Here is a 55,573-nt window from a genome sequence, read left to right as displayed (position 1 = left end):
AGGGGGATTTTCCCATGGCGGCCAAGTTCTTCCACCGGGTATTCTTTACCGATGCGGTGGTGACCCGAGTACCCACCGAGCAGGAGATTGAGGAACTCCTGGCCGACTTCCCCGGTTGCCAGATCGCCTTGCAGGTGGAAGCAGGACAGCGGCTCTCCTCCTTGCCCGAGCAGGACGCCTACAGTTTTGCGCTGGCGCATGTCTATCTGGGCGCGGCATCGGCCGAGCAGCTGCTCGCCGACTACGACCGTCTGGCGGCGCGACTGGTGTTCGAGTTCGACAATATCCAGGGCTGAGCATGGCCGGCCTGAAGCAGGTTTCAAGGGACTGGTTCAAGAGACCAAGGAGAGCAGGATCATGCGTATCGTCAACGACTTTCCCCGCCGCGTCATGGAGGAGGAGACCTGGATCCCGTTGCCCGACGGCAGCCGGCTGGCGGCGCGCATCTGGCGGCCGGTGGACGCCGAGCTCCACCCCGTGCCGGCGATCCTCGAGTACCTGCCCTATCGCAAGCGCGACCTCACCGCCGAGCGCGACGTCCAGAGCCATCCCTACTGGGCGGGCCATGGCTATGCCGGGGTGCGGGTCGACATCCGCGGCACCGGCGAGTCCGACGGCGTGCTGACCGACGAGTACCTGCCCAGCGAGCTCGAGGATGGCCTGGCCATCCTCGCCTGGCTCGAGGCCCAGCCCTGGTGCACCGGTGACGTCGGCATGATCGGCATCTCCTGGGGCGGCTTCAACGGTCTGCAGATCGCCGCCCTGCGTCCGCCGCAGCTCAAGGCGGTGATCACGCTCTGTTTCACCGACGACCGCTACGCCGACGACATCCATCACATGGGCGGCTGCCTGCTCGCCGACAACCTCTCCTGGGCCTCGACCATGTTCGACGGCAACGCCTGCCCCCCCGACCCCGAGCTGGTGGGGGAGCGCTGGCGGGAGATGTGGCTAGAGCGCCTGGACGGCAGCGGCCTGTGGCTCGCCCAGTGGCTCGAGCACCAGCGCCGCGACGACTACTGGAAGCACGGCTCGGTGTGCGAGGACTACTCGCGCATCCAGTGCCCGGTCTATGCCGTCAGCGGCTGGGCCGACGGTTACTGCAACGCCGTCTTCCGGGTGCTGGAGGGGCTCGAGGTGCCGCGCAAGGGGCTGGTCGGCCCCTGGGCCCACAAGTATCCGCACCTGGGCGTGCCGGGGCCGGCCATCGGCTTCCTGCAGGAGGCGCTGCGCTGGTGGGACCAGTGGCTCAAGGGCACCGATACCGGGATCATGGACGAACCCATGCTGCGCGTCTGGATGCAGGAGTCGGTGCCGCCCTCGGCCCGCTATGACGAGCGCCCCGGGCGTTGGATCGCCGAGCCCGACTGGCCCTCGCCCAACATCGGGGCCGAGGCCTTCCGGCTCACCGAGGGCCACGACCTGGTGCCGGAAGGGGAGGGGGGCCAGGACGACGAGGCGGTCCTGGACATCCGCTCGCCCCTCTCGGTGGGGCTCTATGCCGGCAAGTGGTGCTCCTACAATGCGCCGCCGGACCTCCCCCACGACCAGCGCGACGAGGATGGTGGCTCGCTGATCTTCCAGACGGCGCGCCTCGAGGCGCCACTGGAGATCTGCGGGTCGCCGCTGGTCGAGCTCGAGCTCTCCGCCGATCAGCCGGTGGCCATGGTGGCGCTGCGCCTCTCCGACATCGCCGAGGACGACAAGGCCACCCGGGTCTCCTACGGGTTGCTCAACCTGACCCACCGCGACAGCGACGAGCACCCCGAGCCGCTGGAGCCGGGGCGGCGCTACCGGGTCAGGATCCCGCTCAAGCACATCGCCCAGCAGTTCGCCGCAGGCCACGCCATCCGCCTGGCCCTCTCCACCAGCTACTGGCCGCTGGCCTGGCCGGCACCGCAGCCGGCGCGGATCACCCTCTGGCCCGGCGCCAGCCGGCTGCTGCTGCCGCGGCGTGAGCCACGCCCCGCGGAGGAGGCCGCACTGCCCGCCTTCGCCGAGCCGGAGGGGGCGCCGCCCCTGGCCAAGACGCTGCTGCAGCCGACCCAGGAAACCTGGCAGGTGATCCGCGACCTGGCCAACGACAGGACTACCCTGGAGGTGATCAACGACGAGGGGCGCTACCGGATCGACGACATCGATCTGGAGATCGCCGCTCGGGTCACCGAGCGTTATGCCTATGCCTACGGCAGCTACGACAGCGTCAGCGGCTGGACGGAGTGGCAGCGCAGCTTCAAGCGCGGTGACTGGGAGGTCAGCACCCTGACCCGCACCCTGCTGACCTCTGATGCCGACAACTTCCGCATCCGGGCCACCCTGGACGCCTGGGAGGGGGATACCCGGATCTTTGCACGGACCTGGGACGAGACCATTCCCCGCGATCTCGTCTAGGGAAACACTGATTTATTGCTGCGCTCGATATCTTGGTCGCCGGCGGTGCTGGTTCGCCAGCCCGGTCGAAATCCTCACCTAGTACCGCATAGGCTCCGGTTTCTGCGCTCCGGCGGCGATCAACCTCCCTTCGCTCGCGACATAAATCAGCAGTTCCCTTGGTCGTCTAGGAAGGTAGGGGCTGCTATGGTGACGTCCTGATGCCACAGGGACGTCCCGCATGAGCCCGACCCCCGCCGCCGTGCCGACGACTCCCCGCGCCTCGCGCAAGGAGATCCTCGGCTGGGCGATGTTCGACTTCGCCAACCAGGCCTATACCCTGCTGATCATCACCGTGGTGTTCGGCGAGCTGTTCACCACGGTGATCGTCGGCGACCGCGGCGACGGCTATCGCCTGGCCAACTTCCTGTGGAGCCTGGCGCTGGCGGTCAGCTACCTGCTGGTGGTGGTGACCGGCCCGCTGTGCGGGGCGGTGATGGACTACCGGGCCGAGAAGAAGGGCTTCCTGTTCGTCAGCTACCTGGCCACCGTGGCCACCACCGCCATGCTCTACTTCGTGGCGCCGGGCTACGTGGTGTTGGGCCTTCTGCTGATCATCGTCTCCAACTACGCCTACTCCATGGGCGAGTCCTTCATTGCCGCCTTCCTGCCGGACCTCGGCCCGCCGGAGGACCTGGGCAAGATCTCCGGCTTCGGCTGGGCACTGGGCTACGTCGGCGGGCTCTTCGCCGCGGGGTTCACGCTGGTGGCACTGGGCGAGGCCACAGCGGAGAACTTCGAGCGCATCCGCTGGGTGGGACCCTTCGCGGCGGGCTTCTTCCTGGTGACCGCCATCCCCACCTTCCTGTGGGTGAAGGAGCGAGGGACGCCCCAGCCACCCGGCAAGCCCTACCGCGAGATTGCCCTGGAGCGCGTCGCGACGACCCTGCACGAGCTCAGGCGCTTCCGCGACCTGGGGATCTTCCTGGTCTCGCTGCTCTTCTCCATGGCCGGCGTCTACATCATCATCGCCTTCGCCTTCATCTACGGCGCCCAGGTGATCGGCTGGGACGAGTCGGTGCGCAACATCATGTTCATCATCGTGCAGATCACCGCGGCGGCAGGCGCCCTGGGCTTCGGCTTCATTCAGGACCGCATCGGCACCCGGGTCACCTACCTCTTCACCCTGGGGCTCTGGGTGGCGGCGATACTGGCCATCTGGGCCACGCCGGAGGTCACCGCCTTCCTGCATGCCCGGTTCGGGCTCGACTGGGAGGCCCAGCACCTCTTCCTGGTGGTGGGCTGCCTGGCGGGGCTCTCCCTGGGCTCCAGCCAGTCCGCCAGCCGCGCCCTGGTGGGGCTCTTCTCGCCGAGCCGCAAGGCCGCCGAGTTCTTCGGCTTCTGGGGCCTGGCCAACAAGCTCGCCGGGGTGATCGGCATCATCGGCCTGGGGCTGCTGCAGTCGCTGGTGGGGCTCAAGGCGTCGATCCTGCTCTGTGCGGTGCTCTTCGTCATCGCCATCCTGGTCTGCCTGTTCGTCGACCAGGCCCGTGGCCAGCAGGCGGCCCGCGACTGGGAGGCGTGCAACGGGCGCTAGCGGGACCGATGCGGAATGTCGCTGTGGCATGATGGTCTCAAGGGGCAGACGCCGGGAGGGAAGGTCATGAGCGAGGAGCGTGCCACACGCCGGGCGGGGCTGGGCATGATGCTGCTGTTCTGGGTGCTCTTCCTGGGCGGCGGGGCCTGGTGGTTCCACGGCTACCTGGAAGCGCAGCGCAACCCCAATGCCCACCTCGCCAACGTCGCGGTGGGGGAGGGCGAGCCGCTGGTGCTGGAGCGCAACCGCGCCGGCCACTTCGTGGCCACCGGGCGCATCAACGACCAGCCGGTGGAGTTCCTGCTCGACACCGGCGCCACCTACGTCGCGGTACCCGCCGGGATGGCCGAGCGGCTGGGGCTCGAGAGCACCGGCAGCGCCTGGTTCAATACCGCCAACGGCCGGGTGCGCGGCGAGCTGACGCTGCTCGACGAGGTGAGCCTGGGCGGGTTCTCCGCCCGGGAAGTGCGCGGCTCCATCAGCCCGGGCCTTACCGGCGAGGCGGCCCTGCTGGGCATGAGCTTCCTCGACCGCTTCGACATCGAGATCCGTGATGCACGCATGGTGCTGCGCCCCGCGGAGCGAGACTGAGGTGGCCATGGCATTCCGTGGGATCCTGCGACGCCTGCCCCCGGTCCTGCACGGCTGGGTACTCATGGCCTGGCGGGTGAAGCGTGCCCTGGTCGCCTATCGGGTCACCATGCTGGCGGCGGGGGTGGCCTTCTACGCGATGCTGGCGCTGTTCCCGGCGATCGCCGCCATCATCTCCCTCTGGGCGCTGGTGCTCGACCCGCAGGACATGGCCCGCCAGATCGGCGAGGTGAGCCGCCTGATGCCCCCCGGTGCCGCGCGGCTGGTGCAGGACCAGGCCCGGGAGATCGGCGAGCATACCCAGGCCGGGCTCAGTGCCACGGCCCTGGGCGGCCTGACGATTGCCATGTTCGTCGCCTCCAAGGGGGTGCGCGGACTGCTGGTCGGCCTGGCGGTGGTGCATGGCGAGACCGAGCGTCGCGCCCTCTGGCAGCGCGGCCTGATGATCCTGACCCTGACCCTGGGACTGATCGTTACCACCCAGGTGGCGATCGCCTTCGTCGCGCTCTTTCCCCTGGCCATCGAGATGATGGGCCTGGAGGGGCCGCTCTTCACCCTGATCGGCCTGCTGCGCTGGCCGGTGCTGCTGCTGGCGATGATGGCGGTGATCGCCGTCTTCTACCGCTACGGGCCCTACCGGCAGACCCCGCGCTGGGAGTGGATCCGCGTGGGTACCCTGGGCGCCACCCTGCTGTGGCTGCTGGGCTCCGGCGGGCTGTCGCTCTATGCACGTCACGTCGCCAACCTCGGCCAGCTCTACGGCTCCCTCGGCGCGGTGGTGGTGCTGATGCTGTGGTTCTGGCTGTCGGCCTTCGTCGTCTTGCTCGGCGCCCTGATCAATGTGCAAATGGGGCGATCTCCCTCCGCCGATCCCGAGGCCCCGTCCCCATGATGACGCTGCTGCAACGTGTTCCACTCGACCTACCCATCCTCCAGGCCCCCATGGCAGGTGCCCAGGGCAGCGAGCTGGCCATCGCCGTCTCCCGTGCCGGCGGCCTCGGGGCCCTGCCCTGCGCCATGCTCTCGCCCGAGGCCATGGCGGAGGAACTCGAGGCCCTGCGCGCCGCGACCTCGGGGCCGGTCAACGTCAACTTCTTCTGCCACGCGCCACCCGCGCCCGACCCCGAGCGGCTGGCGCGCTGGCAGGCGGCGCTGGCGCCCTGGTATGCCGAGTTCGGCCTCGACATCGAGGCGGTGCCGGCCGGGGCCGGGCGGCGTCCCTTCGACCATGCGGCCTGCGACGCCCTCGAGCCCTTCCGTCCGGAGGTGGTGAGCTTCCACTTCGGCCTGCCGGCGCCTGAGCTGCTGGCGCGGGTCAAGGCCTGGGGCGCGACGGTGCTCTCCACGGCCACCACGGTGGAGGAGGCGCGCTGGCTCGAGGCCCGCGGCGCCGATGCGGTGATCGCCCAGGGGCTCGAGGCCGGCGGCCATCGGGGCCTCTTCCTGGCCGAGGACCTGACCACCCAGATGGGGACCCTGGCGCTGCTGCCCCAGGTCCGGCAGGCGGTGGAGGTGCCGGTGATTGCCGCCGGGGGCATCGCCGATGCCCGGGGCGTGGCGGCGGCACTGGCGCTGGGCGCCGAGGCCGTCCAGGTGGGCACCGCCTTCCTCTGCTGTCCGGAATCCCGCGCCTCGGCCATCCATCGCCGGGCGCTGATGAGCGAGGCGGCCCGCCATACGGCCCTGACCAACCTCTACAGTGGCCGCCCGGCCCGAGGCATCGTCACCCGGCTGATGCGCGAGCTGGGGCCGATCAGCGACGCGGCGCCGGCCTTCCCACTGGCCACCGCGGCCATCGCCCCGCTGCGGGCCGCCGCCGAGGCGCAAGGGCGTGGCGATTTCTCCCCGCTGTGGGCCGGGCAGAATGCCAGCCGCTGCCTCGAGGTCCCCGCCGACGAGGTGGTGCGCGAACTGGCCCAGGGCCTCCCCTGCTGAGATAGGGGCCCGCGAGGCACGGGTGTGTCAGGCCCGCTGGAGAAGCTCGACGACCTGAGCGGGCTGGAAGCTGTTGGCGCGACTCTCCTCCCAGTAGCGCTGGTAGAGCGGCTGGTCGGGGAGGTGGCGCAGCAGCTCGCCTGGGGCCAGAACCGGGTAGAGTTCGGCGTAGGAGCAGACCTGGTGGCGCGACACACGGCGCATGATGTGGCTGGGGCCAAGGTCGGCGGGGCGTTCCAGACCCGCGGCCGACAGCATCTCCGCCAGGGCCTCCAGGGTGTTGCGATGATAGTGATAGACCCTCTCGCTCTTGTCGGCCACGTCCAGGTGTCGGCTGCGGCGCGGATCCTGGGTCGCCACACCGCTGGGGCAGCGACCCGAATGGCAGTTCATGGCCTGGATACAACCCAGTGAGAACATGAAGCCGCGCCCGGCGTTGCACCAGTCAGCTCCCAGCGCCAGGGTGCGAGCGATATGAAACGCCGAGGTCAGCTTGCCGGCCCCCGCCAGGCGAATGCGATGGCGCAGGTTGGCGCCTACCAGAGTGCTGTGAACCAGTGACAGGGCTTCCACCAGCGGCATGCCCAGGCGGTTGATGAACTCCAGTGGTGATGCGCCGGTTCCACCTTCGCCGCCGTCCACCACGATGAAATCGGGCAGGATGTCGCTTTCCAGCATCGCCTTGACCATGCCGAACCACTCCCAGGGGTGGCCGATGGCCAGCTTGATGCCTACCGGCTTGTCGTCGGCGAGCATCCGCAGGCGTGCGATGAAGTGCATCATCTCCAGCGGTGTGGAGAATGCCGGATGGCTCGCCGGCGAGACCACGTCCTCGCCGATGGGAACGCCACGCGCGGCGGCAATCTCCGCGGTCACCTTGGCACCGGGCAGGATGCCGCCGTGGCCTGGCTTGGCGCCCTGGGAGAGCTTGACCTCGATCATCCTGACCTCGGGGCGGGCGGCATTCTCGGCGAACCTTGCCGCATCGAAGTTGCCCTCGTGGTCACGACAGCCGAAGTAGCCAGAGCCGATCTCCCACACCAGATCGCCGCCCTGCAGATGGTGGCGAGAGATGCCGCCCTCGCCGGTATCGTGGTAGAAGCCGCCGCGCCGGGCGCCAAGGTTCAGGGCCTCGATGGCGTTGCCGGAGAGCGCGCCGAAGCTCATGGCCGAGATGTTCAGCAGGCTGACCCGATAAGGGTGGCGGCGCTCGCTGCCGACCTTTACCGTCATGGCGTCACGATCCGGGTTAGACGGCGCCAGCGAAGGATTGATCCATTCGTAGCCCTCCGCGTACATGTCCAGTATCGAGCCGAAGGGCTTCTTGTCGAGGACATTCTTGGCACGCTGGTAGACGGCGCTGCGCTGCTCGCGGGAAAAGGGCCGCTCCTCGGTATCCGACTGCACGAAGTACTGGCGGATCTCGGGGCCGATGCCCTCCATGCAGTAGCGGAAATGGGCGAGGATCGGGTAGTTGCGGCGCAGGGTCCGGGAGCGCTGCCGCAGGTCCCAGGTGCCCAGGGCCACCAGGGCGGCAAACAGCGGTACGGGCCAGAAGGGCGCCCCCATGGCCCAGGCGGGCAGGGTAACGGCAAGCCCCAGCAGGCTGATGATGAAGGCGGTGTAGCGCAGCGGAATGGGCCAGGGAATACGGTTCGCCATGGGAAGCTCCGGATGGGGCGGCCGTCAGCGGACGCCGGGCTTGGGTCATACAGTCATGAGGTCGGTCGGCGGGAGAGGATCTTACACACCGCCCACTTCCCTCGTGCGGGGCAGCTGATACCATGGATGCATGAACAGTATTCCTGCCGCCGCGCCGGTCACCGCCCCCCTGGACGACCCGCGCTACTACCTGGCCAATTTCCGCTTCGTGCTGGCGTGGGTGGCCGAGCGCCACGGCGACCTGCTGGACGCGGCCGAGCACGGTTTCCTGGCGGATTTCGCCGCCCTGCCCGAGGCCTCGCAGGCGCTGCTGGTGCGCATGGTGATGCGCAAGGGCGAGCACTTTCGCACCTCGCGCCTGCGCTATCCCGAAATCGGCGACAGCGAGGCGGCGCTCGCGCCCCTGGTCGAGGCGGGCCTGGTGGAGGCCGCCCCCGCGCTCGGCCTGGCGGAGCTCTTCCGCCAGCTGCGCCTGCCCGAGCTGCGCCGTGCCCTGGCCGGCGAGATCGCCGCCGCGGGTCTGCCTGCCGCCACCGGCAAGGCCGCGCTGCTCGAGGCGCTGTCGCCGCGGCTCACCGAGCCTCGCCCGCTCGCCGACTGGTGGCCCGCGGCGCCGGACCGGGTCGTGCGCCTCGCCGTGATGGCGACCTGCGACCGGCTGCGGCTGATGTTCTTCGGCAACCTGCGCCAGGACTGGGCCGAGTTCGTACTCACCGAGCTCGGCCTGCAGCGCTTCGAGCGGGTGGCGATCACCCCCGATTCCCGGGCATTCCGGCGCCGCGCGGAGGTGGATGCCTACCTGGCCCTGCATCGCCTTCGCGAGCGGCTCGAGGCCGGGGAGTCGGTGTCGGTATTGCAGGCCGAACTGCCCGCGCCGCTGGCCGACAACCCCTGGCTGGCGGCACGGCATCGGCGGCTCTGCGTGGCGCTGGGGCGCCAGGTGGAGCGGGAGGGGCAGGGCGAGTCGGCCCTTGCCCTCTATGCCCTGGCCGGCTGGCCGGAGGCAGGGCATACCGGCAGTATCGAGGCGCGCATCCGCCACCTGCGCCTGCTGGAGCGTCGCGGGGAGCACGCCGCGGCCCTGGCCCTGGCCGAGCCCCTGATCAATACCCCGGCCAGCGAGGAGGAGGCCCAGGCGCTGGGACGGCTGGTGCCGCGGCTGCGTCGCCGGCTGGGGCTTGCCCCGCGGACATTCCCGCGAGAGCCGGCGCCTCGGCAGTGGACCCTGAGCCTGCCCCCCGGCCCGGTGGAGGCCGCGGTGCGCGACCACCTGCACGATGGCGCGGCACCGGTGCACTACGTGGAGAACAGCCTGCTCACCGGGCTCTTCGGCCTGCTCTGCTGGGAGGCGCTCTTCGCGCCGCTGCCCGGGGCCTTCTTCCACCCCTTTCACCACGGCCCGGCGGACCTCTACCGCGAGGACTTCGTGGCCCGCCGCCGAGACCGCTTCGATGCCTGCCTGGCCCGGCTCGAGACCGGCGAGTATCGCGAGGCGATCCGCGCCACCTGGCGGGCGAAGCAGGGGCTGGCCTCGCCCTTCGTGCACTGGGGAGTGCTCGACGAGGCACTGCTCGAGCGGGCGCTGGCCTGCCTGCCGGCCGACCACCTGCGTGCCTGCTTCGAGCGGCTGCTCGGCGACCTCAAGGCCAACCGGGCCGGCCTGCCGGACCTGATCCAGTTCCTTCCCGAGGCCCCACAGGGCGAGCCGCGCTATCGGTTTGTCGAGGTGAAGGGCCCCGGCGACCGGCTGCAGGACAACCAGCGTCGCTGGCTGGCCTTCTTCCATGCCCGGGGGATCCCCGCCGCGGTCTGCCATGTGCGCTGGGCGGTGGACGGCCAATGAGCAGGGAGACGGGCTATCGCGTGGCGGTGAGGGCGCTGTGCGACTTCACCGCCCGGGAGGGGGACCTGGACCACCGCTTCACTCCGGCCCCCAGCGCCCGGGAGGGCATCGCGGGCCATGCCCTGGTGGCGAGGCGGCGTGGCGACGGCTATGAGGCCGAGCTGCCGCTTTCCGGCGTCTTCGAGGGGCTGACGGTGGGCGGCCGTGCCGACGGCTTCGACCCGGCCGCCAACCGCCTGGAGGAGGTCAAGACCCATCGCGGCCGCCTGGAGCGCATGGCCGACAACCAGCGGGCCCTGCACTGGGCGCAGGTCAGCGTCTACGGCGCGCTGCTGTGTGCCGAGCGCGGTCTCACCTCGCTGACCCTGTCGCTGGTCTACCTGGACATCACCAGCGGCCGGGAGACCGTGCTGACCCGCGAGGCGAGCGCCACCGAACTGCAGGCCTTCTTCGCGACCCAGTGCCGCCGCTTCCTGGCCTGGGCGGCGCAGGAGGCCCGGCATCGGGAGCGGCGTGACGAGGCGCTCGGCGAGCTTGCCTTTCCCCACGAGCGCTTCCGGCCGGGCCAGCGCGACCTGGCGGAGAGCGTCTACAAGGCCGCCAGCACCGGCCGCTGCCTGCTGGTCCAGGCCCCCACCGGCATCGGCAAGACGCTCGGCACCCTCTTCCCGCTGCTCAAGGCCATGCCCCGCCAGCGGCTCGACCGCCTGGCCTTCCTGACCATGAAGACGCCGGGGCGCCGGCTGGCGCTGGATGCCCTGGCCGTGCTCGGTGGCGGGGCGGCCGAGGCCCGACCGCTGCGGGTGCTGGAGCTCACCGCCCGGGACAAGGCCTGCGAGTATCCCGACCGGGCCTGTCACGGCGAGGCCTGCCCGCTGGCGGCGGGCTTCTACGACCGGCTGCCGGCGGCGCGACAGGCCGCCGTGGCGCGTGGCTGGCTGGACCGCGAAGCGCTGCGCGAGGTGGCCCTCGACCACGGCGTCTGCCCCTACTACCTGGGGCAGGAGCTGGCACGCTGGTGCGACGTGGTCGTCGGCGACGTCAACCACTGGTTCGATGCCAACGCCCTGCTGCATGGCCTCGCACGGGCCAACGGCTGGCGCCTGGGCCTGCTGGTGGACGAGGCCCACAACCTGGTGGAACGGGCCCGGGGGATGTACAGCGCCGAGCTGGACCAGCGCCGCCTCGCCCGGCTGCGCCGTGAGGCCCCCGGGGCCCTGGCACGCCCCCTGGGGCGCCTGGCCCGGCAGTGGCAGGCGCGGGTCCGGGAGGCGGGGATGAGCGAAGCCGGCGAGCCGGGCCGGCCGGCCTACCGGGTGCTCGACGGCCTGCCCGAGGGGATGGTCGCGGCCCTGCAGGGGGTCGCCAGCGCCACCACCGAGCACCTGGGCGAACACCCCGACCAGGCCTCCCTCGCGCTCCAGGAGCTGCTCTTCGAGACGCTGGCCTTCACCCGGCTGGCGGAGTCCTTCGGCGAGCATTCGCTGTGCGACCTGGCCCGTCACGGCCGCGGCCGGGCCGTGCTGGGGCTGCGCAACCTGGTGCCGGCGGACTTCCTGGCGCCGCGCTTCGCGGCGGCGCAGTCTGTCGTGCTCTTCTCGGCGACCCTGAGCCCCGCCCATTACCATCGGGACCTGCTGGGCCTGCCGGCCGCCACGGTGTGGCACGAGGTCGCCTCGCCGTTCGCCGCCGAGCAGCTCGAGGTGCGCATCCGCACCGACATCTCCACCCGGCTGCGCGACCGGGAGGCGTCGCTTTCGCCCATCGTTGCCGAACTGGCCGGGCAGTACCGCCGCCGGCCGGGCCACTACCTGGCCTTCTTCAGCAGCTTCGCCTACCTGGAGGCGGCCCGGGCACGGCTGCAGGAGGCCCATCCCGAGATTCCCGTGCGCGCCCAGACCCGCGGCATGCGCGAGGAGGCTCGCGACGCCTTCCTGGCCGGTTTCAGGCCGGGCGGGCAGGGGATCGGCTTCGCGGTACTGGGCGGGGCCTTCGCCGAGGGCATCGACCTGCCGGGCGAACGGCTGATCGGCGCCTTCATCGCTACCCTGGGGCTGCCGCCCTTCGACCCCTTCAACGAGGCCCTCAAGGCGCGACTGGAAGCGCGTTTCGGGCGTGGCGACGACTACGCCTATCGCGTTCCCGGGCTGATCAAGGTAGTGCAGGCGGCGGGTCGGGTGATTCGTGGTCCCGAGGACGAAGGCACGGTGGTGCTGATGGACGACCGCTTCGCGCGCCGCGAGGTGCAGGCCCGGCTGCCGGGGTGGTGGGCCGTCGAGTGATCGCGTCTCAGCGCTGCCAGCGCGGAATCTCCTCGACACGGGTGGTGATGTCCTCGTCCGCCTCGTAGAGCGCCTCGAGCTCCCGGGCGGCCTCCTGGATGGTCTGGATCTGCTGCGTCTCGTTGCCGAACACCTCGAGCTGGCGCAGCAGCGCCTGCTCGTCGTGGGGGCGGAAGGTATCGATAGTGTGCTGGGCCTGCTCCCGGGGAATGCCCAGGCCGATCAGGGCGTCGCGGGTGAGCTCGAGGCTGGCGGGAAGCAGCTCGCGCACGATATGGGTGATTCCCGCCCGCATCAGCAGGTGGGCATGGTGGCGGTTGCGCGCCCGGGCATAGAGCTGGAGATGGGGAAACTGGCGGCGCACCTGGCCGACGATGCGCATCGAGGCCTCGGGGTCTCCTACCGCCACCACCAGCACCCGGGCCCGGTCGGCCCCGGCGGCCTTGAGTAGGTCGATGCGCGAGGCATCCCCGTAGTAGACCTGGTTGCCGTAGCGGCGCACCACCTCGACCTGGTCGGCGTTGATGTCGAGCACCGTGTAGGGGATCTTCAGCCCCTGCAGGGCGCGCCCCATGATCTGCCCGAAGCGGCCGAATCCGGCGATGATGATCTGCGGGGCGTCGTCAGGCAGGGTGTCGTAGTCGCGCTTCGCCCGGCGACGGGTGAAGAGGCGACGAAGGCCGTGCACATGCAGCTGGAAGAGCAGCGGCGTGGTCGCCATGGAGAGCGAGGTCACCAGGATCAGCAGGCTGACCAGCGACGGGTCGAGCAGGGCGGCACTCGCCGCCGCGGAGAGCAGCACGAAGCCGAACTCTCCGCCCTGGGAGAGCAGCACGCCCAGGTTGAGGCTATCCTTCCAGCCGGTGCCGTGGACCCTCGCGGCGACCAGCATGGCCAGCGCCTTGAGCACCACCAGCCCCAGGGTCAGGCCGAGCACGACCAGCGGCATCTCGCCGATCAGGCGAATATCGGCCGTCATGCCCACCGCCATGAAGAACAGCCCCAGCAGCAGCCCGCGGTAGGGCTCGATATCGGCCTCGATGTTGTGGCGGTAGCTCGAGTCGGCGAGCAGCACGCCGGCGATGAAGGCCCCCAGGGCCATCGAGAGCCCGGCCAGCTCCATCAGCAGGGCGGCGCCGATCACCACCAGCAGCACCGTGCCGGCAAAGACCTCGCGGCTGCGGGTGGCCGCGGCATAGTGGAACAGCGGCCTCAGCAGGTAGCGGCCGCCGACGATCAGCCCGAGGAAGGCACCGACCGCCACCAGCACCTCCTGAAGCAGCGGCAACAGACCCTCTGCCAGCAGGCTCTCGGCCGCGAGCATGGGAATGATGGCCAGTACCGGGATGGCCGCCAGGTCCTGGAACAGCAGCAGGGCGAAGGCATTGCGGCCGTGGCGTGTCTGCAGCTCCTTGCGCTCGCCGAGCAGCTGCAGCACCAGCGGCGTGGAGCAGAGCCCCAGGCTGAAGCCCACCACCAGCGCCGCGGCGGGGGAGAGCCCCAGCCACCAGGCGGCCAGCGACAGCAGGGCCGTGGTGATGGCGACCTGCAGGCTGCCGAAGCCGAACACCGCCTTGCGCATCACGCGCAGGCGCGAGGGCTTGAGTTCGAGGCCGATCACGAAGAGCAGGAAGACGATGCCAACCTGGGAGAACTGCAGCACCGCCTCGGCGTCGGCCACCAGGGCCAGGGTCGAGGGGCCGATGATCACCCCCGCGGCCAGGTAGCCCAGTACCTCGCCGAGCCCCAGGCGCTTGAAGACCGGCACGATCAGCACCGCCGCCGCGAGGAAGATCAGTGCATTGATCAGCAGGTCGGTGGCCAAGGGCCCTCCTTGCGAATGGCGGTGGGGAGCCCCATGCTAACCGATGGAGGCCATGTCGTGGTCATGCAAGCGTCAGGCCAGGCCAGTGGGCTCGGCATTGAGAGGCCCCTGGCCCGGAGGCCCTGTCAGAAGGAGAGCGTCATGCGACTCAATGCCGACTTCAGCCGCCGTGCGGTGGTCACGCCCGACGAGTACCGCTGGGTGGAATCCCCTACCCCGGGAGTGGAGCGGATGATGCTGGACCGGGTCGGCGACGAGGTGGCCCGGGCCACCTCGCTGGTGCGCTATGCGCCCGACAGCACCTTCCCGACCCACGAGCACGGTGGCGGCGAGGAGATCCTGGTGCTGGAGGGCGAGTTCGCCGACGAGCATGGCCGCTATCCCGCGGGCCACTACCTGCGCAACCCCATCGGCACGTCTCACGCCCCGCGGGTGGGCGAAGAGGGGGCGCTGATCTTCGTCAAGCTGCACCAGTTCTCGCCGGACGACACCGAACAGAAGGTGATCGACACCCGCGCCGGCGGCTGGCGCCCCGGGCTCGTCGACGGGCTCGAGGTGCTGCCGCTCCATGACGTCGAGGGCGAGCACGTGGCGCTGGTGCGCTGGGCGCCCAACACCCGCTTCCAGACCCATGCCCACTGGGGCGGCGAGGAGATCCTGGTCCTCGAGGGCACCTTCCACGACGAGCATGGGGCCTATCCCGCCGGCAGCTGGCTGCGCAGCCCCCACCGCAGCGAGCACACGCCCTTCACGCGGGAGGATGGCGCACTGATCTACGTCAAGGTCGGGCACCTGCTGCCCGAGTGAACGGCGGCCCTGTAACGCATGATGACAATTCGCTACCGGCCGCGATTGTGCGTTTCGCGGCCGCTGTGCTACCTCTAAGGGCGGCATTTCGCCGAATGGTAATCGACAAGGAGACGTCGCATGGGTATCGAAGTAGGCGGCCTGCTGGGCCTCATCTGGTTGATCATCGTCATCTGGGCCATCGTCAAGGTGGCCAAGAGTTCGGCTGGCGGGCTGTCCAAGCTGATCTGGATCCTGGTCCTGCTGTTCTTCCCGCTGATCGGGTTGATCATCTGGTTCCTGTTCGGGCCCAAGGGATAGCGGTTCCCCGGCCTCCCACCCTCCGCATCGGCGGGCGCCTCGCGGTCCATCCGGGCCGCGGGTGTCCCGTGGAGTGAGCCGGACTCTCCGGGCTCAGGTCGGGTCCCTGCCCGCCTCGCGGGTGATCTCCTCCAGGCTGCGCCCCGACACCACGGACTCGGGTTCGATGGACGTGGGATTGCGCCTCGCATCGGCGGCCTCGTCCTCCATCTTCACCAGCAGCCACCCCTCCCCCTGCTCCAGGTGCGTGCGGATCAGCGCATAGCCCCCGCGCAGCTTCTCGCCCTCCAGCCAGACGGTGGCATGGCCCTCCTCGAGCTGCTCGGCGATCGAGGCGTGGTCCGCGAGATTGCGGTAGTGGCCGCGATCCCAGATCAGCACCGTGCCGGCGCCGTATTCGCCCTCGGGAATCACGCCCTCGAAGTCGGCATAGGCCAGGGGATGATCCTCGGTGGGGATCGCCAGGCGCTTGACCCGCGGGTCGGTGGAGGGGCCCTTGGGCACGGCCCAGGACTTCAGCACGCCATCGACCTCGAGGCGGAAATCGTAGTGCATTGTGGAGGCGGCGTGCTGCTGGATGACGAAGCGCGGCCGGTCGCCCTGTCGACCGTTTTCCATGGGCTCGGGGGTACGGCGCGGGTCGCGCTTCTCGCGGTAGCGGGTCAGGGTGTCGCGGGATGCGGCCATGGGGCACCTCCGGCCTGTGGTTATCCGCAGTCTAGTCGCTGACGGGGTTGTCCCGGGGCTCGCCACGATCACACTTGACGCACTCCAGGGCGAGGCCGAGTCGCGAGCGCCGCCCGGCCTCGGTGGTGACCCAGGGCCGCTCGGTCCAGGGCGGCTGGTGGCGCACGTGCTGGTTATGGCCGCAGGCGAGTTCCGCGACCCAGTGGCCCTCCTCGTCGAGGTGGTAGCCGATGATGGGCTGCTGCATGGGAGGCTATCGCCGCGGCGGGGCCTTGTAGTGGCCGGGTACCGTCACGCGTTCGCCGTTGGGCAGGTCGCGGACATGGGCGGGCACGAAGACCCGCGTGATCACGCTTCTGGCCTTGCGCTCTGTCATGGGGGAACCCTCCGTGTGATCTCGGGACGTCGGCTCCCACAGTAGCCCTCGCGGCCACGGGGAATCAACGTCGGCCCGTTGCCCCCATCCAACAGGTCGCGCTCGCCTTCCATTTCCCGGGGCCAGCGGCCCCGGGCATGGTTCAGTGGCGCCCCGGCCCGGACGCGCGCCGCGCGCCGCCCCGGGGCAGCCGGGTGAAGCGCACCGGCGGGCTGTACTTCTCGTTGGCGGGCGCGCGCTCGGGGGCCGGACGGACCCGCCAGCCCCGCGAGGTCGCCCACTCCTTGAGTTCCCGGTAGTCGAGCAGCGGGTAGTCCCGCGAGTAGGGGTTGGGGGATGCCGACGGGAAGGCGAAGGCCACATGGGGATAGCGGGCCAGGGCGTCTTCGCTGTCATGGGCGCTGAGCGCCCGGTCCAGCGCGGACTGCCACGCCCGGGACTCGCGACGTGCTACGGCTTGGGTTGCTTGCATCGGATTGCCCTCCGTTGTTGTGCCTGTTGCCGGGCCATGAAAAAACGCCCCGCCCGGCAGGGCCGGACAGGGCGTCATCATCTGGGGTGGCGGCAGGCCGGCGGACGCGGGCGCGTCGCGTCTCACGGGTCGCGATGGGCATCTCCATCATGACGAGGCCTCCCTCCATCCTGCCGGGGCGGATGGCCCCGGCCTTGCGTCTACGGGATCAGTCCCAGCTCAGTGCGCCGCCCACCTGGTACTCGGTGACGCGGGTCTCGAAGAAGTTCTTCTCCTTGCGCAGGTCGATGATCTCACTCATCCACGGGAAGGGGTTCTGCGCGCCGGGGAACTGCTCCTTCAGGCCGATCTGCGCCAGGCGACGATTGCAGATGAAGTGCAGGTACTCCTCCATGATCGCCGCGTTCATGCCCAGCACACCGCGGGGCATGGTGTCCCGGGCATAGGCGATCTCGAGCTCGGTGCCCTCGAGGATCATCTGGGTGACCTCGTCCTGGAACTCGGCCGTCCACAGGTGCGGGTTCTCGATCTTGATCTGGTTGATCATGTCCACGCCAAAGTTCAGGTGCATGGACTCGTCACGCAGGATGTACTGGAACTGCTCGGCCACGCCGGTCATCTTGTTGCGGCGGCCCATGGAGAGGATCTGGCTGAAGCCGCAGTAGAAGAAGATGCCCTCGGTGACGCAGTAGAAGGCGATCAGGTTGCGCAGCAGCTCCTGGTCGGTCTCCGGGGTGCCGGTGTTGAAGTCCGGACGCGCCAGCGACTGGGTATGCTTGAGGCTCCAGGCGGACTTGGCGGCCACCGAGGGGACCTCGCGGTACATGTTGAAGACCTCGCCCTCGTCCATGCCCAGCGACTCCACGCAGTACTGGTAGGCGTGGGTGTGGATCGCCTCCTCGAAGGCCTGGCGCAGCAGGTACTGGCGGCACTCGGGGTTGGTGATCAGGCGGTAGAGCGCCAGCACCAGGTTGTTGGCCACCAGCGAGTCCGCGGTGGAGAAGTAGCCCAGGCTGCGCTCGACGATGCGCTGCTCGTCCGCGGTGAGGCCCTCGGCACTCTTCCACAGAGCGATGTCGGCGTTCATGTTCACTTCCTGGGGCATCCAGTGGTTGGCGCTGCCGTCCAGGTACTTCTGCCAGGCCCACTCGTACTTGAAGGGCACCAGCTGGTTGAGGTCGGCGCGGGCATTGATCATCTGCTTGTCGTCGACCTCGATGCGCGCCGCGCCCATCTCCAGCTCCTCGAGGCCGGCGGCCACGTCGAGCTCCTCCAGGGACTGGCGGGCCCGGGCCAGGCGGTCACCCTCGGCCACCCGGTAGCTGCCGCGGCTCTCGGCAACGGACGTATCGTCGGCCGGAGGCTCGGCAGCGGGCTGCGGAGCGGGCGCCGGCTTGGGTTGCTCGGCGACGGTTGTCTCATCCTCGTGGAACTCGTCCCAGTTCAGCATCGTCTCTCTCCCGGTGGCATTCCGGATGATGTGGCGGGCGCGGTCGGCGCCTTGGCCAGGATTCATGGTTGGCAAGAGGGAGGGCAGGGCCTTCCCTCTTGCTTGGCGCTTGGCGCTGTTACTGGCAGGCCTCGCAGCCCAACTCGTCGATCTCGCCCGCGGAGGGGGCGCGGGAGCCACCGCCGTTCTTGCCCTGCAGGAAGTCATCGATGCCCTTGGGCTCCTTGGCTTCCGGCGCAGTGGACGGGGTCGGTGCCGGGGCGCCGCCGGGCGAGGCATTGCTCACGGCATTGAGGGTGCCGCGGTCGACGGTGGACTTCTCCACCGAGGTCGCGCCCAGGGCGCGCAGGTAGTAGGTGGTCTTCAGGCCGCGGAACCAGGCCATGCGGTAGGTCACGTCGAGCTTCTTGCCGGAGACCCCCTTGATGTAGAGGTTCAGCGACTGGGCCTGGTCGATCCACTTCTGGCGCCGCGCGGCGGCCTCCACCAGCCACTTGGGCTCCACCTCGAAGGCGGTGGCGTACTTGGCCTTGAGGTCGTCCGGGATGCGGTCGATGGGCTGGGCCGATCCGTCGTAGTACTTGAGGTCGTTGATCATCACCTCGTCCCACAGCCCGCGCGCCTTGAGGTCGTTGACCATGGGCGCGTTGACCACCGTGAACTCGCCGGAGAGGTTCGACTTCACGTAGAGGTTCTGGTAGGTCGGCTCGATGGACTGGGTCACGCCGCAGATGTTGGAGATGGTGGCGGTCGGGGCGATGGCCATCACGTTGGAGTTGCGCATGCCCTGGCCGGCGATCTTGTCGCGCAGGCGGTCCCAGTCCTGGGTGACGCTCTCGTCGAGTTCGATGTACTTCTCGCCGCGCTCGGTCTTGAGCTTCTGGATGGAGTCGATGGGCAGGATGCCCTGGCTCCACAGCGAGCCCTCGAAGCTCTGGTAGCGGCCGCGCTCGGTGGCGAGATCAGAGGAGGCCTCGATGGCGTGGTAACTGACCAGCTCCATGGAGCGGTCGGCGAACTCGACGGCCGCGTCGCTGGCGTAGGCGATGTCCTGGGCGTAGAGGGCGTCCTGGAAGCCCATGATGCCGAGCCCCACCGGGCGATGCTTGGCGTTGGAGTTCTTCGCCTGGGGCACCGCGTAGTAGTTGATGTCGATGACGTTATCGAGCATGCGCACGGCGGTGCGCACGGTCTTCTTGAGCTTCTCGCCGTCGAGCCGACCGTCCACCACGTGCTGGGCCAGGTTGACCGAGCCCAGGTTGCACACCGCGATCTCGTCGGCGGAGGTGTTCAGGGTGATCTCGGTGCACAGGTTGGAGGAGTGCACCACGCCGGCATGCTGCTGGGGGCTCCTCAGGTTGCACGGGTCCTTGAAGGTGATCCAGGGATGGCCGGTCTCGAACAGCATCGAGAGCATCCTGCGCCACAGGTCCTTGGCGCGGACGCGCTTGTAGAGCTTGAGCTCCCCCGTGCGGGTCATCGCCTCGTACTCCTCGTAGCGCTGCTCGAAGGCCGCGCCGTAGAGGTCGTGGAGGTCCGGGCAGGTGGAGGGGGAGAAGAGCGTCCACTCGCCGTCATCGAAGACCCGCTTCATGAACAGGTCGGGCACCCAGTTGGCGGTGTTCATGTCGTGGGTGCGGCGGCGGTCGTCGCCGGTGTTCTTGCGCAGCTCCAGGAACTCCTCGATATCGAGGTGCCAGGTCTCGAGGTAGGCGCAGACCGCCCCCTTGCGCTTGCCGCCCTGGTTGACCGCCACGGCGGTGTCGTTGACCACCTTGAGGAAGGGGACGACGCCCTGGGACTTGCCGTTGGTGCCCTTGATCCAGGAGCCGAGCGCGCGCACCGGCGTCCAGTCGTTGCCCAGGCCCCCGGCCCACTTGGAGAGCAGGGCGTTGTCGCGGATGGCGCTGTAGATGCCGTCGAGCTCGTCGGGCACAGTGGTCAGGTAACAGCTGGAGAGCTGGCTGCGCACGGTGCCGGCGTTGAACAGGGTCGGCGTGGAGGCCATGTAGTCGAAGCTCGAGAGCAGCTCGTAGAACTCGATGGCCCGCGCCTCGCGGTCGTCCTCGCCCAGCGCCAGGCCCATGGCGACCCGCATGAACATTACCTGGGGCAGCTCGTAGCGCACCTCGTCGCGGTGGATGAAGTAGCGGTCGTAGAGGGTCTGCAGGCCCAGGTAGGTGAAGGCGTTGTCGCGATGGTGGTCCAGCGCCTCGCCCAGGCGGTCGAGGTCGAACTCGGCCAGTGCCGGGTCGAGCTGCTCGAACTCGATGCCCTTGGCGATATAGGCCTTGAAGGCCGGCGCGTAGAGCTCGGCCATCTCCCCGTAGGTGGCCTCGTCGGCGATGCCCAGGAAGGAGAGCGCCTCGCGGCGCAGGTTGTCCTGCAGCAGGCGGGCGGTGACGTAGGTGTAGTCGGGATCCTTCTCCACCAGGGTGCGGGCGGTCATCATCAGCGCCTGGGAGACGCCGTCCACGGTGACCCCGTCGTAGAGGTTCTTCAGCGAGTCGTCGACGATCTTCTGGGCCTCGACGTTGGCCAGCCCCTCGCAGGCATCCGCCACCAGGGTCTCGATGCGGCCCAGGTCCAGCGGACGGGTGGTGCCGTCGGCGAGGGTCACGTTGAGGCTGGGGTGTGGCTTGACGATGTCGTCGCCGGCCGCGGCCCGCGCCCGGGCGTGCGCCTCGCGGTAGAGCACGTAGGCGCGGGCGACCCGCTGCTCGCCGGCGCGCATCAGCGCCAGCTCGACCTGGTCCTGGATGTCCTCGATGTGCAGGGTGCCGCCGTCGGGCATGCGGCGCAGGAAGGCCTTCTCGATGCTCTCGGTGGACTGGCGGACGAAGTCGCGCACCCGCGAGGAGGTGGCGGCGTTGTCGCCCTCCACGGCGATGAAGGCCTTGCTCATGGCGACGGCGATCTTGTCGGCGTCGAAGGCCACGACGTCGCCGTTGCGCTTGATGACGCGCAGGGCCTTGGGTGCGGTGACGGAAACGGACGGCTCGTCCGGTGTGACAATGGTATCCATGGCGCCGGGGGTCCCTGACTGGTGAGTCGAATGGTCGAAGGCCGCCTCGCGGGCGACGGTTGACAGGTATGGTGCCGGTTGCTAAGGCACATGATGTAGTGTTCGTGCCGGGTCGAGACACAAGATAGTGTGCTTTTCGGGCCCCATCAAGTGGATAACCTGTGGATCGGCTGTGGCCATCCGGGGGGCAGAATGGCCCCCGTCGCCAGGCCCCGTCGTTGGGCCTCGGAGACACTCGCTGTCGCCATGTGGAGACGGGAAGGCGGAATGTCGGATTTCGGGTATCCTTTAGCCATTGGCGTTGGCTCCCGACAGCGGGAGCCCCGCGACCGCTCACCTGCCCGCCAGGATGGAACAGAGGATGGACGACAGCTTGCAAGCCCAGGAACAGGATCATGTGCTGATCATCGAGGATGACGAGCGGCTGGCCGGCCTGACCCGCGACTACCTGGAGGCCAACGGCTTCCGGGTCACGGTGGAGGCCGACGGCACCCGCGGCGTCGAGCGGATCCTCTCCCTGCAACCGGACCTGGTGATCCTCGACCTGATGCTGCCGGGCGAGGATGGCCTGTCGATCTGCCGCCGGGTGCGCAGCGAGTACCCCGGCCCGATCATGATGCTCACCGCCCGCACCGACGACATGGATCAGGTGCTGGGCCTGGAGATGGGCGCCGACGACTACGTGCCCAAGCCGGTACAGCCGCGGGTGCTGCTGGCGCGCATGCGCGCCCTGCTGCGGCGCGCCGAGCCGGCCGAGGCCGGTGAGGAGACCCGACTGACCTTCGCCGACCTGGTGATCGACAACGCCACCCGCGAGGCCTGGCTGGACGGCGAGCGCATCGACCTGACCAGTGCCGAGTTCGACCTGCTCTGGCTGCTGGCCAGCAATGCCGGCCGGGTGCTGACCCGCGAGGAGATCTTCGACCGCCTGCGCGGCATCAAGTACGACGGCCAGGATCGCTCCATCGACGTGCGTGTCTCGCGCATTCGCCCCAAGGTCGGCGACGATCCCAACCAGCCGCACCGCATCAAGACGGTGCGCAGCAAGGGCTACCTCTTCGTCAGGGATGGCTGAGCCATGCGTCGGACCCTGGCCGACAGCACCTTCCTGCGCGTCTATGTCCTGCTGGCGCTGGCGCTGCTGCTGACCTTCGGCCTGGCGCTGCTGGGGCTGGCCATTGTCGACCAGGTGCGCCGCGAGCACTATCGCGAGCAGCTGGTCGAGCCGCCTATGCGGGTGCTGACCGCCTGGGTCGACTCGCTGCCCGAGGCCGGACGCGAGGCGTGGCTGGCGAGCCGCTCGGAACAGCTCGACATGACCCTCCGGCTGGTGTCGGTCGACGACCTCTCCCTGAACTACTTCTCCCGCTCGCGCCTCGAGCGCGGCCGCGTGCTGGTCATGCCCCGGGGCGAGTACGGCTGGCGCCTGCAGCGTCTGCTCCCCGGTGGCGAGAATCTGCTGGAGGTCGACGTGGCGAGCCTCAGCGAGCAGCAGCTGCGCGGGCTCACCGAGCTGCTCGCCGAGTGGCTCGCCCAGGCCTCGGGCGACGCGCGCCGGGCCCAGCTGGAGCGGGTCGCCGGTGACGGCATTCCCCTGCAGCTGAGCGAGTCCCCGCCCGAGGGGCTGGATACCCGCCAGCTGGCGCGCCTGGCGGAGGGGGAGGTGGTGATCAGGCTGCTGCCCGGGCGCTGGTCCATGGCGATGTACCGCCTGCTGCCCGGCAGCGACCCCCAGACCCGCTGGCTGGCCATCGGCCCGGTGAAGGCCTTCGAGCCGCTGCCGGGTTCGCTGCTGGTGCTGCTGCTGGTGCTGCTGCTGGGCGTGCTGGCGGCGATCATCTACCTGATCGTGCGCGGGGTGGAGGCCCGCATGGCGCGCCTGGAGCTGGCGGCGACCCGCATCGCCGGTGGGCGACTGGATACCCGCGTCAAGGTCGAGAGCGGCGACTTCCTGGGGCGCCTGGGGATGGCCTTCAACGGCATGGCCGCCCAGGTGCAGTCGCTGCTGCGCGCCCAGCAGGACATGATCCGCGCGGTCTCCCACGAGCTGCGCACCCCGGTGGCGCGCATCCGCTTCGCGGTGCAGATGGTCGAGGACATGACCGACGATCCGGCGATCCGTCGGCAGCTGGAGGGCGTCGATGGCGACATCACCGAACTCGACGAGCTGATCGACGAGATCCTCACCTATGCCCGGTTGGGCAGCGAGACGGCCAATGGCGCCGAGCTCGAGACCTCGCTGGTCGATTGCCGCGCCATGGCCGAGCGGGTCATCGAGGCGCTGCGGCCGCTGCATCGCGACGTCCTCATCGAACTGGACGAGGGGCCGGAAGTGGAGGTCCAGGCGGAGCCCCGCTACCTGCAGCGGGCGCTGCAGAACCTGGTGGCCAATGCCTGCCGTCACGCCCGCTCCCGGGTGGTGATCCGCCTGCAGAGCGAACCCCGGCTGGTGCGCCTGGATGTGGAGGACGATGGCCCCGGCATTCCCGCGGCGGCGCGCAGCGAGGTCTTCAAGCCCTTCGCGCGCCTTGACGACAGCCGCACCCGGCACTCCGGCGGCTACGGCCTGGGGCTCTCCATCGTGCAGAAGGTCATGGCCTGGCACGGCGGCAGCGTGATGGTGGATGCCAGCGCCGCGCTCGGTGGGGCGCGCTTCACCCTGCTGCTGCCGCGGCGCAACGCTACGCCGGCCTGATCCCCTCCAGCACCGCGAAGGAGGTCTCCCGGGCGGTGCGCAGGAAGTCCTCCATCCAGGGCGCGCCGCGGGTCTCCTCGCGGATCGCCGCGAACAGCGTGCTCCACACCCCCTTCTCACCCAGCGCCACGGCCTTGACGTAGTCGCGTTCCAGGTACTCGGTGAGGGCCCAGTTGGGCAGGGCGCAGACGCCGCGTCCGCTGGCCACCAGCTGCATCATCATGATGGTCAGCTCGGCGGTGCGTACCTCCTTCGGCCGTACCCCGGCGGGGTCGAGGAACTGGGTGAAGACGTCGAGCCGGGCATGTTCCACCGGATAGGTGATCAGGGTCTCCTCGGCCAGCTCCTCGGGGGTGACGAAGGGCCGGCCAGCCAGGGGGTGCTGACGGGCCACCGCCAGCAGGCCCTCGTAGCGAAACAGCGGCTCGTAGTGGATGCCGGGCAGTGGCTGGGGATCGGCGGTGATCACCAGGTCGAGCTGTTCGCGGGCCAGCGCCGGCAGGGGATCGAAGTGGTGGCCGCCGGGGATGTCGATCTCCACCTCCGGCCAGTGGTTGCGGAAGTGGTCGATGGTGGGCATCAGCCACTGGAAGCAGCTGTGGCACTCGATGGCCATGTGCAGGCGCCCCTGCTCGTTGCCGGCCAGCCGGGCCAGGTCGCGCTCGGCCATGCGCACCAGCGGCAGGACCTGCTCGGCCAGGGTCAGCAGGCGCGTGCCGGCCCGGGTGAACTCCACCGGCCGGGTCTTGCGCAGGAACAGCGGGCTCCCCAGGCGCTCCTCCAGGTCCTTGATCTGGTGGGAGAGGGCCGACTGGGTCAGGTGCACGCGTTCGGCGGCTTCCACCAGGGAGCCGGCATCGCGCAGGGCGACCAGGGTGCGCAGGTGACGGAGTTCGAGCATTCGAGTGAACCTGATTCATCTTCAAGATTAGGAAGTTTAGTTTGATTCACATCGGCTGGCCAGCGAGACTTCCCGGCATCATTCATGAAGAAGGGACGTCATCATGACGCTGGCTCATGTCATCGGCTATCCGCGCATCGGCGCGGATCGCGAACTGAAACATGCCACCGAGGCCTACTGGCGGGGCGAGATCGACCGCGAGGCCCTGGAGGCCACCGGGCGTGCCCTGCGCCTGGCGAACTGGGCGGCCCAGCGCGAGGCCGGTCTCGACCTGGTGACGGTGGGGGACTTCGCCTTCTACGACCAGGTGCTCGACGTCTCGGTGTTGCTGGGGGCGGTGCCGGGGCGCTTCGGGGCCGAGGCGGAGGTGGCTCGTGGCGAGGTGTCGCTGGACACCGCCTTCCGCATGGCCCGGGGCCGGGCCCCCGGCGGCGAGCCGGCCGCGGCCTGCGAGATGACCAAGTACTTCGATACCAACTATCACTACCTGGTCCCCGAGCTGCACGCCGGCCAGACCTTTCGCCTGGCCAGCCGCCGCCTCTTCGACCAGGTGGACGAGGCCCGGGCCGCCGGCCACCCGGTCAAGGTGGCCCTGACCGGTCCGCTGACCTGGCTGTGGCTGGGCAAGGAGCGCGGCGAGGCCCGCGACGAGTTCGACCGGCTTTCCCTGCTCGACGGCATCCTCGATGTCTATGCCGAGGTGCTGGAGCGGCTGGCCGGGCAGGGCGTCGAGTGGGTCCAGCTCGACGAGCCGGCGCTGGTGCAGGACCTGCCCCTGGCCTGGCGACAGGCCTACGAGCGCGCCTACCATCGGCTGCAGGCCACCCCGGTCAGGCTGCTGCTGGCAAGCCCCTTCGGTGGCCTGGGTGACAACCTCTCCCTGGCGGTGGGCCTGCCGGTGGATGGCCTGCACATCGACGCGGTGCGTGCCCCGGCGCAGCTCGACGCGGTGCTGGATCGCCTGCTGCCCCACAAGGTGCTCTCGGTGGGGGCCATCGACGGGCGCAACGTCTGGCGGGCCGACCTGGCCCTGTGGCGCGAGCGCCTGGCCACGGCACGCATGCGCCTGGGCGAGCGGCTGTGGATCGCCACGAGCTGCTCGCTGCTGCACGTGCCGGTGGACCTGGCCGCGGAGACCTCGCTGGATGCCGAGATCAGGAGCTGGCTGGCCTTCGCCCGGCAGAAGCTCGACGAGACGGCCACCCTGGCGCGCCTGCTGGATGGCCGCGCCGGCGCCGCCGACCGTGATCGCGTGGCGGCCGCCAGCCGGGCCCTGCAGTCGCGTCGCGAGGCGCCTCGCCTGCATCGCCCCCAGGTGGCCGAGCGGCTGGCCGGGGTCACGGCGGCCGATACACGGCGTCGCTCTCCCTTCGCCACGCGTGCCGTGGCCCAGCAGCGCCATCTCGCGCTGCCGCTGTTCCCTACCACGACGATCGGCTCCTTCCCCCAGACGGCGGAGATCCGCGCCGACCGGCGCGCCTTCAAGGCCGGCGAGCTCTCTCGCGAGGGCTACGAGGCTCGGATGCGCGAGGAGATCGCCCGGGTGGTGGCCCGCCAGGAGGTGCTGGACATCGACATGCCGGTGCACGGCGAGCCCGAGCGCAACGACATGGTCGAGTACTTCGGCGAGCAGCTCGACGGCTACGCCTTCACGCGCTTCGGCTGGGTGCAGAGCTACGGGACGCGCTGCGTCAAGCCGCCGATCCTCTTCGGCGACGTGGTGCGCCCGGCGGCGATGACGGTGCGCTGGAGCGAATATGCCCAGTCGCTCACCGAGCGGCCGATGAAGGGCATGCTCACCGGGCCGGTCACCCTGCTGCAGTGGTCCTTCGTGCGCGACGACCAGCCCCGCGAGACCACCTGCCGGCAGCTCGCCCTGGCGCTGCGCGACGAGGTCCTCGACCTCGAGGCGGCGGGCATCCGCGCCATCCAGATCGACGAGCCGGCCCTGCGCGAGGGGCTGCCGATGCGTCGCGCCGAGTGGCAGGGCTACCTCGACTGGGCGGTGGCCTGTTTCCGGCTGGCCGCCTCGGGGGTGCGTGACGAGACCCAGATCCACACCCACATGTGCTATTCAGAGTTCAACGACATCATCGAGTCGATTGCCGCCCTGGATGCCGATGTGATCACCATCGAGACGTCGCGCTCGGACATGGAGCTGCTCGACGCCTTCCAGGGCTTCGCCTATCCCAACGCCATCGGGCCGGGGGTCTACGACATCCACTCGCCCAACATCCCCGAGGTGGACTGGATGGTGGCGCTGATGGAGAAGGCCGCAGAACGCATCCCGGTCGAGCGGCTCTGGGTGAACCCGGACTGCGGCCTCAAGACCCGCGGCTGGGCCGAGGTGGAGCCGGCCCTGGCCAGCATGGTCGAGGCGGCGAAGCGACTGCGGCGACGCTTCGGCTGAGCGCGCGTTGCTGTCATGGCCAGGTGGCGCTAGCGGGCGGCGAGAGCTGCTATGATTGCTGCCATCGGATCCCGCTCATGTAAGGAGTCGTCATGTTCCGCTCGTTCGCCCCCGCCCTGTTCGTCGCCACCCTGCTGCTGGGTGGCTGTGCCACCGCCCCCGCGCCGATCACCGCGGCCGGCCAGGCCCCGCTTCTTCCCTCGGTGCTCTTCCCCGGCGACGCCGAAAGCTTCACCTCCTGGCGCTGCACGCCCGACCAGGCGCTGGTCACCGCCGACCCGAAGGGGCCGGAGGGTGAGCTGAGGCTCTGGTCGGCGCACGGTGCCTGGCGTCTCCAGCCGGCGGTGGTGGCGAGCGGTGCCCGCTACGAGGGCGGCCAGGTCAGCTTCTGGAACAGGGGTGATGCGGCCATCGTGGAGACGCCCCGGGGACGGCTCGAGTGCCAGGCCTACATGCAGCGCCAGGCGCTGACCCGTCAGCAGCGCCCCGGGGTGATGTTCCAGGGGCGCGGCAACGAGCCGGGCTGGATGGTGCACCTGGCCAATGACCGCCCCGAGGCGGCCCTGACCCTGGACTACGGCACCCGGGAGCAGACGCTGCCCTATCGGGTGACCACCCTGGACAACGGCGCCGGGCGGGTGATCCTGCAGAGTGGCCGCGGCGATACCCCCTTCGAGCTGCGCATCGAGGCCGGCGCCTGCCTGGACGACATGAGCGGCGAGCCCTTCCCGGCGCGGGTCACCCTGAGCGTCGACGGCGAGCAGTATCGGGGCTGCGGCCAGGGCATCGCTCCCTGAAATTCCTGGGCGCTACTGCGCTTCACAGCTCGCGCGCGGGCGGTCCAGGTGCGCCGGCTCGGTCGCATCCTCATTGAGCATCCGGTCAACTCCGGTAACTGCGCTCCGGCCGCACGCAACCCGTGTTCGCTCGCGACGCGCCCAGAAGCTTCAGCCTATTTTTCGATTTTATAGTATGGAGGCGGCGGAACTTTGCGCTTTTCGTTGCAATTCGTGCACGTAAAATGGCGATCAGTCAATCGAGACCGAATCCAAGGAGATCGCCATGACCACCCGTGCCCTCGTCCTCACCGCCTCCATCCTCGGCGAGAAGGGCCAGTCCATCGCCCTGGTCGAGCATTTCCAGGCCCGCGCCGCCGAGCGCGAGGGGCTGGCGGTGACCCACCGCGACCTGGTCGCCGAGGCGCTGCCGCACCTCGAGGCCAGCGAGCTGGGCGCCTGGCAGGTGCCGGCCGAGGAGCGTTCGGTCGAGCAGCGGGCGCTGGCCGAGCGCTCCGACGCCCTGATCCACGAGCTTCTCGACCACGACGTCCTGGTGCTGGCGGTGCCCCTCTACAACCTGGGCATCCCCTCCCAGCTCAAGGCCTGGTTCGATCGGGTGCTGCGGGCCGGCGAGACCTTCCGCTACACCGAGAACGGCCCCAAGGGGCTGGTCGAGGGCAAGCGGGCGGTGATCCTGGCGGCCCGCGGCGGCCAGTATGCCGGCACCGAGCTGGACAGCCAGACCCCGCACCTCAAGGGCATGCTGGGGCTGATGGGCATCACCGAGGTGGATGTGGTGTTCGCCGAGGGGCTCAACATGGGCAAGCGTGACGCGGCCATCGAGGAGGCGCGTCAGGCCATCGACGCCCTGGTGGCGCGCCTCTGACCGTCCCGGTCGACACGGGCCGAAAAGGTGCGGGGGTGGCCGGATGGCCACCCCCGTTTGCGTCGCTGCCGGTCGTCAGCACGTGCCGGGCGTGCCGACCAGCCACTGGCGGGACACGAAGTCGCTGGTGCAGAGCCCGGGTTCCGGGCTGAGGATGCGGGAACCCAGTCGGGTGAGGGCGTCACGGTTGCCGCGGGAGGGGGAGGGCAGCTGCTCGGAGACGCCGATCGCCTGCCAGTCACCGTCGTCGCGGGTGGCCAGGGTGAAGGCGAAGGGGTGGAAGCCCGGAAAGCCCAGCCGCAGGTCGGTGGCCACCAGGGTCTCGCGGCCGTCGAGGTGGCGAGTCTCGTAGCGCAGGAAGGGGCCGGCGAACCAGTCGAGGCGCCGGCCGCGTGCGCTGTCGAGTGCCGTCGCCTCCAGGTCGGCGCCCCGGGCATAGGTCTCCAGCGAAGGTCGTCGGTCGCCGTCGAACACCCCCACCAGGGCCTCGTGGTGGTGCGCGCCGTCGGCCACCGTGACCCGCCACAGCAGGGTATTGAAGGGGGTGGGCTGGACGAGCCGCGGCGCCTGTTCCAGACCCTGCTCGGCCAGCACCGGGGCGATGCGTGCCTCCACCAGCTGCTTGGCCCCGACGGCGAACACCAGGTAGGCACAGGAGAGGGCCAGCCCCCAGCGGGGTGCCCGCTGCGCCCTGCCGGTGGCCAGCGCCACCCCCACGCCCACCAGCAGCGGCAGGCTGTAGAGCGGGTCGATGATGAAGACGATGGGCCAGGCCGCGGGACGCACCTCCAGCGGCCACCACAGTTGGGTGCCGTAGGTGGTCAGGGCGTCGAGCAGCGGATGGGTCAGCAGGATGAGCCCGAAGAAGAGCCCCCAGCGACGCAGGGAGATGTCCCGAGCCGGGGCGAATCGCGCCGCGAGCAGGGCCAGGGCGATGGCCAGTCCCGCCAGCACGAACAGCGAGTGGCTGAATCCTCGGTGCTGGGTAACGTTGGCCACGGCATCGCCGTAGTCGATGACCACGTCCAGGTCGGGCAGGGTGCCGATGGCCGCGCCGAGGAGGACCGCCTTGCGGCCCAGCCGCCGGCCGAGCACGGTGCCGCCGATTGCCGCACCCAGCGCGGCCTGGGTGATCGAGTCCATCAGAAGGTCCTTGGTCAGCGGTAAGCCTTTCCTGTGACGCCCGGCCATGCCGGGGGTTCCGCCGGGCGGCGCTCAGTCGGGCCGTGCCCAGGGCGGCCCCGCGGCCAGGATGCGCGCCTGCACCGGGCAGTCGTCGCGGTGGGCGCCGGGCAGGTAGCCGGTGCTCATCAGCAGCTCGCCCACGATCTCCGGGCCGGTGAAGCGGAAGGTGCGCCGGAAGAGGCGCACCCAGGCGGCATGCTCCAGCGGATGGTGGTGGTCGAGCCAGGCGCGCAGGCTGCCGTGCTCGGCCTGCAGCGCCTGCACCACCCCGGCGTTGTGAATCACGGCATCGACCTTGAGGCGGTTGCGGATGATGCCGGCATCCGCCAGCAGCTGGGCCCGCTCTTCCTCGCCATAGCCGGCGATGCGATCGATGTCGAAGCCCTCTAAGGCGACCCGGAAGGCCTCGCGCTTCTTCAGCACGGTAAGCCAGGAGAGTCCCGCCTGGTTGATCTCCAGCACCAGGCGCTCGAAGAGGGTGCGGTCGTCATCCACCGGGAAGCCGTACTCGTGGTCGTGATAGGGGCCGTGGAACGGATGCCCGGGGGCCAGGTCGCAGTAATGGCTCATGCTGTCGCTCCGGGGTGGCAGTGGGGCCGGGAAATGGCCGACAATCGAGTCGATACCTTACACTGGGGAGTGCCCGTCATGACATCACCACAACGCCTGACCCTCGCCGGCGCCCTGCTGGCCACCATCGCCATCCCCGCCTGGGCCGAGACGCCCGTGGTGGAGATGCATAAGGACCCGAACTGCGGCTGCTGCACCGCCTGGGCCAAGCACCTGGAGGCCGAGGGCTTCGAGGTCACACAGCACGAGACCCGGGACATGCGGGCGGTGAAGATCGAGCATGGCGTCTCGCCCGGCCTCGCCTCCTGCCACACCGCGGTGGTGGACGGCTACGTGATCGAGGGCCACGTCCCGGCGGCCGATATCCGCCGCCTGCTGGACGAGAAGCCCGACCTGGCGGGACTCGCGGTACCGGGCATGCCTCATGGCTCCCCCGGCATGGAGACCGGCCGCCACGACGACTACGCGGTGCTGGGCTGGCGTCATGACGATCGCACGCCGGCGATCTTCTCCGAATACACCCACGACTGACGCGACAGGAGTCCCCCATGCAGTACCTGCACACCATGGTCCGGGTCAGCGACCTCGACGCCTCGCTGCACTTCTACTGTGACCTGCTCGGCCTGACCGAGGTGCGCCGCAAGGAGAGCGAGAAGGGCCGCTTCACCCTGGTCTTCCTGGCCGCCCCGGAGGACGAGGCCCGCTCCGCCGAGCTCAAGGCGCCGGAGCTGGAGCTGACTTGGAACTGGGACCCCGAGGAGTACACCGGCGGGCGCAACTTCGGCCACCTGGCCTACCGGGTGGATGACATCTATGCCCTCTGCGAGCACCTGCAGGCGAACGGCGTGACCATCAACCGTCCGCCCCGGGACGGCCACATGGCCTTCGTCAGGAGCCCCGACGGCATCTCGGTGGAGCTGCTGCAGAAGGGTGAGCCCCAGGAGCCAAAGGAGCCCTGGATCTCCATGGAGAATACCGGGACCTGGTGAGCGCCGGGGACCGCCGGCTGGTTCAATCCGGCCGCCAGGCCATCCGTCCGCTGCCCAGGAAGACCAGCGCCAGGGCGCCGAACAGGAAGAAGCCCTGCAGCTCCAGCGCCCAGCCGCCGTTGTCCTTGAAGACGGTGATCTCCCCCATGTGCACCAGGAAGATGGCCACCACCATGTTGGCGGCCATCAGCAGTCCTGCCACGCGGCTTCGCCAGCCGACCAGCGCCATCAGCGGTGCCACCACCTCGCCGACCAGCACGCCGTAGGCGAGCACGGTCGGCAGGCCCTGGCCGGCCAGGGTGTTGCCGATCCAGGTCAGGCTGCCCGGATTGAGCAGCTTGGTCAGCCCGTGGGGCAGCAGCAGGCCGGCCACGGTGAGTCGCAGGATCAGCTTGCCGAGGGCATCGTTGTGGAGCGCGTGAAGCATGCGGGGCCTCATGGGGAACAATGAACGGTGGAGCGGGGAATTGTCTCGATGCCCCGGCTGGGGCAAGCTTGGCGCCTGGGCAATCGCCTCGTGCCTCAAGGAAGATACCATGATGATCAAACCGTTACGCAACACACTGATGCTCGCGGCCGGCGCCCTGCTGCTGGCCGCCTGCGGGGGTGGCCCGGGGCCCCAGGTCGCCGACGAGCCCTCGGCCCGGCTCGAGGGGCCGGTGGTCGACCAGCGCTGGAACCTGCTGCTGGTGGGCACCGATGAGCGCCTCGAGATGCCGGAGCGCCCCCACTTCGTGATCGACCGTGATGGCCGGGTGAGCGGCAGCGACGGCTGCAACCGGCTGATCGGCCGGGCCTCGCTGGGCGACAATAACCGCATCGCGTTCTCGGACCTGGCCACCACCCGTCGCGCCTGCCCCCGGGCCGAGGACGCCGCCCGGGTGACCGGCATGCTGGAGAACGCCTACCGCTACCTGATCGACCACGACCGGCTGGTGTTCTTCGGCCCCGACCAGCGGGTATTGGGCGGCTGGCGCCGCGTCGACTGAGAAAACCAGGGTTCGCTACTGCGCTCGATATCCTGGCCGCCGGCGGTGCTCACAATCCTCATTGAGCAGCTAGTCAACTCCGGTTGCTCCGCTCCGGCGGCGACCAGCCTCTCTTCGCTCGTGACGCGAAACCTGGCTTTCTCTCACTCGATCATCGATCGGTACCACAAGGGCCCGCCATTGGCGGGCCCTTGTGGCTGTGGGGAGTGGTCAGCGATCAGAGCGCGGCGATCTTGTCGCGCTGCTCGACCAGCAGGCGGCGCGCGGCCTGGAAGTCTTGAAGCTTGCCGCGCTCCTTCTCGACCACCGCCTCGGGGGCCTTGGCGACGAAGCTCTCGTTGGAAAGCTTCTTCTCGATGCCGCCGATCAGCTTGTCCTGCTTGTCGATCTCCTTGTCGAGACGCTTGAGCTCGGCCTCCTTGTCGATCAGGTCGGCCATGGGCACCAGCACCTCCATCTCGCCCACCAGCTGGGTGGCCGAGAGCGGGGCCTGCTCGGGGTCGTCGAGCCACTCGACGCTCGCCAGCTTGGCCAGCTTGGCGAGGAAGGGCCGGTTGGCCGCCAGGCGCCTGGCGTCTTCCGCGCTGCCCTTGGTGAGCAGCACCTCCAGCGGCTTGCCCGGGGCAATGTTCATCTCGGCGCGGATGTTGCGCACCGCGACGATCACGCCCTTGAGCCACTCGATATCGCGGGTCGCCGATTCGTCGACCTTGCTGTCATCACTCTCGGGCCAGGGCTGGACCATCAGGGAGTCCCCCTCGCCCTGGCAGGTGCCGGCCAGCGGCGCGATGCGCTGCCAGATCTCCTCGGAGATGAAGGGCATCATCGGGTGGGCCAGGCGCAGGATCGCCTCCAGCACGCGCACCAGGGTGCGGCGGGTGCCGCGCTTGGCCTCCGCGGAGGCGGCCTCGGTCGCTCCCGACATCCTGTCTCCTGCGACATTGGCACTTCCCTGTGCGGCATCCCACAGCACCGGCTTGGAGAGCTCCAGGTACCAGTCGCAGTACTCGTTCCAGACGAACTCGTAGAGCGCCTGGGAGGCGTGGTCGAAGCGGAACTCCTCCATTGCCCTGGTCACCTGGGCCTCGGTCTGCTGCAGGCGCGAGACGATCCAGCGGTCGGCCAGGGTCAGCTCCACCTCGCCGCCCCTGTCGTTATCAAGTTCAGCACCGCAGTCTTCTCCTTCGGCATTCATCAGCACGTAGCGCGAGGCGTTCCACAGCTTGTTGCAGAAGTTGCGGTAGCCCTCCAGGCGGCCCATGTCGAACTTGATGTCGCGCCCGGTGGTGGCCTGGGAGAGGAAGGTGAAGCGCAGGGCATCGGTGCCGTGGGGCTCGATCCCTTCGGGGAACTCGGCGCGGGTGGCCTTCTCGATCGCCCGGGCCTTCTGCGGCTGCATCATGTTGCCCGTCCGTTTCTGGACGAGGCTCTCCAGGTCGATGCCGTCGATCAGGTCGATGGGGTCGAGCACGTTGCCCTTGGACTTGGACATCTTCTGGCCCTGGCCGTCGCGCACCAGGCCGTGCACGTAGACCTGCTGGAAGGGCACCTCGCCCATGAACTTGCCGGTCAGCATGATCATCCGCGCGACCCAGAAGAAGATGATGTCGAAGCCGGTGACCAGCACGCTGGAGGGGTGGAAGGTCGCCAGCTCCGGGGTCTCTTCCGGCCAGCCCAGGGTGCCGAAGGTCCAGAGCCCGGAGCTGAACCAGGTGTCCAGCACGTCCTCGTCCTGGGTCAGCTCGACCTCGGCGGGAAGGCCATGCTTCTCCCGGGCCTCCTGCTCGCTTCTCGCCACGTAGACGTGGCCCTCGGCGTCGTACCAGGCGGGGATGCGGTGGCCCCACCACAGCTGGCGGGAGATGCACCAGTCCTGGAGGTCGCGCATCCAGGCGAAGTACATGTTCTCGTAGTTCTTCGGCACGAACTGGATGTCGCCCTTCTCCACGGCCTCGATGGCGGGCCTGGCCAGCTCTTCGACGGCGACGAACCATTGATCAGTGAGCAGCGGCTCGATGACGTCCCCGGAGCGGTCGCCGTAGGGCAGGGTGTTGCTGACGGTCTCCACCTGCTCGAGCAGGCCGGCGGCCTCCATGTCGGCGACGATGCGCACCCGCGCCTCGAAGCGGTCCAGGCCGGCATAGGCCTCGGGCAGGGTCGGGTCGACATCGGGCAGCGGCCGGCCCTGGATGTCGAAGGCCTCGGCCCGGGCGAGGATGGCGGCGTCCTGGGTGAAGACGTTGATCAGCGGCAGGCCCTGGCGGCGGCCCACCTCGTAGTCGTTGAAGTCGTGGGCCGGGGTGATCTTCACGCAGCCCGAGCCCTTCTCCATGTCGGCATGCTCGTCGGCCACGATGGGGATACGCCGCCCCACCAGCGGCAGTTCCACGAACTTGCCGACCAGTGAAGCGTAGCGCGGATCCTCGGGGTTGACCGCCACCCCGGTGTCGCCGAGCAGGGTCTCGGGGCGGGTGGTGGCGACGACCAGGTAATCCTTGCCGTCATCGGTGGTGGCGCCGTCGGCCAGCGGGTAGCGGAAGTGCCAGAAGCTGCCCTGCTGGTCGCGGTTCTCCACCTCGAGGTCCGAGATGGCGGTGTGCAGGGTGGGGTCCCAGTTGACCAGGCGCTTGCCGCGGTAGATCAGCTCCTCCTCGAAGAGGCGCACGAAGACCTCCTGCACCGCCCGGTAGAAGCCGTCGTCCATGGTGAAGCGCTCGCGCGACCAGTCGACGCTCGCCCCCATGCGGCGCAGTTGGCGGGTGATATGGCCGCCGGACTCCTGCTTCCACTCCCATACCCTGTCGATGAAGGCCTCGCGGCCCAGGTCGAAGCGGGTCTTACCCTCCTCGGCGGCGATCTTGCGCTCGACCAGCATCTGGGTGGCGATGCCGGCGTGGTCGGTGCCCACCTGCCAGAGGGTGTTGCGTCCCTGCATCCGCCGCCAGCGGATCAGGGTGTCCATGATGGTGTCCTGGAAGGCGTGGCCCATGTGCAGGCTGCCGGTCACGTTGGGCGGCGGGATCATGATCGCGTAGGGCTCGCCCTCGCCCGAGGGGGCGAAGCGGTTGTCGGCTTCCCAGCGCTCGTACCAGCGGGATTCGATCTGCTCGGGTTGGTAGGTCTTGTCCATGGGCATTCCGGGTCGAGGAGGTGGCACCGACCCATGGCAGCGCGCCTCGCGGGGGCTGCCAGGGTGCCGGGGATGCTGAAAAATGGGCTCGATTATAGCGTGATGCCGGGGGAGGCGTCAGCCCGCCTGGCCCTTCAGCTGGTGCGGGGTGACCGGGTAGCCGCGCCTGCGGTAGGTCTGCCAGCACTCGCGCTTGGCGGTGAGCACGTCCTGGTGCTGGTTGATGATCTCGGCGACCCGCTCGAAGCGCGAGAACCATTCGGGGATGCCGGGATGCAGGTTGAGCAGCGCCTGGGGCGGCTCGCCGTCCATCGGCAGGTCCTGCCAGCCGATGGTCACCGGCACGCCCTCCGCCATCTCGCTGCCCGACAGGGCGTGCGGCACGTAGGCATCGGCCCGGAAGGTCCAGAGCCGGTCGTCCAGCTCCCGGGCCATGGCCTCGTCCTCGGCATGCAGGTGCAGCCGGAAGCCCTTGCGATAGATCGTCTCGGCCAGCCGGCAGGCGAAGAGCAGGCGGGCCTCGAGCGTGGTATCGGGGAGGATATAGAAGTCGACTTGGGTCATGGGCCCTCGGGTGGATGGCTGCCATTCTTGCCTGGGGAGGCGGTCAGGTCGCCTCCCCGGGTATGGCCGGCTCAGGCCAGGCGCGTCAGCCAGCCGCGGCTGTCCTCGCTGCGGCCGTACTGCAGGTCGAGCAGGCGGGTGCGCAGCCGCTTGGCCACCTCGTTGTCGCCCTGGGCGGAGAGGCGGATGCGATCGCTCTCGGTGACCAGCTCGCCCACCGGGGTGATCACCGCGGCGGTGCCGCAGGCGAAGATCTCGGTGATCTCGCCGGAGGCGGCGCCCTCGCGCCACTCCTCGATGCTGATCGGGCGCTCCTCCGGGGTCAGGCCCTCGTCCCTGGCGAGGGTCAGCACCGAGTCGCGGGTCACGCCCTCGAGGATGGTGTCGGTGAGGCGCGGGGTGACGATGCGGCCATCGCGGAACACGAAGAAGAGGTTCATGCCCCCCAGTTCCTCGACCCACATGTTCTCGGCGGCGTCGAGGAAGGCGACCTGGCTGCACTCATGGGCCGCGGCCTCCTTCTGGGCGGCCAGCGAGGCGGCGTAGTTGCCGCCGCACTTGGCGTAGCCGGTGCCCCCCGGGGCGGCGCGCTTGTAGTGCGAGGAGAGCCAGATGGAGACCGGCTTCACGCCGCCCTGGAAGTAGGCGGCCGCCGGCGAGGCGATGACGTAGTAGTCGACCTCATGGGACGGGCGCACGCCGAGGAAGGTCTCGCTGGCGATCATGAAGGGACGCAGGTAGAGGCTCGACTCGTCGGCCTCGCTGGCCGGGGTCGGCACCCAGGCCTGGTCGCGGGCGAGCAGGGCCTTGAGCGAGTCGACGAAGTCCTCGTCGGAGAGCTCCGGCAGCGCCAGGCGGCGGGCGCTGCGGCGGAAGCGCTCGGCGTTCTTCTCCGGGCGGAAGGTCCAGACCGAGCCATCGGCGTGGCGGTAGGCCTTGATGCCCTCGAAGATCTCCTGGCCGTAGTGGAGCACCGCGGCGGCGGGGTCCAGCGTCAGCGGACCGTAGGGGCGCACCTCATGGCCGTGCCAGCCGGCATCTAGGGTCCAGCGCACGTGGGCCATGTGGTCGGTGAAGTAGCGACCGAAGCCCGGGTTGTCGAGGATGTCGTCGCGGATCTTTTCCGCGGTGGGGCGGGTGGAGGGGCTCACGGAAAAGCGTTCAAGGGACACGGCAAGGGGTCTCCGCTACTGGCGGGGCGCATCCGGGGCGCCCGCGGCACGAAACAGGATACCGGGCCGGCGTGGGCCCGGTGCATGGAAGTCGACATCCCACATGAAAAGGTCACCACCGCAAAAAGGCAACCCTGCCGGGCGCGAAATCAGTCGTCGGTGATCTCGACCTCGTGGTCGGCCTCGCGGTCCAGCAGGTACTGGGTCAGCAGGCCCACCGGGCGGCCGCTGGCTCCCTTCTCCTTGCCGGAGGTCCAGGCCGTGCCGGCGATGTCCAGATGCGCCCAGGGGAACGTGTCGGCGAAGCGTGAGAGGAAGCAGGCGGCGGTGATGGTGCCCGCCGGCTTGCCGCCGATGTTCGCCAGGTCGGCGAAGTTGGAGTCGAGTTGCTCCTGGTACTCGTCCCACAGCGGCAGGTGCCAGGCACGGTCCCAGGCGGTCTCGCCGGCATCCAGCAGGTCCAGCGCCAGGTCGTCGTCGTTGGCGAGCAGGCCGGTGGCATGGTGGCCCAGGGCGATGATGGCGGCCCCGGTCAGGGTGGCGATGTCCACCACGCTTGCCGGTTCGAAGCGCTCGGCGTAGGTCAGGGCGTCGCACAGCACCAGGCGGCCCTCGGCGTCGGTGTTGAGCACCTCCACGGAGAGGCCCTTCAGCGTGCGGATGATGTCGCCGGGCTTGGTGGCGCGGCCATCGGGCATGTTCTCGGCGGCGGCGACGATGGCCACCAGGTTGATCCTCGGCCTGATGGCCAGCACCGCGGTGACGGTGCCGAACACGCTGGCCGCCCCGCACATGTCGAACTTCATCTCGTCCATGGCCTCGCCGGGCTTGAGCGAGATGCCGCCGGTGTCGAAGGTGATGCCCTTGCCCACCAGCACGTGGGGTGCTTCGTCGGGGCTCTCGGCACCCTGGTATTTCATCACGATCAGCCGCGAGGGCTGCTCGCTGCCGCGGCCCACGGAGAGCAGGCTGTGGGCGCCCAGGCGCTCCAGGGCCTCCTCGTCGAGGATCTCCACGGAGAGCGCTCCATCGGAGCCCTGGCCCAGCGCCTCGGCCTGCTCGGCCAGGTAGCTCGGGGTACAGACGTTGCCCGGCAGGTTGCCCAGGGTGCGGGTGGTGGCCACGCCCTGGCCGATGGCGTCGCCGATACGCCCGCCCTGGCGGGCCGCCTCGGCATCGCCCTGCTCGCTGACCAGCAGGGTGACGCGGGCGAGCTGGGGGGCGGGGGCCTTCTCGGACTTGAATTCGTCGAAGCGGTAGATGGCGCGATGGGCGGCCTCGGCCACCATGCGGGCCTTCCAGTCGCAGGCGCGCTCGGGCACCGGCACGTCGTTGAAGGCCACGGCGACCTCCTCGACGGGCAGCGCCGCCAGGGCGGTGAAGGCGGCATCCAGTGCCTTGCGGAAGGCGCCTTCCCGGCACTTGTCGCGCTCGCCGAGGCCCACCAGCATCAGACGGTCGGCATTGAGTCCCGGGGCAAAGGGGACCATCAGCACATTGCCCAGCCTGGCGTCGAAGTCGCCGCGCTCGATCAGCTGGCCGATCAGCCGCTCGCTGACGTCGTCGAGCTTAGCGGCAGCGGGCAGCAGCGCGCCGTCCTTGAACACCGGTACCACGAGACAGGCCGTCTCGGCCTTGGCGGGATTGGCCGTCTGAACGGGGAATTCCATGGTGTCTCCACAAGACAAGCGATGGGGGATTCTGGATAATGCCGGCACGTTGCCGAGTCATCCCAGTGTACCCAAGGCAAGGCGTCATTGCATGGAAGATGGCCGGGCCCCGCGGGGTGCCGGGCCGGGAGACAGCGTTGATCATATTCCGTTACCTGACCCGCGAGATCCTGCTGACCATGGCCGCCGTGGCCGGCGTCCTGCTGCTGGTGATCATGGGCAGCCGCTTCATCCGCTACTTCTCCAATGCCGCCGAGGGTGAGATCCCGGCGAGCATCCTCGGCACCCTGATGCTCTTCCACCTGCCGGGGTTCCTCGAGCTGATCCTGCCGCTGGCCTTCTTCCTGGGCATCCTGCTGGCCTATGGCCAGCTCTACCTCAACAGCGAGATCACCGTGCTGGTGGCCTGCGGCACCAGCCCCAACCGCCTGCTGCAGGTCAGCCTGGTGCCCGCCGCCCTGGTGGCGGTCCTGGTGGGGATGTGCAGCCTCTGGCTGACCCCGACCGGGGCCCTGCACAACGAGGTGCTGCTCGAGGAGCAGCGCAGCCAGCTCGATTTCTCCGCCCTGGCGCCGGGGCGCTTCCAGGACTTCGGCGGCGGCCGCACGGCCTATACCGAGGCCATGAACGAGGACCAGAGCCGGATGCAGGAGGTCTTCATCAGCGAGCGTCAGTCGCGCGGCGACGGCACCCCCGAGAGCGTGGTGACCCGGGCCTCAACCGGCTACCAGACCACCGATCCCGAGACCGGCAGCCGCTTCCTGGTGCTCGCCGACGGCGAGCGCTACAGCGTCGACCCCGGGCGGGCCGAGGCCGAGCGGCTGGAGTTCGGCACCTATGCGGTGCGTCTCTCGGGGGCGGCCGAGAAGGCCGAGCTCGATGCGCCCGAATACGCCACCACCGCCGCGCTGTTCGCCGATGACGCCCGGCCGGCGCGGGCCCAGCTGCAGTGGCGGCTGGGCCTGCCACTGATGGTCTTCATCCTGACCCTGCTGGCCATGCCACTCTCCCGCGTCAATCCCCGCCAGGGGCGTTTCGCCAAGCTGCTGCCGGCGATCTTCCTCTACGTGGCCTACCTCAGCCTGCTGCTGGCGGCGCTGGACGCCATCGGTCGTGGCAGCTGGCCGGTGGCGGTGGGGATGTGGCCGATCCACGGCGGCTTCCTGGCCATCGGCCTGGCGATGATGGCCCGGGCCCAGCACAAGGGGATGAGCGGATGATCATCGACCGGCTCGACCGCTACATCGCCCGCAACGTGCTGGGCGCCATCATCGTGGTGCAGGTGGTGCTGCTGGGCCTGGACCTGGTGATCACCTACATCAACGACCTCGGCGACGTGGAGGGCGACTACGGCGCCTTCCAGGTGCTGCTCTACCTGCTGATGCGCCTGCCCTGGCGCTTCTACCAGTACGCACCGGTGGGGGTGCTGATCGGGGCGCTGATCGGCCTGGGCAGCATGGCCTCGAGCAACGAGCTCACGGTGATGCGCGCCGCCGGGCGCTCGCTGGTCCGCATCCTCTGGGGCGTGATGAAGCCCATCATCCTGGTGATCGTGGTGGTGCTCGCCATCGCCGAGTTCGTCAGCCCGCGCACCGAGCAGTTCGCCAGCGCCTGGCGCCTCGAGCAGATGCAGGGCGAGGGCGCGGTGCTCACCGGGCGCGGCGGCTGGCAGCGCGAGGGCGACAGCTTCTATCGCTTCGGTGCCATCCGTGCCGATGACACCGTGCTCGACCTGACCCGCTACCGCTTCGAGGACAAGGCCCTGCGCGAGGCGACGAGCGCCCGGCGGGCGGTGTGGCGCGATGACCATTGGCAGTTGCAGGACGTGGCGGTGACCCGCTTTCTCGAGGCGCGCACGGAGGTCGAGCGCCATGACACCCTGGGCTGGGAGACCGCCATGACGCCGGCCCAGCTCGACCGGCTGCTGCGTGACGTGGAGAGCCAGGCGCCCAGCGAGCTGTGGGCCTATGCCCGCTACCTGCGCGACCAGGGCCAGCAGGCGACCCAGCCGCTGCTCTATTTCTGGCAGAAGATGCTGATGCCGCTGACCATGGCGTCGCTGGTGCTGGTGGCTGCCTCCTTCGTGTTCGGCCCGTTGCGTACCGTGGCCGCCGGTACCCGGGTCTTCTACGGGGTGATCACCGGCCTGGTCTTCAAGTACCTGCAGGACCTGCTGGGGCCGGCTTCCACGGTATTCGGCTTCTCGCCGGCCTGGGCGGTGCTGGCGCCGACCCTGCTGTGTGCCGGGGTGGGGTTCTATCTGTTACGCCGTACTGGCTGAGCCGAGGGATTCATGCAACGACGTTTCGACCAACTCGATGATGTCTGGCCGGCCGGCCTCGGCCGGCGGCTGGGCGCCATGCTCTATGACGGCCTGCTGGTGCTGGCGATCTGGATCGTCATGGTCTCGGCGCACCTGGCCGTGGTGCGGCTGGTGCTCGAGGTGCCGGCGGAGGAGGTAGGCACGGGGCTCGTCCAGGTGCTGTCGCTGCGCCTGCTGCTGGCGGTCACTGTCTTTGCCTTCTTTGCCTTCTTCTGGACCCGTGGCGGCATGACGCTGGGCATGCAGGCCTGGCGGCTGCGGGTACAGACCCTCGACGGCTGCTCGATCACCGGCTTCCAGGCGCTGCAGCGCTTCCTGGTGGCCGGTATCTCGCTGGCCGCCTTCGGCCTGGGATACCTGTGGATCCTGGTCGACGGCGAGAAGCGCAGCTGGCCGGACATCGCCTCCGGCACCCGGGTGGTGGTCCTTCCCAAGCGCCAATAAGGAGCGCGCGACGCGCGAGTCCTGACCTCGGTCAGGTTTTTGCGGGATGCCGCTTGCGATTACCCATGCGAATCATTTACATTCACCTCATGACCAGCGTGAGGTGATGCGATGTACGTGTGTCTCTGCAAGAACGTGACCGACCACCGGATCCGCCAGGCCGTCGAGGACGGGGCGCGCAGCTGGCGCGAGGTCCAGCAGGTGACGGGGTGCGGGACCCAGTGTGGCAAGTGCGCCTGCACCGGCAAGGACATCACCCGCGAGGCGATCCGGGCCGAGCTCAATGCCGCGGCCGAGGGACTCGCCTACGCCGTCTGATGGCAACCGCTATCGTTCACTTTCGCCTTAACAAGCCCATGATTTGATTGAGTCATGTGTGACATTGCCTAGACTGTGACAGGTGCGGGCTGGCCAGGCTTCGGTGGCCGTGCCAAGCTGACAGCCAGCCCCCTGACAACCCTGATCGAGGTAATGAGATGAAAGGCGACAGCAAGGTCATCGAACACCTGAACACTGCGCTCGGCAACGAGCTGGTGGCCATCAACCAGTACTTCCTGCATGCCAAGATGTACAAGGACTGGGGCCTGAAGGCGCTGGCCAAGTGGGAGTACGATGAGTCCATCGAGGAGATGCAGCACGCCGACAAGCTGATCGAGCGCATCCTCTTCCTCGAGGGCATTCCCAACCTGCAGGACCTCGGCAAGCTGAACATCGGCGAGAACGTGCGCGAGATGCTCGAGTGCGACCTGAAGATCGAGCATGAGGGGCGCAACGACTACATCGAGGCGATCACCTACTGCGAGCAGGTCCGGGACTACGTCAGCCGTGACCTCTTCCGGGATATCCTCGCCGACGAGGAAGACCATATCGACCATATCGAGACCGAGCTCGGCCTGATCGACAAGGTCGGCATCGAGAACTACCTGCAGACGCAGATGCAGGAAGCCGGCGAGGAGTAACGCGCAAACCCTCCCGACCCGTGCCCAGATGAGCGCCCCGTGGCCTAGCCACGGGGCGCTTCTGCGTCAGGAGAACGCCTTCTCCAGGGCAAAGCGGGGCACCGGCTCACCCTGGACCTCGACGGTCTCCAGGAACATGTCCAGGGGGCGCGTCCAGAGGCCGTAGTCGCCGTAGAGGGCGCGATAGACGACCAGCGGCTCCTCGGTCTCGCTGTGCCGGGCGACACCCAGCACCTCGTAGAGTGGGCCCTTGTAGTGGCGGTAGATGCCGGGGCGAGGGCAGTGGTGTTCCATGGGAGGGCTCCTTTGGTCTTAAGGACAGGGTCTCAAGGGCAGTGTGACAAGGCCGCGGTTTGAGGGGCGCGGCCTGGGGCGCTGTCAGGGGGTGGTGCGGGCCTCTTTCGCCAGCCGGGCCAGCACCCGGGCGGCGGCGGTGAAGCCGAAGCTGCCGGTGACGAAGGTCGCCGCCCCGAAGCCCGAGGCGCAGTCGAGCCGGGTGGCCTCGCCCTCGGCGGGCTTCTGGAAGCATACCTCGCCATCAGCGCCGGGATAGACCAGCTGCTCGTCCGAGAAGACGCACTCCACCGAGAAGCGCCGCTTCGGATTACGCGAGAAGCCGAAGTCGCGACGCAGCCGGGCGCGCACCTTGGCGAGCAGCGGGTCGTGCTCGGTGCGGGTCAGGTCGGCCACCCGGATGCGGGTGGGGTCGGTCTGGCCGCCCGCGGCACCGGTCACCACGATCGGCAGCTTGCGACGCCTGCACCAGGCGATCAGCGCCGCCTTGGCGACCACGCTGTCGATGGCATCCACCAGCTGGTCGGCATCGTCGGGAATGCGCCTGGCCAGGTTGGCGGGGGTGACGAAGGCGGTGTCGGCCACCACCTCGATGCCCGGCTGGATGGCCCGGCAACGCTCGGCCAGCACCTCCACCTTGGGGCGGCCGATGGTGCCGTCCAGGGCGTGCAGCTGGCGATTGACGTTGGAGACGCAGACGTCGTCGAGGTCGATCAGCGTCAGCTTGCCGATACCCGAGCGCGCCAGGGCCTCCACCGTCCAGCTGCCCACGCCGCCCACGCCCACCACCACCACGTGGGCGCGGCGGAAGCGCTCGACGGCGCGCCGGCCATAGAGCCGGCGGATGCCGCCAAAGCGAGCGTCGTAGTCGTCCGGGGCAGCGGCGGGGGCCGTGAAGGCAACGGAATCGGTCATGGCATCACGCTCGGGCGGTGGAGGTGTCGGGGCGGCGCCGGCAGGTGGCCCGTCCAGCCGAAGCGCTCGAAGAGCGTCGTCATGCAGGCGTCCAGGGGGCAGCAGAGGTCGAGGCGCCGGCCGCTCGCCGGGTGGTCGAAGGCCAGGCCCACCGCCGCCAGCAGCAGGCGCGGGCATTCCAGGCGCTCGGCGAAGAAGCGGTTATGGTTGCCCTTGCCGTGCTTGGCATCGCCGATGATCGGGTAGCCACGGCGGGAGAGGTGGCGGCGGATCTGGTGGCGGCGCCCGGTCTGCGGCCGTGCCTCCATCAGCGAGTAGCGGCTCTGGGGGTAGCGATCCACCTGCACCGGCAGCTCGACGCTGTCGAGCCGGCGGATCTCGGTCACCGCCTCCATCGCCGGCATCTCGGCCTTGGGACGGCGTCCCTCCTCCTCGCGCAGCGGGTAGTCCAGTCGCTCCTGGTGCGGGCCGATGCCCCGCACCACCGCCAGGTAGCGCTTCTCCACCCGGCGGGCGGCGAAGGCCGCCTGGAGGACCGCTGCGGTCTCGGGGTCGAGCGCGAAGACGATCACCCCGGAGGTCGGGCGGTCCAGGCGGTGGACCGGATAGACCCGACGACCGAGCTGGTCGCGCAGCCGTTGCAGCAGGAACTCGCGTTCGCCACGGGCAAGCGCGCTGCGATGCACCAGCAGGCCGGCCGGCTTGTGCACGGCGACCAGGTGGTCATCCTGATGGAGAAGGCTCAGCGCGGGTGTCATCGGGGCACCGTCACGGGGTCAAGGGGCGCCATTGTCGCCGGCCGGCGGCGTGCTGTCATCCCGTCCGTGCCCCGTCGCGTGCCCGAAAGTCCGGCGGGAGGTCGACATGGCCGCTAGTCTGGTCGACATGAAAACGCGTCTACGCCTGGGGGCCCTGCTGATGGCGCTGAGCCTGCTGCCCGCCCTGCTGACGGGCTGTGCCAACCTGGAACGCCACCATCAGGCCCTGCTGGTGCTGGGCGACCTGTCGGCGGGTAGCGGGGAGAGCCGGCTCAAGCGTCGCACCGAGCCGCCGCGCCGGGAGGGGGTCCACTACGTGCGCCAGGGCCATGCCTACCAGGCGGATGTCTACCACCCCAAGGTGCCAAGTCGGGGATCGCTGCTCCTGGTGCACGGCTTCACCGAGCAGGGCCGTCGCGACCCGCGTCTGGTGGCGCTGGCGATGACCCTCGGCCGGGTAGGGTTCAGGGTGATGGTGCCGGAACTCGAGGGGTTGCGTGACTACTCCATCAGTACCCGTGAGGTGGAGGCGGTCGTCGATGCCATCCGCCATGCCACCCGGTCGGCGCCCGAGACGCCGTCGCGCACGGCGGTGGCGGCGGTGAGCTTCGCGGTGGGGCCGGCCTTGATCGCCGCCATGGACGAGGCGGTGGCCCATCGGGTGAGCTTCGTGGTGGCCGTGGGCGGCTACTACGACATGACGGACATGCTGCGCTATGTGACCACCGGGGAGGATCGCGGGGGGGGCGGCCGGGCGGCGCCGCCACCGCAGCGGGAGGCGCGATGGGCCGTGCTGCTGAGCCAGCTGCACTGGCTGGAGGACGAGCAGGACCGGGCGCTGCTCGAGACCATCGCCCGGCGCCGGCTGGCGGACCCCGAGGCGCCGGTGGCCGGGGAGGCCCGCCGGCTGGGCACATCGGGCCGGGCGCTCTATGAGCTGGTGACCAACCAGGACCCGGGCCGCGTGGAGGCCCTGATCGCCAGGCTGCCGCCCTCGCTGGTGGGAGAGCTCGAGGCCCTTGACCCCTCGCGGCGCTCGCTCGACAACCTGCAGGCCAGGCTGGTGCTGATCCACGGCCCGCAGGACCGGGTGATCCCGGTCAGCCACAGCCGGCGCCTGCGTGATGCCCTGCCGCCGGGGCAGGCGCGCCTCTTCGAGGCCGGGGCGCTGCAGCACGTGGCGGTCTCGCCGGGCTGGCGGGACGGCTGGGGCCTGTGGCGCGCGCTGGTGCATGTGCTGGCCCTGGGCGAGGGCGAATGAGGCCATGGGCACCACCATGGTCGGCTCGCCTTGCGCTGCACACTTCGTCATGCTGGGCAGGTCCCTGCCCGGAGCCCGGAACATGAAGCATTCGCCCGCCTACCATCTCGCCGCCACCGTGCTGCATGGCTTCGACGAGTACCGCTCGCGCTTCAAGCAGATCACCGACGATGCCAGCCGACGCTTCCGGGATGCCGCCTGGCGCGAGGCCCAGCAGGCCTCGGCGGAGCGCATCGACCTCTACGACGAGAAGGTCCAGGAGACCCTGGCACGGCTGCGGCGCACCTTCGACGATGACCTGCTGACCCACTGCGAGTGCTGGGGGGAGGCCCGGCGCCACTACGCGGAGCTGATCGACAAGCGGCTGGACTACGAGCTGGCCGAGACCTTCTTCAACTCGATGTTCTGCTCGCTCTTCCACCACCGGCACATCCGCAACGACTGGATGTTCGTCTACAGTTCCCGGGAGCAGGCAGCCCACCACTCCGGCCTCGAGCTGTGCCGCCTGAAGCGGGTGGGGGGCGACTGGGCGGCGGGGCTGCGCTGGGCGCTTGGCGAGGCACGCTTCGAGACGCCCTTCGTCGACCTGGCGCGGGATGCCGCCCTGGGCAGCGAGGTGCTCCAGCAGCTGCTGCCCGGGGCCATCCTCGAGGATCCCGAGGCCGAGATCGAGCTGATCAAGAGCGTCTTCTACCGCAACAAGGGCGCCTACCTGGTCGGTCGGGTGCTGGGCGGCGGCCAGCAGGTGCCGCTGGTGCTGCCGGTGCTGCACGAGCAGGGCGAGGGGCTGCACCTGGATACGGTGCTGATCGAGCCCGACGAGGTGTCGATCATCTTCTCCTTCACCCGTGCCTACTTCCAGGTGAAGGTGGTGGTGCCCAGCGAGTTCGTGCACTACCTGCAGGAGCTGATGCCCGACAAGCCCCAGGGCGAGCTCTATGCCGCCATCGGCTTCTTCAAGCACGGCAAGACCGAGTTCTTCCGTGCCCTCAACCACCAGGTGGCACGGCGCGAGGACAGGTTCATCATCGCCCCGGGAGTGCGTGGCATGGTCATGGCGGTCTTCGTGCTGCCCTCCTTCCGCACCGTGTTCAAGATCATCAAGGACCGTTTCGACCCGAGCAAGGAGATGACCCGCGAGAACGTCCGCGAGAAGTACCGTCTCGTCAAGCGCCACGACCGGGTGGGGCGCATGGCCGATACCCAGGAGTTCTCCAACTTCATCGCCCGCCAGGACCACTTCGACCCCGACTGCCTGGCGCACCTGCTGGAGGTGGCCCCCTCCACCGTCTACCTGCGCGGCGACAAGGTGATCATCAAGCACTGCTACACCGAGCGCATGATGACCCCGCTCAACCTCTACCTCGAGCAGTGCGACGAGGCGGAGACGCTCGCGGTGCTCAAGGACTACGGCAACGCCATCAAGCAGATGGCCGCGGCCAACATCTTTCCCGGCGACATGCTGCTCAAGAACTTCGGGGTGACCCGCCACGGCCGGGTAGTGTTCTACGACTATGACGAGATCTGCTACCTCACCGAGTGCAACTTCCGGCATATTCCCGAGCCCATGTACCCCGAGCAGGAGCTGGCCGACGAACCCTGGTACTCGGTGGGACCCGGTGATATTTTCCCCGAGGAATTCGGCCCCTTCCTGTTCGCTGACGTGCGCTTGCGCAAGCGCTTCTACCAGCTCCATCCGGAGCTTTTCGACGCCGACTACTGGAAGGGGGTACAGCAGGCGATCCTCGATGGCCGGGTGATCGACGTCTATCCCTATCGCAACAAGCAGCGCTTCGCCGGCGGCGACGACAACGGCCTGACCTACTGAGCGGGGCGCGGCAGGCACAGCAAGCACGAGGCGACCCATGGGTGACACGAGACGCCCCCACCTGGTGGTCTTCACCGGGGCCGGGATCAGTGCCGAGAGTGGTATCCAGACCTTCCGCGCCAGCGACGGCCTGTGGGCGGACCACCCCGTCGAGGAGGTCGCCACGCCTCAGGCCTGGCGGCGGGACCCCGAGCGGGTGCTGCGCTTCTACGACCAGCGCCGCGACCAGGTGCGCCGGGCCCGTCCCAACGCCGCCCACAAGGCCCTGGCGGCACTGGAGAAGCACGGCTTCCGGGTCAGCATCATCACCCAGAACATCGATGACCTGCACGAGCGCGCCGGGTCACGCCATGTGCTGCACCTGCATGGCGAGATCCTCAAGGCGCGCTCCTCGGTGGACCCGCGCATGCACTACCCCTTGCCCCGCGGCGGGATCCGCCTCGGGGACATCTGCGACAAGGGCAGCCAGCTGCGCCCGGACGTGGTGTGGTTCGGCGAGAGCGTGCCGCACTTCGCGGACGCCTGCGAGATCGCCGCCCAGGCCGACCTGCTGCTGGTGGTGGGGACCTCGCTCGCCGTGATGCCGGCGGCCTCGCTGCTCGAACATGCGCCCCTGGACGCCCCCTGCGTGCTGGTCGACCCCCAGGCCGATGCCCTGGCCCCGCCGGGGGTGGCCCGCCTCGGCCAGCCCGCCGGCAAGGGCGTACCGGCACTGGTACGGCACTGGCGGCGTGAAGGGCGACTCTGGCTGCCGGAGACGGTTGTCGACTAGAGGGGGCGGGCAGCAAGGGGCGCGAGGCCCATGCTAGAATGCCGCCCCCTCAGGCTCCGGGACCACGCCACCATGCAGGACGACACCTTCCACGACGCCGTCACCGAACGCGACCCCGCGACCGCTCTCTCCAGCGACCCCGCGACCGGTCATCCGCGGCCGCCGCGCCGCGAGTTCAAGGCGCGGGGCAGCTTCGTCACCCGCTGCGAGGGCTGCAACCTGCCGCAGCTCAATTGCCTCTGCCCCTACCGGGTCACTGCTACCAGCGAGGCGAGGGTGTGGCTGCTCACCCACCCCCTGGAGCACCACAAGCCCACCAACACCGGGCGGCTGATCGGCGACGTCCTGCGAGACACCGAGCTCTTCACCTGGTACCGCACGGCGCCCGACGAGCGGCTGCTGGCGCTGCTCGAGGACAGGCGCTACGCGCCCTTCGTGATCTTCCCCGACGACCAGCCGGACTATGCCGACCGGGTGGTGGGCATGGAGGCCGTCGGCGAGGGTCAGCGGGATGGCCGGATTCCGGTGTTCATCATCCTCGACGGGACCTGGCGGCAGGCACGGCGGATCTTCCGCAAGAGCCCCTACCTCGACAGTCTGCCGGTGCTGCCCCTGGCCACCGAGCGGCTGACCCGCTATCGGCTGCGCAAGCCGGCCTCCGCTGCCCATCTGTGTACCGCCGAGGTGGCCATCGAGCTGCTGCGCCAAGCCGGCGACGCCCAGGCGGCCGAGGCGCTCGACGACTATTTCGATGCCTTCAACGACAGCTACGCCGCCAGTCGGCGCCACGAGAAACTCGAGGCACCGACGGCGGCGATGCGGCGTCTGCTGGAACGGGCGGGTCGCTGAGCCTGTGTCCTTTCCCCGCCTCACCCCTCGTGCTTGCTGAGTATCCAGTCGACCAGCTTCTCGGCCTCCTCCTCGCTCACCTCGACACGCTCGCCGGCGTCCGGCATGGTCGCGGATCCCCAGTGGTTCTCGCCCCCCGTCATCACGACCTCGACCAGGTAGCCCCTCATCTCGCCATCCGCGTACTTGGCGGCGATGCTGTTGAAGCCTGGCGCCCGCGGGGTGTCATCGTCCCGGGCGTGGCAGCTCAGGCACTGCTTCTCCTCTGCCAGCTGCTGCATATCACCATGCATGTCCGCAAAGACAGGAAAGGCGCCCAGCAACAGGCCGGTCAGCGCCATGGATGCAATGGCCGTTTTCATCTCCTTGCCCCCCTGTTCATCCGGAGGTCTTCCTCCGGATGCTTGCCATGATTGGTTGTCGTACAGGACTGCAACGATGGCGCCCATGGGGCCGCCGCGATCAGCGTTGCAGCTGCCTTGAACATAGGTCAGAGGGACAGGACGCGGGACATGCTTTCTCTCATGCCGGGGCTCAGCATGTCTCATGCCGATGTCCTCCATCGCCCGGGGCGCGAGCGCTCGGGGCCGGTGGCGGGCAGCGTCACGGCATGCGCCCCGACGGGGCGGTCAGCCGCCGAACAGCGCCCCGGCAATGCGGAAGCCGGCGATCCAGGTCCCGGCGGCGGAGCCGAGGGTGGCGGTCAGGAAGACCAGCAGGGTGCGCGAGACCCGGTTGCGCCACCAGCCCTTGAGCTCGGTGACGTCGTGGCGCAGGGTCGAGAAGTCCCGCACCTTGGGCTTGCGCATCCACAGCTCCACCCCGGCGGCGACGAAGCCGGCGCCGATGGTGGGGTTGAGCGAGGTGAGCGGCGCGGCGAAGAAGGTCGCCGCCACCGTGACCGGGTGGGCGAGGGCCGCCAGGGTGGCCGCCCCGGAGAGCACGCCGTTGATCAGGAACCACTCCCCCACCAGTTGCCAGCCCAGCTCGGTGTTGCGCGAGAAGCCGATGGCGAAGCCGGTCAGCACCAGCAGCGTGACCAGCCAGGGCAGCGCCCGCCACAGGCGCGACGGCGGCGGGGTGGCCTCGAGCATCTCGCGCTCCGGGGCGGGGTCGGCGGGCAGCGGCTGCTCCAACTGCTCGGCCATGCCCTTCATGTGGCCGGCGCCGATCACCACCAGCACGTGGCGATAGCGTCCGGGGGAGGCGTCCTGGGCCAGGCGCAGCACCATGTAGCGATCCCGTTCGCTGATCAGCGGCGTGTAGAGGGACTCCGATTCGGCGGCGAACTCGCTGAAGGTGGACTCCAGGACGTCGCCCTCCTTGAGTCGCTCGATCTCCTCGGCGGAGACCTGCTGGCGCGACAGCACGCTGCCGAGCAGCCCCGAGAACAATGAGAGGCGCTGCCACCAGGGCACGTTGTGGTAGATGCGCTTGAGGGTGATGCCCACGTCGCGGTCGATCAGCAGCAGCGGCAAGCCGGCGTTACGGCTCTCCTCCAGGGCGGCGCGCATCTCGGCACCGGGCTCGATGCCCGACTGCTCGGCCACGCGCTGCTGGAAGGCCCCCAGCGCCAGGCTGGCGGCCACCATGCCGGCCTTGCCCTGGCGGAAGATCTGGAACAGGTCCTGCTCGCCCAGGGCATCGGGGTTCGTCAGGCTGTGGTGTCGCGAATCGCACAGCTCGATGGCCACGGCGTCGAACTCGCCGGAACGGATCAGCGCGCGGACGTCCGCGGCGCTCTCGGCGGAGACATGGGCCGTGCCCAGCAGGGTGTAGCGGGTCTCGCCCACCACGAGTTCCCGGCGCGGGCCGCTGGTGGTGTCGTTCGGGCGGGCGGTGGTCACGGAGTCCTGGGAGTCGGTCATGGACGCTCGGGCTGAAGGAGTGAAAGAGCGATTATCCACGAAGCCCGCCGGCGGGCCAAACCCGCCGCGATGCTTGCACCGGCTTTGCTGCTTACGACAACGCAACTCCACGTCGAGTCTTTGGGGAAGCGCTGATTTATGTCGCGAGCGATGAGAGGCTGGTCGCCGCCGGAGCACAGCCACCGGAATGTAGCCTGCTACATGAGGATGGCGACGGTCCGACGCTTCGGCACCGCCGGCGGCCAGGATATCGAGCGCAGCAATAAATCAGTGTTTCCCTTACTTGCGCCAGAAGGCCGGGGTGAACAGCACCAGCACGGTGAAGATCTCCAGGCGGCCGAGCAGCATGGCCACCACCAGGATCCACTTGGCCAGGTCCGGCAGGTCGCCGTAGTGGGCGGAGGCCTCGCCCAGCGCCGGGCCCAGGTTGTTGAGCGCCGAGCCCACCGTGGACCAGGCGGTGACCTGGTCGACCCCGGTGGCCATCACCCCCACCAGCATCAGGAAGAAGAGCATCACGTAGGCGGAGAAGAAGCCCCACACCGCCTGGGCAATGCCGTCCGGCACGCTGACCTTGCCGATCTTCACCGTGATCACCGCATTGGGGTGGATCAGGCGCATCACCTCGCGCATGCCCTGCTTGAGGATCAGGATGATGCGGATCACCTTCATGCCGCCGCCGGTGGAGCCCGAGCAGCCGCCGACGAAGGCCGCGACGAACAGCAGGAAGGGCAGGGCGCCGGGCCAGGTGGAGAAGTCCGCCACGGCGAAGCCGGCGGTGGTGGCCACCGAGACCACCTCGAACAGGCCGTGACGCAGCCCCCGCTCGGTGCCGTAGGTGTCGGTCAGCCAGAGCGAGACCACGGTGATCACGGTCAGGCCGAGCAGGAAGAGCATCAGGAAGCGCGCTTCCGGGTCCTGGAAGTAGTGCGTCACGCTGCGCTGGCGCCAGGCCAGGAAGTGCAGGCTGAAGCTCACCGCGGAGACGATCAGGAAGAACACGCAGATCATCTCGATCAGCGCGCTGTCGAAGTGGCCAATGCTGGCGTCGTAGGTGGAGAAGCCGCCGATGGCCACGGTGGAAAAGCTGTGGCCCAGGGCGTCGAACCAGTCCATGCCGGCCGCCATGTAGGCCAGCATGCAGGCAATGGTCAGCGAGGCGTAGATGTACCACAGCGCCTTGGCCGTCTCGGTGATGCGCGGGGTGAGCTTGGAGTCCTTCAGCGGGCCCGGGATCTCGGTGCGGTAGAGGGCCATGCCGCCGACCCCCAGGGTCGGCAGGATGGCGACGGCCAGCACCACGATCCCCATGCCGCCCAGCCACTGCAGCTGCTGGCGGTAGTAGAGGACCGCCTTGGGCAGGAATTCGATGCCGGTGATCACCGTGGCGCCGGTGGTGGTCAGGCCCGAGAAGGACTCGAAGACGGCGTCGGTCGGGGCCAGGGCCGTGTCGCCGGTGAGCATCAGCGGCAGCGCGCCGAACAGCCCCAGCACGCTCCAGAAGAGCGCCGCGATCAGGAAGCCGTCGCGGGTGCGCAGCTCCTTGCGGGCATGGCGGTTGGGCAGGTACATCACCGCCCCGGTGGCCACGGTGATGCCGATCGCCACCGCAAAGGCTTCCCACATGCCGTCGGCGAACAGCAGCGAGATCAGGATCGGCGGCACCATGGTCAGGCTGAACATCATCAGCAGCAGGCCCAGGATGCGCAGGATCATGCGCAGGCTCATCGGGCGGCTCTCCTCGGGTCGCCGGGGGTCATGGGCCAGGCCATCAGAAGAACGTCAATCCGACCTGGAAGAGCCGCTCCACGTCGCGCAGCCGGCGCTTGTCGATCACGAACAGGATGACGTGGTCGCCGGACTCCACCACCACGTCGTCATGTGCGATCAGCACCTCCTTGCCGCGCACCACGGCGCCGATGGTGGTGCCCTGGGGCAGGTCGATCTCGCCGATGGCGCGTCCCACCACCCGGGACGACTGGGTGTCGCCGTGGGCGATGGCCTCGATGGCCTCGGCCGCGCCGCGGCGCAGCGAGTGGACGTTGACGATGTCGCCGCGCCGCACGTGGGTCAGCAGGCTGCCGATGGTGGCCTGCTGGGGGGAGATGGCGATGTCGATCTCGCCGCCCTGCACCAGGTCCACGTAGGCGGCGTTGTTGATCAGCGTCAGCACCTTCTTGGCGCCCATGCGCTTGGCCAGCATCGACGACATGATGTTCACCTCGTCGTCGTTGGTCAGCGCGCAGAAGATGTCGCAGTCCTCGATGTTCTCCTCCTCCAGCAGCCGCTTGGTGGTGGCGCTGCCGTGCAGCACCACGGTGCGGTCGAGCCGTTCGGAGAGCTGGGTGCAGCGCTCGAGGTTGTGCTCGATGATCTTGACCTGGTGGCTGTGCTCCAGGTGCTCGGCCAGGCGCTCGCCGATGTTGCCGCCGCCGGCGATCATCACCCGGCGGAAGTCGCGGTCGAGGCGGCGCAGCTCGCTCATCACCGCGCGGATGTCGCGGCGGGCGGCGATGAAGAAGACCTCGTCGTTGGCCTCGATCACGGTGTCGCCGCGCGGGATGATCGGCCGGTCTTTCCGGTAGATGGCCGCCACCCGGGTGTCCACGCTGGGCATGTGGCGGCGCAGGAAGCCCAGCTCCTGGCCGACCAGCGGGCCGCCGTAGAAGGCCTTCACCGCCACCAGCTGCACCAGGCCGCCGGCGAACTCCAGCACCTGCAGGGCGCCGGGATGCTCGATCAGCCGGCGGATATGGTCGGTGACCACCTGCTCGGGGCTGATCAGCACGTCGATGGGCACCGCCTCGTGGGCGAACAGGCCGCGGCGGGTGAGGTAGGCGGTGGCGCGCACCCGGGCGATCTTGGTGGGGGTGCGGAACAGGGTATGGGCGACCTGGCAGGCGATCATGTTGACCTCGTCCTGGCTGGTCACCGCGATCAGCATGTCGGCGTCCTCGCAGCCCGCCTGGCGCAGCACCATGGGGTAGGAGCCTGGTCCCACCACGGTGCGGATGTCGAGCTTGGTGTGGAGCTCGCGCAGCTTGTCGCCGTCGGTATCGACGACGGTGATGTCGTTCTCCTCGCGGGCCAGGTGTTCGGCCAGGGTGCCGCCGACCTGGCCGGCGCCGAGAATGATGATCTTCATGACGGGGGCTCCCGGTCGTGGGTATCAGGGGCGTCGACATCGTCCGGCTCGATCATCAGCCGATACCCGATGCCCGCCTCGGTCTGCAGCAGGGTCTGGGCGTCGGGGTCGTCACCGAGCTTCTGGCGCAGCTTGCTGACCACGATACGCAGGTAGTGGGTGTCATCGACATGGCTCGGCCCCCATACCTCGCGGAGTAGCTGACGCTGGGTGACCACTTGGCCACCATGCCGGCACAGGCGGTCGAGCACGGCATACTCCTTGGGCGTCAGGCGCACGACCTCACCGTCGCGCCACACGCGGCGTTGGCCGGTGTCGATCACCAGGTTGCCGCGCCGGTAGCGGGAGAGGGCAGGCGTCGCCTCGGTGCCGTCCCTGAGCCGTAGCAGGGCCCGTACCCGGGCCAGCAGCTCGCGGATGCCGAAGGGCTTGGTGACGTAGTCGTTGGCGCCGTGGTCCAGGGCCCGCACCTTCTCGCCCTCCTGGCCGCGCACCGAGACCACGATGATCGGCACCTGGCTGCGCGCGCGCAGCCGGTCGAGCACTACCTGGCCGTCCAGGTCGGGCAGGCCCAGGTCCAGCAGGATCAGGTCCGGGGCCTCCGTCTCCGCCATGGCCAGGCCCTCTTTGCCGGTCGCGGCCTCGTAGACCACAAACCCCTGGGAGACCAGGCTGATGCGCAGGAAGCGGCGAATCTGGGGTTCGTCGTCGATGATCAGCAGGCGCGATGGTTCAGTCGCCATGGGGCAGATCCTCCTCCGGATGGGCGTCGGGCAGAGGCAGCTGCATGACGATGCGCGTGCCGCGCCCGTCGGGGCCCGGCTGGGCAGCGATGCTGCCGGCATGGGCGCCCAGCATGCCGCGGCAGATCGCCAGGCCGAGCCCGCTGCCGTGGCGGCCGCGGTCCCCTTCACCGCCGGTGGTGAACATGTCGAAGACGCGCTCGCGCAGTTCGGGCGGGATGCCGGGGCCCTGGTCGGTGACGGCAAGCCACAGCC

At 69.3% G+C, this 55,573-nt stretch carries 52 protein-coding genes (1 of these 52 cut by a window edge); 27 read left to right on the top strand and 25 right to left on the bottom strand.

Annotation, left to right across the window (positions count from 1 at the left end; translation table 11 throughout):
- From SCI24_RS02280 to SCI24_RS02255, 6 genes are all read left to right on the top strand, one after another.
- On the top strand, window positions 1-296 hold the 3' end of the coding sequence (locus SCI24_RS02280; protein WP_318723780.1) for an ATP-grasp domain-containing protein. 1,009 nt of this gene lie to the left of the window's left edge; the window shows 296 of its 1,305 coding nt (coding positions 1,010-1,305); its start codon lies off the left edge, out of view; it ends in the stop codon at window positions 294-296.
- Between the two features lie 61 nt (window positions 297-357).
- Window positions 358-2,388, top strand: a complete 2,031-nt coding sequence (locus SCI24_RS02275) for a CocE/NonD family hydrolase (protein ID WP_318723779.1) — start codon at window positions 358-360, stop codon at window positions 2,386-2,388.
- Window positions 2,389-2,608: 220 nt separating this feature from the next.
- Window positions 2,609-3,964: an MFS transporter gene (locus SCI24_RS02270; protein ID WP_318723778.1), complete on the top strand. Its 1,356-nt coding sequence runs from the start codon at window positions 2,609-2,611 to the stop codon at window positions 3,962-3,964.
- Between the two features lie 66 nt (window positions 3,965-4,030).
- Window positions 4,031-4,555 carry a TIGR02281 family clan AA aspartic protease gene (locus SCI24_RS02265; RefSeq protein WP_318723777.1) on the top strand — a complete coding sequence of 175 codons (525 nt, stop codon included), beginning with the start codon at window positions 4,031-4,033 and terminating at the stop codon, window positions 4,553-4,555.
- 7 nt (window positions 4,556-4,562) lie between these two features.
- On the top strand, window positions 4,563-5,447 hold the full coding sequence (locus tag SCI24_RS02260) for a YihY/virulence factor BrkB family protein (protein ID WP_318723776.1): 885 nt from the start codon (window positions 4,563-4,565) through the stop codon (window positions 5,445-5,447).
- Window positions 5,444-6,490: a nitronate monooxygenase gene (locus SCI24_RS02255; protein WP_318723774.1), complete on the top strand. Its 1,047-nt coding sequence runs from the start codon at window positions 5,444-5,446 to the stop codon at window positions 6,488-6,490. The genes SCI24_RS02260 and SCI24_RS02255 overlap by 4 nt, the downstream gene beginning before the upstream one ends.
- Window positions 6,491-6,517: 27 nt before the next feature.
- Here SCI24_RS02255 and SCI24_RS02250 read toward each other — a convergent pair whose 3' ends face one another.
- Entirely contained in the window at window positions 6,518-8,152 is a 1,635-nt protein-coding gene (locus SCI24_RS02250) for an FMN-binding glutamate synthase family protein (protein WP_318723773.1), read from the bottom strand.
- Window positions 8,153-8,282: 130 nt separating this feature from the next.
- Between SCI24_RS02250 and SCI24_RS02245 the strand changes: the two genes are divergently transcribed.
- On the top strand, window positions 8,283-9,995 hold the full coding sequence (locus tag SCI24_RS02245) for a VRR-NUC domain-containing protein (RefSeq protein ID WP_318723772.1): 1,713 nt from the start codon (window positions 8,283-8,285) through the stop codon (window positions 9,993-9,995).
- Entirely contained in the window at window positions 9,992-12,277 is a 2,286-nt protein-coding gene (locus tag SCI24_RS02240; protein ID WP_318723771.1) for an ATP-dependent DNA helicase, read from the top strand. Before SCI24_RS02245 ends, SCI24_RS02240 begins: the two co-directional genes overlap by 4 nt.
- Before the next feature lie 7 nt (window positions 12,278-12,284).
- On the opposite strand, the gene SCI24_RS02235 is transcribed toward SCI24_RS02240, so the two are convergent.
- A complete protein-coding gene (locus tag SCI24_RS02235; protein ID WP_318723770.1) occupies window positions 12,285-14,102 on the bottom strand; it encodes a monovalent cation:proton antiporter-2 (CPA2) family protein in 1,818 nt (605 codons plus the stop codon).
- Between the two features lie 141 nt (window positions 14,103-14,243).
- Here SCI24_RS02235 and SCI24_RS02230 point away from each other — a divergent pair, with 141 nt between their 5' ends.
- Together SCI24_RS02230 and SCI24_RS02225 are read left to right on the top strand one after the other, a co-directional pair.
- Window positions 14,244-14,909 (top strand): cupin domain-containing protein, encoded by a 666-nt coding sequence (locus SCI24_RS02230; protein ID WP_318723769.1) that lies wholly within the window; start codon window positions 14,244-14,246, stop codon window positions 14,907-14,909.
- A gap of 120 nt (window positions 14,910-15,029) precedes the next feature.
- Window positions 15,030-15,209 carry a PLDc N-terminal domain-containing protein gene (locus tag SCI24_RS02225; protein ID WP_282736361.1) on the top strand — a complete coding sequence of 60 codons (180 nt, stop codon included), beginning with the start codon at window positions 15,030-15,032 and terminating at the stop codon, window positions 15,207-15,209.
- Between the two features lie 93 nt (window positions 15,210-15,302).
- On the opposite strand, the gene SCI24_RS02220 is transcribed toward SCI24_RS02225, so the two are convergent.
- The 6 genes from SCI24_RS02220 to SCI24_RS02195 all read right to left on the bottom strand — a co-directional run bounded on the left by SCI24_RS02220 (window position 15,303) and on the right by SCI24_RS02195 (window position 21,219).
- On the bottom strand, window positions 15,303-15,896 hold the full coding sequence (locus SCI24_RS02220; RefSeq protein WP_318723768.1) for a DNA polymerase ligase N-terminal domain-containing protein: 594 nt from the start codon (window positions 15,894-15,896) through the stop codon (window positions 15,303-15,305).
- A gap of 31 nt (window positions 15,897-15,927) precedes the next feature.
- The gene (locus tag SCI24_RS02215) at window positions 15,928-16,143 is read right to left on the bottom strand and encodes a DUF3565 domain-containing protein (RefSeq protein ID WP_318723767.1); all 216 of its coding nucleotides are present in this window, start codon (window positions 16,141-16,143) and stop codon (window positions 15,928-15,930) included.
- Window positions 16,144-16,149: 6 nt separating this feature from the next.
- Window positions 16,150-16,272 carry a hypothetical protein gene (locus SCI24_RS02210; RefSeq protein ID WP_318723766.1) on the bottom strand — a complete coding sequence of 41 codons (123 nt, stop codon included), beginning with the start codon at window positions 16,270-16,272 and terminating at the stop codon, window positions 16,150-16,152.
- A gap of 142 nt (window positions 16,273-16,414) precedes the next feature.
- A complete protein-coding gene (locus tag SCI24_RS02205; RefSeq protein ID WP_318723765.1) occupies window positions 16,415-16,744 on the bottom strand; it encodes a hypothetical protein in 330 nt (109 codons plus the stop codon).
- A 208-nt stretch (window positions 16,745-16,952) separates the two neighbouring features.
- Window positions 16,953-18,194, bottom strand: a complete 1,242-nt coding sequence (locus SCI24_RS02200) for a ribonucleotide-diphosphate reductase subunit beta (RefSeq protein WP_318723764.1) — start codon at window positions 18,192-18,194, stop codon at window positions 16,953-16,955.
- A gap of 118 nt (window positions 18,195-18,312) precedes the next feature.
- A complete protein-coding gene (locus SCI24_RS02195; protein WP_318723763.1) occupies window positions 18,313-21,219 on the bottom strand; it encodes a ribonucleoside-diphosphate reductase subunit alpha in 2,907 nt (968 codons plus the stop codon).
- A gap of 361 nt (window positions 21,220-21,580) precedes the next feature.
- On the opposite strand from SCI24_RS02195, the gene SCI24_RS02190 reads away from it, so the two are divergent.
- The gene (locus SCI24_RS02190; protein WP_318723762.1) at window positions 21,581-22,294 is read left to right on the top strand and encodes a winged helix-turn-helix domain-containing protein; all 714 of its coding nucleotides are present in this window, start codon (window positions 21,581-21,583) and stop codon (window positions 22,292-22,294) included.
- Between the two features lie 3 nt (window positions 22,295-22,297).
- Window positions 22,298-23,914 carry an ATP-binding protein gene (locus SCI24_RS02185; protein WP_318723761.1) on the top strand — a complete coding sequence of 539 codons (1,617 nt, stop codon included), beginning with the start codon at window positions 22,298-22,300 and terminating at the stop codon, window positions 23,912-23,914.
- On the opposite strand, the gene SCI24_RS02180 is transcribed toward SCI24_RS02185, so the two are convergent.
- Window positions 23,901-24,815, bottom strand: a complete 915-nt coding sequence (locus SCI24_RS02180; protein ID WP_318723760.1) for a LysR family transcriptional regulator — start codon at window positions 24,813-24,815, stop codon at window positions 23,901-23,903. The genes SCI24_RS02185 and SCI24_RS02180 overlap by 14 nt on opposite strands.
- A gap of 103 nt (window positions 24,816-24,918) precedes the next feature.
- Between SCI24_RS02180 and metE the strand changes: the two genes are divergently transcribed.
- From metE to SCI24_RS02165, 3 genes are all read left to right on the top strand, one after another.
- The gene (gene metE / locus SCI24_RS02175) at window positions 24,919-27,225 is read left to right on the top strand and encodes a 5-methyltetrahydropteroyltriglutamate--homocysteine S-methyltransferase (protein ID WP_318723759.1); all 2,307 of its coding nucleotides are present in this window, start codon (window positions 24,919-24,921) and stop codon (window positions 27,223-27,225) included.
- Window positions 27,226-27,317: 92 nt separating this feature from the next.
- The gene (locus SCI24_RS02170; protein WP_318723758.1) at window positions 27,318-28,022 is read left to right on the top strand and encodes a COG3650 family protein; all 705 of its coding nucleotides are present in this window, start codon (window positions 27,318-27,320) and stop codon (window positions 28,020-28,022) included.
- Window positions 28,023-28,287: 265 nt separating this feature from the next.
- A complete protein-coding gene (locus SCI24_RS02165; RefSeq protein ID WP_318723757.1) occupies window positions 28,288-28,890 on the top strand; it encodes an FMN-dependent NADH-azoreductase in 603 nt (200 codons plus the stop codon).
- Window positions 28,891-28,965: 75 nt separating this feature from the next.
- Here SCI24_RS02165 and SCI24_RS02160 read toward each other — a convergent pair whose 3' ends face one another.
- Window positions 28,966-30,033: a metal-dependent hydrolase gene (locus SCI24_RS02160; protein ID WP_318723756.1), complete on the bottom strand. Its 1,068-nt coding sequence runs from the start codon at window positions 30,031-30,033 to the stop codon at window positions 28,966-28,968.
- Window positions 30,034-30,105: 72 nt separating this feature from the next.
- Window positions 30,106-30,645: a DNA-3-methyladenine glycosylase I gene (locus SCI24_RS02155; protein WP_318723755.1), complete on the bottom strand. Its 540-nt coding sequence runs from the start codon at window positions 30,643-30,645 to the stop codon at window positions 30,106-30,108.
- Window positions 30,646-30,723: 78 nt separating this feature from the next.
- On the opposite strand from SCI24_RS02155, the gene SCI24_RS02150 reads away from it, so the two are divergent.
- Both SCI24_RS02150 and SCI24_RS02145 read left to right on the top strand, forming a co-directional pair.
- Window positions 30,724-31,176, top strand: a complete 453-nt coding sequence (locus tag SCI24_RS02150) for a DUF411 domain-containing protein (protein ID WP_318723754.1) — start codon at window positions 30,724-30,726, stop codon at window positions 31,174-31,176.
- Between the two features lie 17 nt (window positions 31,177-31,193).
- Window positions 31,194-31,634, top strand: a complete 441-nt coding sequence (locus SCI24_RS02145) for a VOC family protein (RefSeq protein WP_318723753.1) — start codon at window positions 31,194-31,196, stop codon at window positions 31,632-31,634.
- Between the two features lie 22 nt (window positions 31,635-31,656).
- Here the strand turns inward: SCI24_RS02145 and SCI24_RS02140 are convergent, their stop codons facing one another.
- Entirely contained in the window at window positions 31,657-32,061 is a 405-nt protein-coding gene (locus SCI24_RS02140) for a DoxX family protein (RefSeq protein ID WP_318723752.1), read from the bottom strand.
- A 109-nt stretch (window positions 32,062-32,170) separates the two neighbouring features.
- Here SCI24_RS02140 and SCI24_RS02135 point away from each other — a divergent pair, with 109 nt between their 5' ends.
- Window positions 32,171-32,623: an META domain-containing protein gene (locus SCI24_RS02135; RefSeq protein ID WP_318723751.1), complete on the top strand. Its 453-nt coding sequence runs from the start codon at window positions 32,171-32,173 to the stop codon at window positions 32,621-32,623.
- Between the two features lie 217 nt (window positions 32,624-32,840).
- On the opposite strand, the gene SCI24_RS02130 is transcribed toward SCI24_RS02135, so the two are convergent.
- The 4 genes from SCI24_RS02130 to SCI24_RS02115 form a co-directional block, all read right to left on the bottom strand.
- On the bottom strand, window positions 32,841-35,753 hold the full coding sequence (locus tag SCI24_RS02130) for a valine--tRNA ligase (protein ID WP_318723750.1): 2,913 nt from the start codon (window positions 35,751-35,753) through the stop codon (window positions 32,841-32,843).
- Between the two features lie 117 nt (window positions 35,754-35,870).
- Complete coding sequence (locus SCI24_RS02125) at window positions 35,871-36,317, bottom strand: DNA polymerase III subunit chi (RefSeq protein ID WP_318723749.1); 447 nt, start codon at window positions 36,315-36,317, stop codon at window positions 35,871-35,873.
- 71 nt (window positions 36,318-36,388) lie between these two features.
- Window positions 36,389-37,489 (bottom strand): branched-chain amino acid aminotransferase, encoded by a 1,101-nt coding sequence (locus SCI24_RS02120; protein WP_318723748.1) that lies wholly within the window; start codon window positions 37,487-37,489, stop codon window positions 36,389-36,391.
- A 149-nt stretch (window positions 37,490-37,638) separates the two neighbouring features.
- Entirely contained in the window at window positions 37,639-39,159 is a 1,521-nt protein-coding gene (locus SCI24_RS02115) for a leucyl aminopeptidase (RefSeq protein ID WP_318723747.1), read from the bottom strand.
- A 137-nt stretch (window positions 39,160-39,296) separates the two neighbouring features.
- Between SCI24_RS02115 and lptF the strand changes: the two genes are divergently transcribed.
- From lptF to bfr, 5 genes are all read left to right on the top strand, one after another.
- The gene (gene lptF, locus SCI24_RS02110; protein WP_318723746.1) at window positions 39,297-40,379 is read left to right on the top strand and encodes an LPS export ABC transporter permease LptF; all 1,083 of its coding nucleotides are present in this window, start codon (window positions 39,297-39,299) and stop codon (window positions 40,377-40,379) included.
- On the top strand, window positions 40,376-41,440 hold the full coding sequence (gene lptG, locus SCI24_RS02105) for an LPS export ABC transporter permease LptG (protein WP_318723745.1): 1,065 nt from the start codon (window positions 40,376-40,378) through the stop codon (window positions 41,438-41,440). Before lptF ends, lptG begins: the two co-directional genes overlap by 4 nt.
- Window positions 41,441-41,452: 12 nt before the next feature.
- Window positions 41,453-41,926: an RDD family protein gene (locus SCI24_RS02100; protein WP_318723744.1), complete on the top strand. Its 474-nt coding sequence runs from the start codon at window positions 41,453-41,455 to the stop codon at window positions 41,924-41,926.
- A gap of 111 nt (window positions 41,927-42,037) precedes the next feature.
- Window positions 42,038-42,244: a (2Fe-2S)-binding protein gene (locus SCI24_RS02095; protein WP_318723743.1), complete on the top strand. Its 207-nt coding sequence runs from the start codon at window positions 42,038-42,040 to the stop codon at window positions 42,242-42,244.
- 158 nt (window positions 42,245-42,402) lie between these two features.
- A complete protein-coding gene (bfr, locus tag SCI24_RS02090; RefSeq protein WP_318723742.1) occupies window positions 42,403-42,885 on the top strand; it encodes a bacterioferritin in 483 nt (160 codons plus the stop codon).
- Window positions 42,886-42,951: 66 nt separating this feature from the next.
- On the opposite strand, the gene SCI24_RS02085 is transcribed toward bfr, so the two are convergent.
- The 3 genes from SCI24_RS02085 to SCI24_RS02075 all read right to left on the bottom strand — a co-directional run bounded on the left by SCI24_RS02085 (window position 42,952) and on the right by SCI24_RS02075 (window position 44,852).
- Window positions 42,952-43,179, bottom strand: a complete 228-nt coding sequence (locus SCI24_RS02085) for a DUF1653 domain-containing protein (RefSeq protein WP_318723741.1) — start codon at window positions 43,177-43,179, stop codon at window positions 42,952-42,954.
- Window positions 43,180-43,263: 84 nt separating this feature from the next.
- Complete coding sequence (gene tcdA / locus SCI24_RS02080; RefSeq protein WP_318723740.1) at window positions 43,264-44,094, bottom strand: tRNA cyclic N6-threonylcarbamoyladenosine(37) synthase TcdA; 831 nt, start codon at window positions 44,092-44,094, stop codon at window positions 43,264-43,266.
- Window positions 44,091-44,852 carry a pseudouridine synthase gene (locus SCI24_RS02075; protein ID WP_318723739.1) on the bottom strand — a complete coding sequence of 254 codons (762 nt, stop codon included), beginning with the start codon at window positions 44,850-44,852 and terminating at the stop codon, window positions 44,091-44,093. Before SCI24_RS02075 ends, tcdA begins: the two co-directional genes overlap by 4 nt.
- Before the next feature lie 106 nt (window positions 44,853-44,958).
- On the opposite strand from SCI24_RS02075, the gene SCI24_RS02070 reads away from it, so the two are divergent.
- The 4 genes from SCI24_RS02070 (at window position 44,959) to SCI24_RS02055 (ending at window position 49,562) form a co-directional block, all read left to right on the top strand.
- Window positions 44,959-46,113 (top strand): hypothetical protein, encoded by a 1,155-nt coding sequence (locus SCI24_RS02070; protein ID WP_318723738.1) that lies wholly within the window; start codon window positions 44,959-44,961, stop codon window positions 46,111-46,113.
- Window positions 46,114-46,195: 82 nt separating this feature from the next.
- On the top strand, window positions 46,196-47,941 hold the full coding sequence (gene aceK / locus SCI24_RS02065; protein WP_318723737.1) for a bifunctional isocitrate dehydrogenase kinase/phosphatase: 1,746 nt from the start codon (window positions 46,196-46,198) through the stop codon (window positions 47,939-47,941).
- 37 nt (window positions 47,942-47,978) lie between these two features.
- On the top strand, window positions 47,979-48,713 hold the full coding sequence (locus SCI24_RS02060) for an NAD-dependent deacylase (RefSeq protein ID WP_318723736.1): 735 nt from the start codon (window positions 47,979-47,981) through the stop codon (window positions 48,711-48,713).
- A gap of 72 nt (window positions 48,714-48,785) precedes the next feature.
- Window positions 48,786-49,562 (top strand): tRNA-uridine aminocarboxypropyltransferase, encoded by a 777-nt coding sequence (locus SCI24_RS02055; protein WP_318723735.1) that lies wholly within the window; start codon window positions 48,786-48,788, stop codon window positions 49,560-49,562.
- Between the two features lie 20 nt (window positions 49,563-49,582).
- On the opposite strand, the gene SCI24_RS02050 is transcribed toward SCI24_RS02055, so the two are convergent.
- The 6 genes from SCI24_RS02050 to SCI24_RS02025 all read right to left on the bottom strand — a co-directional run.
- On the bottom strand, window positions 49,583-49,924 hold the full coding sequence (locus SCI24_RS02050; protein ID WP_318723734.1) for a c-type cytochrome: 342 nt from the start codon (window positions 49,922-49,924) through the stop codon (window positions 49,583-49,585).
- Between the two features lie 267 nt (window positions 49,925-50,191).
- Window positions 50,192-51,430 (bottom strand): TraB/GumN family protein, encoded by a 1,239-nt coding sequence (locus tag SCI24_RS02045; RefSeq protein ID WP_318723733.1) that lies wholly within the window; start codon window positions 51,428-51,430, stop codon window positions 50,192-50,194.
- 279 nt (window positions 51,431-51,709) lie between these two features.
- A complete protein-coding gene (locus tag SCI24_RS02040) occupies window positions 51,710-53,158 on the bottom strand; it encodes a TrkH family potassium uptake protein (RefSeq protein WP_318723732.1) in 1,449 nt (482 codons plus the stop codon).
- A 43-nt stretch (window positions 53,159-53,201) separates the two neighbouring features.
- Window positions 53,202-54,575, bottom strand: coding sequence for a Trk system potassium transporter TrkA (gene trkA / locus SCI24_RS02035; RefSeq protein WP_318723731.1), 1,374 nt, complete (start codon window positions 54,573-54,575; stop codon window positions 53,202-53,204).
- Window positions 54,572-55,318, bottom strand: coding sequence for a response regulator transcription factor (locus SCI24_RS02030; protein ID WP_318723730.1), 747 nt, complete (start codon window positions 55,316-55,318; stop codon window positions 54,572-54,574). Before SCI24_RS02030 ends, trkA begins: the two co-directional genes overlap by 4 nt.
- Window positions 55,308-55,573 (bottom strand): sensor histidine kinase (locus tag SCI24_RS02025; protein WP_318723729.1); only part of this gene is annotated, 266 nt, incomplete at its 5' end. The genes SCI24_RS02030 and SCI24_RS02025, both read right to left, overlap by 11 nt.

It is taken from the genome of Halomonas sp. (assembly GCF_033549285.1).
Lineage (GTDB): Bacteria > Pseudomonadota > Gammaproteobacteria > Pseudomonadales > Halomonadaceae > Halomonas.
This window is presented reverse-complemented; position numbering and strand designations above follow the sequence as displayed.

Bases quoted from the DNA above. Each gene is read 5' to 3' on its own strand.
- SCI24_RS02045 (WP_318723733.1), bottom strand. From the start codon at position 51,430: ATGACCGACTCCCAGGACTCCGTGACCACCGCCCGCCCGAACGACACC.
- SCI24_RS02265 (WP_318723777.1), top strand. From the start codon at position 4,031: ATGAGCGAGGAGCGTGCCACACGCCGGGCGGGGCTGGGCATGATGCTG.
- SCI24_RS02225 (WP_282736361.1), top strand. From the start codon at position 15,030: ATGGGTATCGAAGTAGGCGGCCTGCTGGGCCTCATCTGGTTGATCATC.
- SCI24_RS02195 (WP_318723763.1), bottom strand. From the start codon at position 21,219: ATGGATACCATTGTCACACCGGACGAGCCGTCCGTTTCCGTCACCGCA.
- SCI24_RS02160 (WP_318723756.1), bottom strand. From the start codon at position 30,033: ATGGACTCGATCACCCAGGCCGCGCTGGGTGCGGCAATCGGCGGCACC.
- SCI24_RS02140 (WP_318723752.1), bottom strand. From the start codon at position 32,061: ATGCTTCACGCGCTCCACAACGATGCCCTCGGCAAGCTGATCCTGCGA.
- metE (WP_318723759.1), top strand. From the start codon at position 24,919: ATGACGCTGGCTCATGTCATCGGCTATCCGCGCATCGGCGCGGATCGC.
- SCI24_RS02245 (WP_318723772.1), top strand. From the start codon at position 8,283: ATGAACAGTATTCCTGCCGCCGCGCCGGTCACCGCCCCCCTGGACGAC.
- SCI24_RS02070 (WP_318723738.1), top strand. From the start codon at position 44,959: ATGGCCGCTAGTCTGGTCGACATGAAAACGCGTCTACGCCTGGGGGCC.
- SCI24_RS02185 (WP_318723761.1), top strand. From the start codon at position 22,298: ATGCGTCGGACCCTGGCCGACAGCACCTTCCTGCGCGTCTATGTCCTG.
- SCI24_RS02085 (WP_318723741.1), bottom strand. From the start codon at position 43,179: ATGGAACACCACTGCCCTCGCCCCGGCATCTACCGCCACTACAAGGGC.
- SCI24_RS02215 (WP_318723767.1), bottom strand. From the start codon at position 16,143: ATGCAGCAGCCCATCATCGGCTACCACCTCGACGAGGAGGGCCACTGG.
- SCI24_RS02200 (WP_318723764.1), bottom strand. From the start codon at position 18,194: ATGCTGAACTGGGACGAGTTCCACGAGGATGAGACAACCGTCGCCGAG.
- SCI24_RS02155 (WP_318723755.1), bottom strand. From the start codon at position 30,645: ATGAGCCATTACTGCGACCTGGCCCCCGGGCATCCGTTCCACGGCCCC.
- SCI24_RS02180 (WP_318723760.1), bottom strand. From the start codon at position 24,815: ATGCTCGAACTCCGTCACCTGCGCACCCTGGTCGCCCTGCGCGATGCC.
- SCI24_RS02030 (WP_318723730.1), bottom strand. From the start codon at position 55,318: ATGGCGACTGAACCATCGCGCCTGCTGATCATCGACGACGAACCCCAG.
- SCI24_RS02165 (WP_318723757.1), top strand. From the start codon at position 28,288: ATGACCACCCGTGCCCTCGTCCTCACCGCCTCCATCCTCGGCGAGAAG.
- SCI24_RS02220 (WP_318723768.1), bottom strand. From the start codon at position 15,896: ATGGCCGCATCCCGCGACACCCTGACCCGCTACCGCGAGAAGCGCGAC.
- SCI24_RS02125 (WP_318723749.1), bottom strand. From the start codon at position 36,317: ATGACCCAAGTCGACTTCTATATCCTCCCCGATACCACGCTCGAGGCC.
- SCI24_RS02135 (WP_318723751.1), top strand. From the start codon at position 32,171: ATGATGATCAAACCGTTACGCAACACACTGATGCTCGCGGCCGGCGCC.
- SCI24_RS02240 (WP_318723771.1), top strand. From the start codon at position 9,992: ATGAGCAGGGAGACGGGCTATCGCGTGGCGGTGAGGGCGCTGTGCGAC.
- SCI24_RS02095 (WP_318723743.1), top strand. From the start codon at position 42,038: ATGTACGTGTGTCTCTGCAAGAACGTGACCGACCACCGGATCCGCCAG.
- SCI24_RS02255 (WP_318723774.1), top strand. From the start codon at position 5,444: ATGATGACGCTGCTGCAACGTGTTCCACTCGACCTACCCATCCTCCAG.
- SCI24_RS02250 (WP_318723773.1), bottom strand. From the start codon at position 8,152: ATGGCGAACCGTATTCCCTGGCCCATTCCGCTGCGCTACACCGCCTTC.
- aceK (WP_318723737.1), top strand. From the start codon at position 46,196: ATGAAGCATTCGCCCGCCTACCATCTCGCCGCCACCGTGCTGCATGGC.
- SCI24_RS02115 (WP_318723747.1), bottom strand. From the start codon at position 39,159: ATGGAATTCCCCGTTCAGACGGCCAATCCCGCCAAGGCCGAGACGGCC.
- lptG (WP_318723745.1), top strand. From the start codon at position 40,376: ATGATCATCGACCGGCTCGACCGCTACATCGCCCGCAACGTGCTGGGC.
- SCI24_RS02275 (WP_318723779.1), top strand. From the start codon at position 358: ATGCGTATCGTCAACGACTTTCCCCGCCGCGTCATGGAGGAGGAGACC.
- SCI24_RS02100 (WP_318723744.1), top strand. From the start codon at position 41,453: ATGCAACGACGTTTCGACCAACTCGATGATGTCTGGCCGGCCGGCCTC.
- SCI24_RS02270 (WP_318723778.1), top strand. From the start codon at position 2,609: ATGAGCCCGACCCCCGCCGCCGTGCCGACGACTCCCCGCGCCTCGCGC.
- SCI24_RS02170 (WP_318723758.1), top strand. From the start codon at position 27,318: ATGTTCCGCTCGTTCGCCCCCGCCCTGTTCGTCGCCACCCTGCTGCTG.
- SCI24_RS02040 (WP_318723732.1), bottom strand. From the start codon at position 53,158: ATGAGCCTGCGCATGATCCTGCGCATCCTGGGCCTGCTGCTGATGATG.
- SCI24_RS02260 (WP_318723776.1), top strand. From the start codon at position 4,563: ATGGCATTCCGTGGGATCCTGCGACGCCTGCCCCCGGTCCTGCACGGC.
- SCI24_RS02130 (WP_318723750.1), bottom strand. From the start codon at position 35,753: ATGGACAAGACCTACCAACCCGAGCAGATCGAATCCCGCTGGTACGAG.
- SCI24_RS02050 (WP_318723734.1), bottom strand. From the start codon at position 49,924: ATGAAAACGGCCATTGCATCCATGGCGCTGACCGGCCTGTTGCTGGGC.
- SCI24_RS02055 (WP_318723735.1), top strand. From the start codon at position 48,786: ATGCAGGACGACACCTTCCACGACGCCGTCACCGAACGCGACCCCGCG.
- SCI24_RS02150 (WP_318723754.1), top strand. From the start codon at position 30,724: ATGACATCACCACAACGCCTGACCCTCGCCGGCGCCCTGCTGGCCACC.
- SCI24_RS02075 (WP_318723739.1), bottom strand. From the start codon at position 44,852: ATGACACCCGCGCTGAGCCTTCTCCATCAGGATGACCACCTGGTCGCC.
- SCI24_RS02210 (WP_318723766.1), bottom strand. From the start codon at position 16,272: ATGACAGAGCGCAAGGCCAGAAGCGTGATCACGCGGGTCTTCGTGCCC.
- tcdA (WP_318723740.1), bottom strand. From the start codon at position 44,094: ATGACCGATTCCGTTGCCTTCACGGCCCCCGCCGCTGCCCCGGACGAC.
- SCI24_RS02060 (WP_318723736.1), top strand. From the start codon at position 47,979: ATGGGTGACACGAGACGCCCCCACCTGGTGGTCTTCACCGGGGCCGGG.
- SCI24_RS02205 (WP_318723765.1), bottom strand. From the start codon at position 16,744: ATGCAAGCAACCCAAGCCGTAGCACGTCGCGAGTCCCGGGCGTGGCAG.
- SCI24_RS02145 (WP_318723753.1), top strand. From the start codon at position 31,194: ATGCAGTACCTGCACACCATGGTCCGGGTCAGCGACCTCGACGCCTCG.
- SCI24_RS02230 (WP_318723769.1), top strand. From the start codon at position 14,244: ATGCGACTCAATGCCGACTTCAGCCGCCGTGCGGTGGTCACGCCCGAC.
- bfr (WP_318723742.1), top strand. From the start codon at position 42,403: ATGAAAGGCGACAGCAAGGTCATCGAACACCTGAACACTGCGCTCGGC.
- SCI24_RS02190 (WP_318723762.1), top strand. From the start codon at position 21,581: ATGGACGACAGCTTGCAAGCCCAGGAACAGGATCATGTGCTGATCATC.
- trkA (WP_318723731.1), bottom strand. From the start codon at position 54,575: ATGAAGATCATCATTCTCGGCGCCGGCCAGGTCGGCGGCACCCTGGCC.